This window comes from Streptomyces sp. NPDC048514, assembly GCF_043199955.1.
Taxonomy (GTDB): Bacteria; Actinomycetota; Actinomycetes; order Streptomycetales; family Streptomycetaceae; genus Streptomyces.
This window is the reverse complement of record NZ_JBICWT010000008.1, coordinates 115344-173014: the sequence shown is the minus strand read 5'-3', so window position 1 is coordinate 173014 and position 57671 is coordinate 115344. Positions and strand designations below refer to the sequence as shown.

Genomic DNA, 57671 nt, shown 5'->3' with positions numbered 1-57671 from the left:
GCCGCCGAGTGTAGCGGCGGAGCGTCACGAGAGATGTGCGAAGCGTGAAACCCGGCCGGAAAGGGGAGCACGCTGAGGGTGTGACGGACCGCACACTCGCATGGTGTGCCGAAGAGGCGGAGGAGACGTTGGACGAGACCGGGCGGCGGCGCGCGGCAACCGTGACGGAGGCGGCGCGGTGAAGCCACCCATCGGCAGCCATGTCATGGACACCCACACCGGCCGGGTCGGGATCGTCATGGGGCACGAAGGCCCCTACGTCCAGCTGAGGCCGTACGGCGGAGGCCGCGAATGGGACGCCGAACCGACCGCCGTACGCGACGCCACCCCCACCGAACAGCACAGCGCACAGACGGCGGACGGCCGGGCGCGCGGTCGCGGCGAGCTGCCCTGAGCGGGCCGCCCGCGCCCTGGCCCCTCCGGCCATGGGCGAGAATGGTGGCATGAGCCTGTTCCGCGACGACGGCATCGTGCTGCGCACCCAGAAGCTGGGTGAGGCGGACCGGATCATCACGCTGCTCACGCGCGGGCACGGACGGGTGCGGGCCGTGGCGCGCGGGGTGCGGCGGACCAAGTCGAAGTTCGGGGCCCGGCTGGAGCCCTTCTCCCACGTGGACGTGCAGTTCTTCGCCCGGGGCAGCGAGCTGGTCGGGCGCGGGCTGCCGCTGTGCACGCAGAGCGAGACCATCGCCGCGTACGGTGGCGGGATCGTCACCGACTACACCCGCTACACCGCCGGCACCGCCATGCTGGAGACCGCCGAGCGGTTCACCGACCACGAGGGCGAGCCGGCCGTACAGCAGTATCTGCTGCTGGTGGGGGCCCTGCGGACGCTGGCCCGGGGCGAGCACGCGCCGCACCTCGTGCTCGACGCCTTCCTGCTGCGCTCCCTCGCCGTCAACGGCTACGCGCCCAGCTTCGGCGACTGCGCGAAATGCGGCATGCCCGGCCCGAACCGGTTCTTCTCCGTCGCCTCCGGCGGCTCGGTCTGCGCCGACTGCCGGGTCCCCGGCAGTGTCGTACCGTCCCCGCAGACCCTGGTGCTGCTCGGCGCCCTGCTTACGGGAGACTGGGAGACGGCGGACGCGTGCGAGGCGCGATATGTCCGGGAGGGCGGCGGGCTGGTGTCCGCCTACCTGCACTGGCATCTGGAGCGCGGACTGCGCTCGCTCCGGTACGTCGAGAAGACGTAGCGAACCCATAGACCGCACAGGGAGACGAGAAGCACATGGTGGTACGCGGGATCCTCGGGCGCCGGCAGCGCGAGTACCAGGCACCGGAGCCCCACCCGTCGGGTGCCCGTGCGCCGAGACTCCCCGGCGAGCTGGTCCCGAACCACGTGGCGATCGTCATGGACGGCAACGGCCGGTGGGCCAAGGAGCGCGGGCTGCCGCGCACCGAGGGGCACAAGGTCGGCGCCGAGCGCGTACTGGACGTGCTCCAGGGCTCGATCGAGGCCGGTGTGCGCAACATCTCCCTGTACGCCTTCTCCACCGAGAACTGGAAGCGCTCGCCCGACGAGGTCCGCTTCCTGATGAACTTCAACCGCGACTTCATCCGCAAGACCCGCGACCAGCTCGACGCGCTCGGCATCCGGGTGCGCTGGGTGGGCCGCATGCCCAGGCTGTGGAAGTCCGTCGCCAAGGAGCTGCAGGTCGCCCAGGAGCAGACCAAGGACAACGACCTGCTCACCCTGTACTTCTGCATGAACTACGGCGGCCGGGCCGAGATCGCGGACGCCGCCCAGGCGCTGGCCGAGGACGTGAAGGCGGGCCGCCTCGATCCGTCGAAGGTCAACGAGAAGACCCTCGCGAAGTACCTGTACTACCCGGACATGCCGGACGTCGACCTCTTCCTGCGCCCGAGCGGTGAGCAGCGCACCTCCAACTACCTGCTCTGGCAGAGCGCGTACGCCGAGATGGTCTTCCAGGACGTGCTGTGGCCCGACTTCGACCGGCGTGACCTGTGGCGGGCCTGCGTCGAGTTCGCCTCCCGCGACCGGCGGTTCGGCGGCGCCGTCCCGAACGAGGAACTGATCGCCATGGAGGCCGCCATGAGGGGGGATTCCACCCCGTAGCCATCGGCGGTTCACGCGGGCCGTCGAGGATGCGGGACTCATGAGACGTCTCACCCCTGGCCTCGCCCTTGGCGCCCTCGGCGCCCTGCTGTGCGCCGCGCTGCCCGCGCACGCGGCGCAGAGCGGCCCCGCGCACCGCGTGAGCTACGGCACGAAGTCGCCGTACGCGCCCCGGCAGAACCCTCACGGCTACCAGCGGCCCCCGGCCGGCTTCGCACCCGTCTTCACCGAGAGCGCCTCCCGGCACGGCTCCCGCGCCGCGACCGACGGCGAGGACGCCGACCTGATCCTCGCGCTGTGGGACGAGGCCGAGGCCCAGGGGCAACTGACCCGCAAGGGGCGGCGGTTCGGGCCCGAGGTCCGCGCCCTCCAGGCGGCCATGGCGAAGGTCGGCTACGGCAACCTCAGCGGGCGCGGCAAGCAGGAGATGCGGGACACGGCCGTCCGCACGCGGCACCGGCTGCCGTCCCTCTTCGCGAAGATCGCGGGCACGGGCGAGAAGATCGACGTCGTCAGCTCCGGGCAGAGGCGGGCCGTGGACAGCGCGGACGAGTACGCCGGCGCCCTCGCCGCGGCCGACCCGGCACTGAAGCCGCTGATCGGTCCGACCCGCACCGACAAGGACCTGCTGTACTTCCACAAGGCGGCGGGCGGCGCCGCCTACCGCGACTACGTCGACAACGACCAGCGGCTCAAGGACACCCTGACCGGCATCACCGGCCGGCCGAGGACCCGCGAGGCCGCCCGCGGCGTACTGGGGGGCCTCTTCCAGGACTCCTTCGTCGCGGGGATCACCGACCAGGTGGGCGCCGCCCAGGCGGTCTACAACCTGTACGCCATCGCCCCCGCGATGACCGAGGAGAGCCCGGGCGGCAGGGGCTGGGGCATGGAGCGGTACATCTCCCGCGAGGACGCGGCCTGGTTCGGCTACCTCTCCGACACCGAGGACTTCTACGAGAAGGGCCCCGGCTTCGCCGGCAGCGACATCACCTACGAGATGGCGGGCGTGCTGCTCGACGACTTCTTCCGGCAGGCCGAGGCCAAGCGCGCCGGCACCACCGGCCTCGGGGCCGAACTGCGCTTCACCCACGCCGAGGAGGTCATCCCGCTGGCCGCGCTGATGGGCCTGCCCGGCAGCACGAAGCCGGTGACGCCGGACAGGCCGTACACCTACGCCGGCAACCCGTGGCGCGGCGCGTCCGTCGCCCCGCTGGGCGCCAACATCCAGTGGGACGTCTTCCAGAAGGGCGACCGCTATCTGGTCCGGATGCTCTACAACGAGAAGGAGACGGCGTTCAAACCCGGCTGCCACCCGGTCGCGCAGGGCAGCACCTTCTACGACCTGAACGAACTGGAGCGCTGCTTCGACCGCACCTGAGACCGCCGCGGGCTGCGGCTACGATCACGGCTCACCGTCGCGGCACCGGCAAGGGGCCGTGACCGAGCAGGGCGAGCGAGCCGCGGTCCCCGAAGGCGCAGACCAGCCGCGGTGCCCGAAAGCCGAGGGCGCTGCGGCTCCCCAGGGGCGCGGGGAACTGCGCGACCAGCCACGACGATCCCGCCCCCGAAGCCACAAAAAACCCCGCCCCCGAAGTCAGGAAAGCCTCGCCCCCGAAGCCACGCGTCCGATGGCACGACGCTCCCGGAGCCGATGAGGGCCCCGCACCAACCGGGGCGCTCAGCCGGCCGCGCAGTCCGCGCACGTACCGAAGATCTCCACGGTGTGGGCCACGTTGACGTACCCGTGTTCCGCGGCGATCGCCTCGGCCCACTTCTCCACCGCGGGGCCCTCCACCTCGACCGCCTTGCCGCAGGTGCGGCAGACCAGGTGGTGGTGGTGCTCGCCGGAGGAGCAGCGGCGGTAGACGGACTCGCCGTCGGAGGTGCGCAGGACGTCGACCTCGCCGGCCTCGGCGAGGGACTGCAAGGTGCGGTAGACGGTGGTGAGCCCGACCGAGTCGCCCTTGTGCTTGAGCATGTCGTGCAGGTCCTGCGCGCTGCGGAACTCGTCGACCTCGTCCAGGGCCGCCGCCACGGCGGCACGCTGGCGTGTCGCGCGGCCCTTCACGGGCGGTCCAGCGGTCGTCACCGGTTGCCTCCTCACGTCTGGCGTCTGCCCGGGCCATTGTGCCAGCCCGGACCGTGCGCGGTCAGACGCCGGCCTCGTCCCCGGCCCCCCTGGTGGCCGGAATCAAGCACTCCGCCGGGTCCCCGGGCAACCGCCCCGCCGCGGCCGCGCGGGCGCGTCGGCGGGCCAGCGGAGTCGCCAGGGCCGTCAGCGCGACGAACGCGGCGATGGCCAGCAGGACGATCGTGGCGCCGGGCGGAACGTACTGGTAGTACGAGGTGACCGTGCCGCTGACGGTCACGGTCACGCCGATCGCCACGGCGATCGCGAACGTGGCGGTGAAGCTGCGGCTGAGCTGCTGCGCGGCCGCCACCGGCACCACCATCAGCGCGGACACCAGCAGCAGGCCGACCACCCGCATGGCGACCGTCACGGTCACCGCGGCGGTGACCGCCGTCAGCAGGTTCAGCGCGCGCACCGGCAGGCCCGTGACCCGCGCGAACTCCTCGTCCTGGCTGACCGCGAACAGCTGGCGGCGCAGGCCCAGCGTGACCAGCAGCACGAACGCGGCGAGCACGCAGATCGCGGTCACGTCGGACTCGGAGACCGTCGACAGGGAGCCGAACAGGTACGACATCAGGTTGGCGTTGGAGCCGCCCGCGAGGTTGATCAGCATCACCCCGCCGGCCATACCGCCGTAGAAGAGCATGGCGAGGGCGATGTCGCCGCGGGTCCTGCCGTACCAGCGGATCAGCTCCATCAGGACCGCGCCGAGCGCGGAGACGGCGGTCGCCATCCACACCGGTGAGGTGGAGAGCAGGAATCCGAGGCCGACGCCGGTCATCGCCACGTGCCCGATGCCGTCGCCCATCAGGGCCTGGCGGCGCTGGACCAGGTAGATGCCCACCGCGGGTGCGGTGACGCCGACCAGCACGGCGGCCAGCAACGCCCGCTGCATGAAGGCGTAGTTCAGGAATTCCATCAGCTCAGCAGTCCCGTGCGGATCGGTTCGGCGCCCGCGGGTGCGTGCGGGTGCACGTGGTCGTGGCCGGGCAGGGAGTGCTGGCCGACCGCCCGCGGGGGCGGGCCGTCGTGCACCACGCAGCCGTCGCGCAGGACGACCGCCCGGTCGATGAGGGGCTCCAGCGGGCCCAGTTCGTGCAGCACGAGCAGGACGGTCGTACCGGTCGCGACCTGTTCGCGGAGAGTGCGGGCGAGCACCTCCTGACTGGCCAGGTCGACGCCCGCCATCGGCTCGTCCATGATCAGCAGTTCGGGTTCGCAGACCAGCGCGCGGGCGATCAGCACCCGCTGGTGCTGGCCGCCGGAGAGCGCCGTCACCGAGTCCTTGGCGCGGTCCGCCATGCCGACCAGCTCCAGGGCGCGGTGGACCGCCTCGCGGTCCGCCCTGCGGAAGAGGCCGAAGCGGGTACGGGCCAGCCGGCCCGAGGCGACGATCTCGCTCACCGTGGTGGGCACCCCGCCCGCGGTCGTGGTGCGCTGCGGTACGTAGCCCACGCGCGCCCAGTCCCTGAAGCCGCGGCGCGGGGTGCCGAACAGCTCGATGGTGCCCTCGCTCACCGGCACCTGGCCGATGACGCTGCGCACGGCCGTCGACTTGCCGGAGCCGTTCGCACCGAGCAGCGCGACCACCTCGCCGCCGCGCACGGTGAGGTCGATGCCGCGCAGGACGGGGCGGGAGCCGAGTTCGGCCCGCACCCCGCGCATCGCTATGACGGGTTCGCCCATGATCCTGTCCTCCGTGCCGTTCACTTGGCGCCCAGGGCCCGCTGGAGCGCCTCGAGGTTGGCCCGCTGGACCGCGAAGTAGTCCTTGCCGCGGGACTTGCCGGTGATGCCCTCGATCGGGTCGAGGACGTCCGTCCTCAGGCCCGAGTCGTTCGCGACGGTCTTCGCGGTCCTGTCGCTGACGAGCGTCTCGTAGAAGACGGTGGTGACACCGTCGGCCTGCGCCATGTGCTCCAGGTCCTTCACGCGCGCGGCGCTGGGCTCCGACTCGGGGTCGAGGCCGTTGATGGCCTCCTCGGTGAGGCCGTAGCGCTCGGCGAGGTAGCCGAAGGCGGCGTGCGTGGTGACGAAGACCTTGCTCCGGGTGTGCGCGAGGCCGTCCCGGAACCGCTGGTCCAGGCCGTGCAGCCGCCCGACCAGATCGGCGGTGTTCTTCCGGTAGTCGGCCGCGTGCCCGGGGTCGCCCTTCTCGAAGGCCTTGCCGACGCCCTCGGCGACCTGGGCGTAGCGCACGGGGTCGAGCCAGACGTGCGGGTCCTTGCCCGCGGGCCCCCGGTGCCCGTGGTCGTCGTCGTGCGCGGCCGCGTGGCCGCCGACCTCGTCGCCGTGCACCTCCAGCGTCGTGAGGGAGGCGGCGTCGATCTTCGTCCCGAGCGAGGACTGGTCCACCGCGTCGTCGACGGCGGGCTGCAGGTTCTTCAGGTACAGAACCGCGTCCGACTCCTCGAGCGTGGCGATCTGCCGGGGGCTGATCTCCAGGTCGTGCGGCTCCTGGCCGGGCGAGGTGAGCGTGGTGACGTGCACGTGCTCGCCGCCGATCTGCTCGGCGAGGTACGTCATCGGGTAGAACGACGCGACGACGTCGAACTTGCCGGTCCCGGCGGCCGCCGCGCCGCCGGAGCAGGCGGAGAGGGTGCCGATCCCGAGAGCGGCGACCGCGGTGACCGCGGCGGCGGGTATGAGGCGTCGTCGTACGTTCATGACAGTCATTTTCAACAAATATGGAAACCGTTGTCAACAAGCCCTCGTGAGACGCTGTAACCAGGGGGCCGATTTGGTCGTGGGGGATCCCGCGCCGGTAACCTGAATCATTCGCTGGAAGCATCTCGCTTCAACGCCCGTCGTCGTAATGAAGAGAGCACCGTGGCCGCCGACAAGATCGACACCATCGTCAGCCTGAGCAAGCGCCGTGGCTTCGTTTTCCCGTGCAGTGAGATCTACGGCGGACAGCGTGCCGCCTGGGACTACGGACCGCTGGGTGTCGAGCTCAAGGAGAACATCAAGCGCCAGTGGTGGCGCTACATGGTGACGTCGCGCGAGGACGTCGTCGGTATCGACTCGTCCGTCATCCTGGCCTCCGAGGTCTGGGTCGCCTCCGGTCACGTCGCCACCTTCACGGACCCGCTGACCGAGTGCACCTCGTGCCACAAGCGGTTCCGCGCCGACCACCTGGAAGAGGCCTACGAGGAGAAGAAGGGCCACGCCCCGGCGAACGGCCTGGCCGACATCAACTGCCCGAACTGCGGCAACAAGGGCCAGTTCACCGAGCCCAAGCAGTTCTCCGGTCTGCTGTCGACGCACCTCGGCCCGACCCAGGACTCCGGTTCCGTCGCCTACCTGCGCCCCGAGACCGCGCAGGGCATCTTCACCAACTTCGCCCAGGTGCAGACCACCTCGCGCCGCAAGCCGCCCTTCGGCATCGCGCAGATGGGCAAGTCCTTCCGCAACGAGATCACGCCCGGCAACTTCATCTTCCGCACCCGCGAGTTCGAGCAGATGGAGATGGAGTTCTTCGTCAAGCCGGGCGAGGACGAGAAGTGGCAGGAGTACTGGATGGAGCAGCGCTGGAACTGGTACACCGGCCTGGGCCTGCGCACGGAGAACATGCGGTGGTACGAGCACCCGAAGGAGAAGCTCTCCCACTACTCCAAGCGCACCGCCGACATCGAGTACCGCTTCCAGTTCGGCGGCAGCGAGTGGGGTGAGCTGGAGGGCGTCGCCAACCGCACCGACTACGACCTGGGCGCCCACTCCAAGGCCTCCGGCCAGGACCTCTCCTACTTCGACCAGGAGGCCGGCGAGCGCTGGACGCCGTACGTCATCGAGCCCGCGGCCGGTGTCGGCCGCGCGATGCTGGCGTTCCTGCTCGACGCCTACATCGAGGACGAGGCGCCCAACGCCAAGGGCAAGATGGAGAAGCGCACGGTGCTGCGCCTCGACCACCGCCTGGCCCCGGTGAAGGTGGCGGTCCTCCCGCTGTCCCGCAACCCGGAGCTGTCCCCGAAGGCCAAGGGCCTCGCCCAGGCGCTGCGGCAGAACTGGAACATCGAGTTCGACGACGCCGGCGCCATCGGCCGCCGCTACCGCCGCCAGGACGAGATCGGTACGCCGTACTGCGTGACCGTCGACTTCGACACGCTCGAGGACAACGCCGTCACCGTTCGCGAGCGCGACTCGATGAAGCAGGAGCGGGTGTCCCTCGACCAGATCGAGGGCTACCTGGCCCAGCGTCTGATCGGCGCCTAGCCGTACCGCCGGATGCCGGACGGGCCGACGAGTTCAGCCCGTCCGGCATTCGTGTGTCCGCGGCCCGTTCAACGGCCCTGCAGGGCCCTGACGTTGTCGCCGAACGTCCAGTTCTTCGCGCCGTCCCAGTTGATCGACCAGGTCATCAGGCCCTTGAGCGAGGTGCCGTAGTGCTTCCAGGCCTGGGAGACGAGGGACGGTGACATGTAGCCGCCGCCCGCGCCCGACTGGGCGGGCAGCCCCGGGACCTGCTTGTCGTAGGGCACCTTGATCGTCGTGCCCTGCACCACCAGACCCCTGTTCAGGCAGTCGGTCTGGGCGGTGAAGCCCTGCACCGTGCCCGCCGAGTAGGAGTCGCCGGAGCAGCCGTACATGCTCCCGTTGTAGTACTGCATGTTCAGCCACCACAGGCGGCCGTTGTCCGCGTACTTCTTGACGATCGGCAGGTACGCGCCCCAGATGGAGCCGTAGGTGATGCTGCCGCCGGTGACGTACGCGGTCTCCGGGGCCATCGTCAGGCCGAAGCCGGCCGGCATCTTGGCGAGGATCCCGTCGATGATGCGGATCAGGTTGGCCTGGGACGCGGAGAGCCGGGTGATGCTCCCGCTGCCCGTCAGGCCCGTCTCGATGTCGATGTCGATGCCGTCGAAGTTGTACTTCTTCAGGATCGGGACGATGGTCGCCACGAAGCGGTCGGCGACGGCCGGGGACGACAGGTCGATGCCGGCCGCGGCGCCGCCGATGGACAGCAGGATCGTCTGGCCGGACGCCTTGGCCTGGCACATCTCCGCGGGCGTGGCCACCTTCACGCCGGCGTCCATGCCGTCCTCCCACAGGGCCGTGCCGTCCGAACGGATCACCGGGAAGGCGGCGTTGATCACGTTGTAGCCGTGCGCGGGGATGCGGGAGTCGGTGATCGGCGTCCAGCCGAAGGGCGGGTGGACGCCGTTGGCGGAACCGTCCCAGTTCTCCCAGTAGCCCTGGAGCACCTTGCCTGCCGGGCGCGACTTCACCGCACAGGTGTCGGCGGCGGAGGCGCTGGGCGCGGTGGCTATCGCGAGCGGGGCGAGGACGGCCGTGGTGAGGGCGGCGGTGAGCAGGCGCAGGGTGCGGCGGAGCATCGGGCCTCCCGGTGGGGATCGGTGAGGTGTCGTAGACATGACAGTGCTCTGGTCCAGACCTCTCGTCAATAGGTCTGGACCATTCGGCGGAGATCGCCGGGCGCATCGCTGACGAAGATGGAATGACAGATATTGAAATCTGTCACTTGTCATGGCAGGGTGGAGGCATGACGACGCGAACCCGAAACCTCGGAACCACCGGCCCCCGGGTCTTCTCCCTCGGCCTGGGCTGCATGGGCATGTCCGGCATGTACGGCGAGACCGACCGCGCCGAGTCGATCGCCACCCTGCACGCCGCCCTGGAGGCCGGCGTGACCCTCCTGGACACCGGCGACTTCTACGGCATGGGCCACAACGAACTGCTGGTCGGCGAGGCACTGCGCACCGCCCCGGCCGCCCTGCGCGAGAACGCGCTGCTCAGCGTGAAGTTCGGTGCCCTGCGCGACCCGGCCGGCGACTGGGCCGGCTTCGACGGGCGCCCGGCCGCCGTGAAGAACTTCGCCTCGTACACCCTCCAGCGCCTCGGCGTCGACCACATCGACGTCTACCGCCCCGCCCGGCTCGACCCGGACGTGCCGATCGAGGAGACCGTCGGCGCGATCGCGGAACTGGTCGAGAAGGGGTACGTCCGGCACATCGGCCTCAGCGAGGTCGGCCCGGACACCATCCGCCGGGCCGCCGCCACCGCCCCGATCGCCGACCTCCAGATCGAGTACGCCCTCATCTCCCGCGGTCCCGAGCGGGAGATCCTGCCCACCCTGCGCGAGCTGGGCATCGCCGTCACCGCCTACGGCGTCCTCTCCCGCGGCCTGATCTCCGGCCACCTCACGGCCGGCCGGGAGTTCGCCGCGCACGACTTCCGCGCCCACTCGCCCCGCTTCCAGGGCGAGAACCTCCAGCACAACCTCACCCTCGTCGAGTCCCTGCGCAAGATCGCCGAGCAGAAGGGCGCCACGGTCGCCCAGATCGCCATCGCCTGGGTGCTCTCCCGGGGCGAGGACATCGTGCCGCTCGTCGGCGCGCGCACCCGCGAACGGCTCGGCGAGGCCCTGGGCGCCCTGGACGTGACCCTGGACGCGGCCGACCTCGACGCCATCGAGGCCGCCGTACCGGCGGACGCCGCCGCCGGCGAGCGGTACGCCCCCGCCCAGATGGCCATGCTCGACAGCGAGCGCTGAACCCGCCGCCCGGTACGGTCTAGGGCATGGCACCGACCAGCGAGACCCTGACCGCCGAGCGCATCCTCGAGGCGACCGAGGAGGTGCTGCGCCGCCACGGCCCGGCCAAGGCCACCGTGGTCGACGTGGCCCGCGCGCTCGGTGTCAGCCACGGCAGCGTCTACCGGCACTTCCGGACCAAGGCGGCGCTGCGGGAGGCGGTCACCAAGCGCTGGCTGGACCGCACGTCACAGCGGCTCGCCGGGATCGCCGGCGCCGACGGCGCCCCCGAGGAGCGGCTGCGGGCCTGGCTGACGGTCCTGTTCGAGGCCAAGCGGCACAAGGCGGGCGACGACCCCGAACTGTTCGCCACGTACACGGTGCTGACCGACGAGAACGGCACGGTCGTCGGGGAGCACCTCGCCGATCTGACCGCACAGCTGACCCGGATCATCGAGGACGGGACCGGGTCGGGCACCTTCCTCGCGCCCGACCCGGCCGCCGCGGCCCGGGCCGTCTTCCAGGCCACCGGCCGTTTCCACGACCCCTGTTACGCCCGGGAGTGGACCGCCCCGGGCATCGACGCGGAATTCACGGCCGTGGTGGACCTGCTGATACGGGGGCTCGGTTCACCTTCACGGTGACCGTCGGCGAGTGCACCTTGCCGGCCGCGATCCGCGGGTGCGCCGTGCCCTTGGTGCCGAGCTTGCCGACCAGGGCGACAGAGCGCCGGCGCCCAGCACACGGCCGGACCCCGCCGCGCCCCTCGGGCTCAGCCGACCTCGCGGGGCAGGCGCAGGCTGAGCAGGCCCGTCAGCACGATTCCGGCCAGCTGCGCCAGCAGCGTCGTGACCAGTGCGTCCCGCACGCCCAGGTGCGGCACGAGCGTGAGGAACAGCGTGCCGAGCGTGGCCACGCCCAGGGCGAGCGCGGACTGCTGGGTGGTGACCATCACCCCGCTGCCGACGCCGGCCCGCTCGGCGGGCACCTCGGACATCACGATCCACAGCAGATTGGGCAGTTGCAGTGCCTGGCCGGCACCGGCCAGGGCCATGCCCGGCAGCAGCGAGGCGAAGCCCAGATGCGGCCAGTCCCGCCAGGCGGCCAGCACGATCAGCAGGATGCCCGCTCCCTGCACCACGGTGCCGGCGGTGACCACCCGGGTGCCGTACCGCCTGATCAGCCGCGGACCGGCGAGCGAGACCAGCAGGTGCACCACGGCCATCGGCGCGAGCGCGAGCCCGGCCGGCACCGGATCCAGCCCGGCACCCTGCTGCAGGGCCAGCGCGATCACGAACATGAACCCGCTGAATCCGATGGCGAACGGCAGCATCAGCGCCAGCCCGCGCCGCAGCGAGACGAGCGCCAGCAGACTCGGCGGCACCAGCGGAGTCCGCCCCGCCCGGTCCGCCCGCCGCTCCACCCTCCAGAACGCGGCCACGGCGAACGGGAAGGCCGCCAGCGACAGCCACGTCCACAGCGGCCAGCCCGCCGCCCGGCCCTCGGTGAGCGGGACGAGCAGCGTCAGCAGCGACAACGCGAGCAGGACCGTGCCGGGCCCGTCGACGGGTTCCGGACGCTGCGACCGCGTCTCGGGCACGAGCCGGACGGCGAGCGCCAGCCCGACGACGACCACGGGGACGTTCACCAGGAAGACGGCGCGCCACCCGGTCCCGGCGACATCGGCGGCGACGAGCACACCGCCGAGGATCTGCCCGGCCACCATCGAGAGCCCGGCCGTGGCGCCGAACAGGCTCATCGCCTTCGCCCGGCGCGCTCCGGTGGTGGTCGCCTGGATGGTGGCGAGCACCTGCGGCAGCATCGCCGCCGCCGAGGCGCCCTGCGCGACCCGGGCCACGACCAGCGTCCAGGCGGTGGGCGCGAGCCCGCACACCAGGGAGGTGAGCCCGAAGGCGGCCATCCCGCCGAGGAACAGCCGGCGCCGCCCGAACGAGTCCCCGAGCCGCCCGCCGAGGACGAGCAGCACCGCGTAGGCGACCCCGTATCCGGCGACGACCAGCTCCAGCACGGTCTCGCCCGCGTCGAGATCGGAGCCGATGGTCGGCAGGGCGACGTTGATGATGAAGAAGTCGACCAACGGCAGCGAAGCGGCCAGCAGAACGGTGAACAGGCCGAGCCCGCCGAGCGCGGGCGGCGCTGCCACCGGACGGACGGCCGTGGTGACGGGTTCGCTCATGCCCCCGAGCTTGAGTCCCCGTCCAGCTCTGCTACCAGAGTGTCTTGATCCTGGTAGAAGAACTACCCGGATACCGGGGACCACCTGGAAACGGGGTGCCGGTCCCGGCACCCTGGACGCATGACGACCATGGCCCGGGAGAGCGCCGCACGGTCGAACGGCCGGGGCTCGGAGATCCGCCGGCACGAACTGGCCGCATTCCTGCGCAGCCGCCGGGAGCGGATCGCTCCGGAGCAGGTGGGCCTCCCGCGCGGCGCCCGGCGCCGGACCCCCGGACTGCGCCGCGAGGAGGTCGCCCAGCTCTCCGCGGTCGGCGTCACCTGGTACACCTGGCTGGAACAGGCCCGCGACATACAGGTCTCCGCGCAGGTCGTGGACGCCCTCGCGCGCACCCTGCGGCTGGACGAGAGCGAGCGCGCCCATCTCTTCCGGCTGGCCGGCGCCACGGACCCGGCCCCGGCCCTCGACACCCCGAACGTGACGCCGGCGCTGCGCGAGATGCTGCGCCGGCTGGAGCCCGTCCCGGCCTGTATCCAGAACAGCCGGTACGACGTCCTCGCCTACAACCGCACCTACGGCCGGCTGATGAGCGACCTGGACGCGCTGCCGCCGGAGGACCGCAACTGCGTGCTCCTCGTGTACACCAACACCGAGTGCCAGGCGGCGGTGGTCCACCTGGAGGAGACCCAGCGCCTGATGGCCGCCCGGCTGCGGGCCGCCCTGGCCGGCCATCTCGGCGAGCCCGCCTGGAAGAAGCTCCTGGAGCGGCTGCAGGAGTGCCCGGCGTTCCGGGAGAACTGGCGGCGCCACGAGGTGGTCGGCACCCGCTCCAGGACCAGGGAGTTCCGCAATCCCCACGTCGGCCGGCTCACCCTGGAACACACCGACCTGTGGCTGGGGCCCGAGCAGGGCGCCCGCATGGTGACGTACACCCCGGGGGACGAGGAGACCCGGCAGCGGCTGGAGAAGCTGTACGAGGTGGCACGGGGGAACTGACCGCCTCCGGCCGGGTCACCGGGAGCCGGTGGCCGGGCGTGGCGGGGTCGGTGGTCAGGCGCCGTGCAGGCCGCCGGCCGCGCGCGGTGCGGGCCGGCCGTCGGGCGCGGCCGGGGTCCGTGGTCAGGCGCGGTGGGAGGAGGCACTCACCGGCCGGCGGACCTCCGCCGGCCGGAGCCGGGCGGCCGTCCGCTCGGCCGTGCGGCGGGCCCAGCGGCCGGTGGTGAGCAGGCCGAGGACGAGGACGGCCAGTCCGCACGCGGTGAGGATCCACCAGCCGGGGCGGGCCGCCGGGACGAACATGTGCCGGTACGAGGACGAGCCGATGCCCGACGCCAAGACGGCGCCGACCACCGCGACGCCGAGGGTCTGGCCCAGCTGCCTGCTCGTGGAGGCGACCGCGGCGGCGACGCCGGCCTGGGTGCGCGGCATGCCCGACACGGCCGTGTTGGTGATCGGCGCGTTCACGAAGCCGAAGCCGATGCCGAACAGGACGTAACCGATCACGAGGGTGGTGTTCGACGTCTCCGCCTCGAAGACCGCGAACAGCACGCCGCTCACCGTCATCGCCGTACCCGCCACCAGCAACGGCAGACGCGGGCCCCGGCTGCCGACCAGCCGGCCGGACAGCGGTGCGCACAGGAACGTCGGCGCGGCCATCGGCAGCATCCACAGGCCGGCGTGCAGGGCGTCCAGGCCGCGCACGTTCTGCAGGTACAGGGTCGACAGGAAGAGGAAGCCGCCCAGCGCGGCGAAGGCGCTGACCGCGATCACGGTCGCCCCGCTGAACGGCGCGGAACGGAAGAAGTGCAGGTCGACGAGGGGTTCGGCGCGCCGGGGCTCGTACCACAGCAGGCCCAGCAGGGCCGCCAGGGCGATCGCGGCGAAGGGCGCCGAGGTGCCCGGGCCCGCGTCCGGCGCCTCGATGATCGCGTACGTCAGCGAGCCGAACAGGGCGATCACCAGAAGCTGGCCGACCGGGTCGGGGCGGCGCGCCTTGGGCGCGCGGGACTCGGGGACGAAGCGGAGGGTGAGGAGGAGGGCCGCGAGGCCGACCGGGAGGTTGATCCAGAAGATCGAGCGCCAGCTCACGGACTGGACCAGCAGGCCGCCGACCAGCGGGCCCGCCGCCATGGATATGCCGACCACCGCACCCCACACACCGATCGCGCGGGCACGCTCCCGGGCGTCCGTGAAGGTGTTGGTGATGATCGACATCGCCACGGGGTTGAGCATCGAGCCACCCACCGCCTGCACCATCCGGAACACCACGAGCAGCTGCAGGCTGGGCGCCACCGAGCAGAGCAGCGAGCCGGCGGAGAAGATCACCAGGCCGGCCATGAAGACCTTCCTGCGGCCGATGCGGTCGGCCGTGGAGCCCGCGAGCATCAGCAGCGAGGCCAGGACGAGGGTGTAGGCGTCGATCGTCCACTGCAGGCCCGAGGTGTCCGCGTGCAGGTCGCGCTGCAGGGCGGGCAGCGCCACGTTCAGCACGGTGTTGTCGAGGCTCACGATCAGCAGGCTCATACAGCAGATCGCGAGCACGAGCAGGCGTCGACGATGGCTCAAGTCGTGCATGGTAGGCATCGTACGCGGATTTCAATAGTGCGTCTAACTAATGAGCACTACATCGACTTTGGCGGGCCGATGCCGGCGCCGCCCGCACGCCGGCTGGAGCGGCCGGGGGAGCAGGCGCACGAGTGGCCCGCGCGGTGAGGGACAATGGGTGCTTGCCCTGTGCCGCACTTCCGTCCCGGAGCCCCGCGATGACCCACCCGCTCTCCATCGGCCCGCACGCCGTGGCGCCGCCCGTCGTGCTCGCACCCATGGCGGGGATCACCAACGCGCCCTTCCGCACCCTGTGCAGGGAGTTCAGCGGCGGCAAGGGCCTGTTCGTCAGCGAGATGATCACGACCCGGGCGCTGGTCGAGCGCAACGACAAGACCATGCAGCTGATCCGGTTCGACGCGAGCGAGCGGCCCCGCTCGATCCAGCTCTACGGCGTCGACCCGGCGACCGTCGGCAAGGCCGTCCGCATGATCGCGGAGGAGGAGCTGGCCGACCACATCGACCTGAACTTCGGCTGCCCCGTTCCCAAGGTCACCCGCAAGGGCGGCGGCTCGGCCCTTCCCTACAAGCGCAACCTGCTGCGGGCGATCCTGCGCGAGGCGGTCTCGGGCGCCGACGACCTGCCGGTCACCATGAAGATGCGCAAGGGCATCGACGACGACCACATCACCTTCCTCGACGCCGGCCGTATCGCCGTGGAGGAAGGGGTCACGGCCATCGCCCTGCACGGCCGTACGGCCGCCCAGCACTACGGCGGCACCGCCGACTGGGACGCCATCGCCCGCCTGAAGGAGCACGTCCCGGAGATCCCCGTCCTCGGCAACGGCGACATCTGGTCGGCCGGGGACGCGCTGCGGATGGTGCGCGAGACCGGCTGCGACGGGGTGGTCGTGGGCCGCGGGTGCCTCGGGCGGCCGTGGCTCTTCGCCGACCTGGTCGCGGCGTTCGAGGGACGTCCGCAGGACGTCGCCCGTCCCGCCCTCCGTGAGGTGGCCGACGTCATGGTGCGGCACGCCACCCTGCTCGGGGAGTGGCTCGGCGACGAGTCCAAGGGCGTGGTCGACTTCCGCAAGCACGTCGCCTGGTACCTGAAGGGCTTCGCGGTCGGCTCCGAGATGCGCAAGCGGCTCGCGATCACGTCCTCGCTCCAGGAACTGCGCGCGGGACTCGACGAGCTGGACCTGGACCAGCCGTGGCCGGCCGGTGCGGACGGCCCGCGCGGCCGTACGTCCGGCAACAACCGGGTCGTCCTGCCGGACGGCTGGCTGAAGGACCCCTACGACTGCGCGGGCGTGGGCGAGGACGCGGAGCTCGACACCTCCGGCGGCTGAGCGATCCCCCGGAAGGCGGGCGTTCAGCCCTTCTTCGGGTGCGGTGTCGAGCCGTACGCCGTCAGGAAGCGGTCCCGGAAGCTGCTCATCTTCCACACCGGGGCGTCATGGGCGGGGCGCAGGCCGTCCGTCCAGCCCCAGCCGGCGACCTTGTCCAGCACCTTGGGGTCCTTGGCGACGATCGAGACCGGCACGTCACGGCTGGCGTGGTTGCCGCTGACCCGGGCGATGGGCTGGTGGTCGCCGAGGAAGACCAGCACGGTGTCCTCGGAGCCGTAGCGCTCCAGCCACTCGGTCAGCGCGGTCACCGAGTACTGGATCGACTTGCCGTACTCCTCGCGGGACCTGGTCGTGTCGGCGATGACGTCGGCCGGCTTGTCGCCCGCCGCCTGGATGTCCTTGAAGACCGAGCCGTCGCCCAGCCGGTCCCAGTCGACCGCCTTGGGGATGGGCGCCCAGGGCTGATGGCTGGAGGTCAGGATGAGCAGCGACATCCGCGACCTGCCGTCGGCCGGCGGCTTGCTGTGCACCCGCTCCTGGTACTGCTGCAGCGCGTACTGGTCGGGCATGGTCGACCAGCTGAACTTCGGGCCCTGGTAGCCGAGCTGGAAGGCGTTGTAGACCTTGTCCAGGCCGTACCACTTCTGCTCCGGCCACCCCTTCTGCACGCCCGGCATGACGCCGACCGTGTCGAACGCGCCGGTCTTCTCGAACGCCTCCGTCAGACTCAGGTGGTCGCTGGCCATGACGGTGCGGTAGCGCTGCTGGTTGCTGATCCACAGACCCGACATGGTGGTGGAGTGCCCGAGCCAGCTGCTGCCGCCGTAGGTCGCCGAGGTCAGCCAGCCGCTCTTGGCGTGGAAACCCGCCTTGTCCAGCGCCTTGGTGCGGACGTCGAGGGTGCGGTCGACGCCGGGCGCCATGACCGGATCCTCGATCGCGCTGCGGCCGTAGCTCTCGATGAACGTGAAGATCATGTCCTTGCCGCGCAGGTCCGGGACCAGCTGGCTGCCCGGGGTGTTCCCGAAGGCGTCGACCCTGGCCACCTTCCGGAACTCCGCCTCGTCCTTCAGGGTGCTCGAGACCCGGCGGGCCTGGATCCGCAGCGCGTCGGCGGTGCGGTCGGACGCGAACGGCACGCCGGCCGGCTGCAGGCCGAGCGAGGAGCAGGTGATCCAGACGACCCCGGCGATCAGCGTGCCCCGGGTCGCGGTGCCGGGGTGCCGGGCGAGCAGGCTGCTCAGCCGGACCACGGACAACGCCGGCAGCACGAGGAGGAGCAGCACGAGGACGGCCACTCCGGCCACGGCGGCGAGGGTGGCGCTCCGGCCGAGAGAGTCCTCCAGATACGACTCCGCGTCGCCGAACAGCTCCCAGTCGAGGATGACGTTGAAGCTGCGGCCGAGGTACTGGTTGAAGCCCATGTCGAGCAGGTTCAGCACGGTCACGGCCCCGAGCACCACCCCGGACACCGCCGCCAGCACCACGCGGGGCCGGCGCGGCAGCGCGAGCAGCACGGCGGCCCCGATGACGGCTTCCCCCGGCAGGCGCACGAACTTGGCCGGTCCGAGGCCCACGACGGTGTTCGGCAGCACGAGTGCGGCGACGACGAGCACGGCGGCGAGCACGGTGACGGTGAGCGAGAGGCCGCGGGCCGTCCTGGGGTGCCGCTCCCGCAGGCGCCGGATCCGCGCCCGCCAGGCGCCCCGGGAGCGCCGGAAGAGCCGGAGGGCCCCCGTACCGGTCTCTCCGGGGACGGCCCCAGGCGCCGCGGCCTCCGGCGGTTCCGTTTCTTCCGGGGCGCCACCCTCGCTCTTCCCGGCGGAGGCCGGTGACCGGCGCGTGCTCGTGTGCGGCGCCGCGGCCTCCGGCGGTTCCGTTTCTTCCGGGGCGCCACCCTCGCTCTTCCCGGCGGAGGCCGGTGACCGGCGCGTGCTCGTGTGCTGAGACAACCCGGAGGTCCTTCCGTGCGAGACCCGTGACGTAATCCCGTACGGCTCCCGCCCGACCCCCGTTCACGGCTCCCGGCAAACACCGGGCAAACCCCGCCGCGCCGCCCGGTGTGTCGCAGGACCCGGCGGTATGTCCCGTGTCCCGCGGTGTGTCCTCCTACGCTCCGCCCACCGCCGTGAGCAGTGCCAGCGGTGCCGCGGCCGACCGGGACTCGCGGACGCAGGTGTGCGAGGAGGGCACCGGATCGGGGTGGGTGTCCCGGCCGTACCCCGCCAGCACCCCGGGCAGCCGGTGGCCCGCCGCCGTCGCCGCCTCGACGAGCGCGTGGGCGACCGTACGGGCCTCGTCGTGCAGTCCGTAGCGGGCCAGGCCCAGCGTGATCAGCGCGTTGTCGTGCGGCCAGACCGAACCGCGATGACGGGAGAGCGGGTGGTACGCAGGCTGCCCCGAGGCGAGCGTGCGCACGCCCCAGCCGGAGAAGAAGTCCGGTTCGAGCAGCCGTCGGCCCACCCTCTCCCCGTACTCCTTGTCCAGCAGCCCCGACCACAGCAGATGCCCGGCGTCGGAGGCCAGCGCGTCGATCCGGCGGCCCTCGCCGTCCAGCGCGAGCGCCGGGAAGGAGTGCTCCCGCATCCAGAACTCCCGCTGGAAACGGTCCCGCAGATCGGCCGCCGTCTGTTCGAGCAGCGCCGCGTACGTCTCGTCGGCCCACACCGTGCGCGCCACCCAGGCCGTGCGCCGCAGCGCGTCGTACGCGTAGCCCTGGGCGCCGGCCGCCATCACCGCGCCGGTGGGCCGGGTGCCGTCGGCGCAGCAGATCGCGCCGGGGGAGTCCTTCCAGTTCTGGTTGGCCAGGCCGCCCTCGTCGGCGCGGTGGACGAGGTAGCCGCGCGAGGTGAGGCCACCGTGGTCGAGCATCCAGCCGATCGCGGCGCGCGCGTGCCGCTCCAGGCGGCGGGCCGGGGCCGTGTCCCCCGTCCGCTCGACGTACGCGCCGAGCAGGATCAGGAACAGCGGGGTGGCGTCGACCGAGCCGTAGTAGCGCCCGTACGGCACCTGCCCGAAGTGCGCCAGCTCGCCGTGCCGCACCTCGTGGACGATCTTTCCGGGCTGGGCGGCCGGGGCCGCGCCGGCGCCGGTGGCCTGGGCCGCGGCGAGCGCCGCGAGGGTGGCGGCGGCCATCCCCGGCCGGTACGGCAGCGCGAACAGACAGGTGAGCAGGGCGTCCCGGCCGAGCAGGGTGAGGAACCAGGGGGCGCCCGCGGCCGGCACGCTCAGTTCCGCGCCGTCCGGCCCGGTGGCCGGCACCTGCAGCGCGGCCAGGTCGGCCAGCCCGCGCGCGCAGGCCGCCGCCAGCTCAGGCCAGCCGGTCGGGAAGGCCACCCCCTCGGCGAACTCACCCTCCCTCGCCAGCAGTTGCTCGTGCACGGCGGCCGGGTCGCGCGGCACCCGCAGGGCCCGCTTGTCGCCGTGCGGGCGGGCGATCACCCGCAGCAGCAGCGTGGTCGTGCCGTGCGGTGCCAGGTCGAGGGACCACACCAGGCGGCGGGCGCCGGTACCGGTCTCCTCCACCGCCTCGGGCGCCGGATCGGCCGTGATGGTCGTGCAGGACCGCCACTCGGCGCGCCGGTAGGTGAACTCGATGCCGTCCGCGAGGATCTCGCGGGAGCGCTGGGCGCCGGGCTTGACGTAGGTGCGGTGGTCGGCGCGGAGTTCGAACTGGTCGGTGAAGTCGGCGTCGACGGTGAGGGCGAGCCGGATCGCGGTGGGCGCCGGGCGGTTGCTCGTCACCCGGAGCGACTCCACGAACGCGCTGTCGCAGACGGCCTGTTCACGGAAGAGGGTGTGCGCCGGAGGTTCCTGCCGGCCGCCGCGCGGGACCAGCACACAGCGCGTCGCGTCCCCGTCCGCCACCGGGCTGAGCACCTCCGGAACCGCGCCGTCGACGGTGAGCTGCCAGCGGCTGAGGTGCCGGGCGTCCCGTACGAACAATCCGTCCGGGGAGCCGCCGCCCCGCACTCCGCTGATGTCGCCCCGGTCGCCCACGGCGGCGAACGTCGCCCCGTGCACGAGCAGATGATGCCGGTCCGTCATCCCCGGTCCCCTCCTTCGTCACTCGTGTCGAACGTGCCGGTGCCCGTGCTGGACACGCCCTTTTGGTGGCTCTTGTCCACTGTTTGACACTCTCGCGGTGTATGCCGCTGGTGGAGCAGGTCGAGCGCGAGCGCGGCCGTCCAGCCGAAGCCGGTCGCACCGCAGGCCTCGCCGGTGCACGGGTCGACGTACTCCGCGAAGCCGGAGCTGCCGGCGAGGCGCAGCACCGCCTCACGCAGGGCGTCGGCCCGCTCCCGCTCGCCGTGTGTGCGCAGCCCGCGCTCCAGCAGCCAGCCGGTGTTGAACCAGGCCGGGCCGCGCCAGTACCGGTGCGGATCGAAGGCATCGCCGAGGAGGTCGTAGCTCGGGACCAGCAGGGCGCGGTCACCGACCGAGAAGTGGGGCCCCCGGAGAGTGCGGACGAGGGTGGCGGCGATGTCCCGGGGCAGGTCCGGCAGCAGCAGCGGGACCAGTCCGCCGACGCCGCGCTCGCCGATCAGCCCCTCGCCGCGCAGGTCCCGGCACAGGAACATGCCGGCCGCCGGCTCCCACAGCCGCTCCACCAGTGCCGTCGTCAGCCGCGCGGCCCGTGCGCGGCGGGCGGTGCCGGGCGCGCCCAGTTCACCGGCGATCCGCGCCAGCGCGTACTCGGAGGCGATGAGGAGCGCGTTGAACGCCGGGTCCTCCACGGCGAACGCGCCCGCCCGCGGGCCGCCGCCGCTCTGCGCCGGACCCTTCCCGGCCACGGTCCGTCCGGCCGCCGCCCGGCCCGTTCCGTCCGCCCCGCCCGTCCGGTCGGTCCGGTCGGTCCCACCCGTCCGGACGGTCCTGCCCGTTCCGTCCGTTCCGTCCGTTCCATCCGTTCCGCCTGTCCCGGCCGTCCGGCCCGTTCCGTCCGCCCCGCCTGTCCCGGCCGTCCTGCCCGTTCCGTCCGCGTAGCCCGCGTCCCGGTAGGCGGCCGCCAGCCGCACGTACCGCCCGTAGTCCAGATCCGTCGGCCGGTCCCCGGCTGCGCCGTGGTCGAGGTCGGCCCGGCGGAAGGAGCGGGCCGGGGCCGGGGTGACGCGGGCGAGCGGGGCGTCCCAGCAGGGGCTGTTGTCCATGCCCTGCTCCCAGGGGTGGACCACGGACACCAGCCCGCCGCCGCCCAGGTCGCGCCGGTCCAGCAGATACCGGTGCCAGGCGGCCAGCCGGGGATGGATCCGGGCGAGGAAGCCCCGGGCCCGGGACAGGCCGGGGTCGGCGCGGTGTACCAGCCAGGCGGCCAGGGCGTGCACCGGTGGCTGCACGATGCCGGACGTCTGTACGGTGCGCGGGGCGCCCGCACCGCGGCCGGCGGTGGAGGAGCGCCAGAAGTCGGGGCCGGGGAAGTAGGCGTCGAGCGGTACGGAGGGGTTGAAGACGATGTGCGGGACGCGGCCGTCGGCCCACTGGGCCGCCAGCAGTGTCTCCAGCTCGCTCTGGGCCCGCAGGGGCGACACGTGCCGCAGGCCGATCGCGATGAACGCCGAGTCCCACGACCACTGGTGCGGATACAGGTTCCGGGAGGGGACCGTGGAGCGGCCCGTCCAGTTCGCGTCGAGCACCTGGGCCGCCCTGCGGTGCAGGGACGCCCCGGAGGGCGGTGGGCCGCAGGTGATCCCGGGCCGCGTGGGCCGGGCGGTGAACTGGGCGGTGCGGTCCACTCGGGGCTCCCCCAAGAAGAAGACGTCCGGCCGGGCCGACCGGGGTTTTGTTGCGGCTACGGATGGGTTACGTCTATTCAACACGCAAAACCCAATATGTAGCGCAGAGTTGAGAGACACAAGGGGGTGCGCATGACCGGGCGTCCGGGCAGGACCTGGAGAGGCGGGAGTCAGACGGGTGCCGGCGATCTGCTCGAACTGGTGCGCAGCGGACGGGCCGTGACCCGCGGCGCGCTCCAGCAGGCGACCGGGCTGTCACGGGCCACCGTCGGCCAGCGCCTGGACCGGCTGTTCCGGGCCGGCTGGCTGCGCGAGGGCGCCGGCGGCGCGGTCGGCTCACCGCTCGGCGGCCGCCCCGCCCTCACCCTGGAGTTCGACGGCTCCCACGCCGTGGTGCTCGCCGCCGACCTCGACACCCGGCACGCCCGCGCGGCCGTCCTCACTCTGACCGGCGAGATCCTTGCCGAGCACGCCGGCACGCTGGCGATCGACGACGGCCCGGAGACGGTGCTCGGGGAACTCGGGCACCGGTTCGCCGGGTTGCTGGAGAAGGCCGGGTATCCGGCAGCGGGGGTCTGCGGGATCGGGCTCGCGGTCCCCGGGCCGGTGGACAGCGAGACCGGCCGGGTCGTCCAGCCCCCGATCATGCCGGGCTGGGACGGCTACGACACAGGAGGCCGCCTGTCCCGCGCCTTCACCGAGCACACCGGCGCCCCGGCCGTGCCGGTCCTCGTGGGCAACGACGCCGACCTCATGGCCTACGGCGAGCAGCGCGCCGGATACCCGGACTGCCGGGCGTTCGTGCTGGTGAAGGTCTCGACCGGGATCGGCGCCGGGGTCGTGGTCGACGGCTCGCTCTACCGGGGCGCCGACGGTGGCGCGGGCGACATCGGGCACATCAGGGTCGGTGCGGACGCACTGTGCCGGTGCGGCTCGTTCGGCTGCCTCGCCGCCGTCGCCAGCGGCGGGGCCGTGGCCCGGCGGCTGGCCGAGTCCGGCGTGCCGGCCACGTCCGGCTCGGACGTGCGGGAGCTGCTGGCCGCCGGACACCCGCAGGCCGCCGCGCTGGCCCGGGAGGCCGGGCGCCGGGTCGGTGACGTGCTGGCGACGGTGGTGACCCTGCTCAATCCAGGCGTGCTGATGATCGCGGGCGACCTGGCCGGGACCCCCTTCCTCACCGGCGTGCGCGAGCTGCTCTACCAGCGGGCGCTGCCCCGCTCCACGGCCCAGCTGGACGTCGTCACCTCCCGGCTCGGGGAGCGGGCCGCGCTCATCGGAGCGGGTGCGCTGGTCGTGGAGCATCTGTACGCGCCGGATCGGGTGGAGGAGCGGCTCACCGCGATGGGCGTGTGACGTCGCCGGTCACGGCCCTCCCGGGGCGCCGTGACGGTGGTGTTCGCGTGCCGTTTCGGCCCGGGAACACGTCCGCATGGTGAAATCGGCGGCGCTGTGGCAGCGTGATTCTCGCCACCCTTGATAAGGGTTCCGCTCAGATGAGCGGATCAAGAGCGGCTGCACTTCTCCAAAGGGTGGCACTGGGTGCCACCTCCCGATCGTTCATCGATCGAACTCAATCGTGCTTAGCCCCGCTCATCCGAGCGGAATCCGGCCTCTGGGGAGGTCTCTGCGTTCAAGAAGTGAAAACATCCGGGCGCTGCGGCTTGCCAAGCCTTGACTTTCGATCCGCTGGCGGACGGGTGGTTACAGGCGTATGACGCGCAAGCAGACGTACCCACAGACCTTCGATCTGGGTATGTTCCTGGCCGTCAGGGCAGCCACCGTGGCCTCAAGGAGTCGAGACCCGTGTCGGAAAACAAAGAACCCCACGTAGCGAAGTTCGTTTACGACTTCACCGAGGGCAACAAGGACCTCAAGGATCTCCTCGGCGGCAAGGGTGCCAACCTCGCCGAGATGACCAACCTCGGTCTGCCGGTCCCTCCCGGCTTCACCATCACCACGGAGGCCTGCAAGGTCTACCTGGACAGCGGTGAGGAGCCCGCGGCACTGCGTGACGAGGTGAGTGCGCACCTCGACGCCCTCGAAGCGAAGATGGGCAAGAAGCTCGGTCAGGCCGACGACCCGCTGCTGGTCTCCGTCCGCTCCGGCGCCAAGTTCTCCATGCCCGGCATGATGGACACCGTCCTGAACATCGGCCTCTCCGACAAGTCGGTGCAGGGCCTGGCCAAGCAGGCCGGCGACGACCGCTTCGCGTGGGACTCCTACCGCCGCCTCATCCAGATGTTCGGCAAGACCGTCCTCGGCGTCGACGGCGACCTCTTCGAGGAGGCCCTGGAGAAGGCCAAGGACGCCAAGAAGGTCACGGTCGACACCGACCTGGACGCCGCCGACCTGAAGAAGCTGGTCACCGCCTTCAAGAAGATCGTCAAGAAGGAGGCCGGCCGGGACTTCCCGCAGGACCCGCGCGAGCAGATGGACCTCGCCGTCAAGGCGGTCTTCGACTCGTGGAACGGCGACCGCGCGAAGCTGTACCGCCGCCAGGAGCGCATCCCGCACGACCTGGGCACGGCCGTCAACGTCTGCTCCATGGTCTTCGGCAACCTCGGCCCCGACTCCGGCACCGGTGTGGCCTTCACCCGCGACCCCGCCTCCGGTCACCAGGGCGTCTACGGCGACTACCTGCAGAACGCCCAGGGCGAGGACGTCGTGGCGGGCATCCGCAACACCGTCGCGCTGGCGGAGCTGGAGCGGATCGACAAGAAGTCGTACGACCAGCTCATGCAGATCATGGAGACCCTGGAGAACCACTACAAGGATCTCTGCGACATCGAGTTCACCATCGAGCGCGGCCAGCTCTGGATGCTCCAGACCCGCGTCGGCAAGCGCACCGCCGGTGCCGCCTTCCGCATCGCGACCCAGCTGGTGGACCAGGGCCTGATCGACGAGACGGAAGCCCTCCAGCGGGTGACCGGTGCCCAGCTGGCCCAGCTGATGTTCCCGCGCTTCGACGACGAGGCCAGGGCCGGGCAGGTGGGCCGGGGCATCGCCGCCTCTCCGGGCGCGGCGGTCGGCAAGGCGGTCTTCGACTCGTACACGGCCGTGAAGTGGTCCCGCTCGGGCGAGAAGGTCATCCTGGTCCGCCGGGAGACCAACCCCGACGACCTGGACGGCATGATCGCCGCCGAGGGCATCCTGACCTCGCGCGGCGGCAAGACCTCCCACGCGGCCGTCGTCGCCCGCGGCATGGGCAAGACCTGTGTCTGCGGCGCCGAGGAGCTTGAGGTCGACACCAAGCGCCGCCGCATGACGGTCCCCGGCGGGCACGTCGTGGAGGAGGGCGACGTCATCTCCATCGACGGCTCGTCCGGCAAGGTCTACCTGGGCGAGGTCCCGGTGGTCCCCTCCCCGGTCGTGGAGTACTTCGAGGGCCGGATGCACCCGGGCGCCGACGACGCCGACGAACTGGTCGAGGCGGTCCACCGCATGATGGCCTTCGCCGACCGCAAGCGCCGGCTGCGGGTGCGCGCCAACGCCGACAACGCCGAGGACGCGCTGCGGGCGCGCCGCTTCGGCGCCCAGGGCATCGGCCTGTGCCGCACCGAGCACATGTTCCTCGGCGAGCGCCGCGAGATGGTCGAGAAGCTGATCCTCGCCGACACCGAGGACGAGCGCGAGGCCGCCCTGTCGGAGCTGCTGCCGCTGCAGAAGAAGGACTTCGTCGAGCTGTTCGAGGCGATGGACGGCCTGCCGGTGACGGTCCGTCTCCTCGACCCGCCGCTGCACGAGTTCCTGCCCGACATCACGGAACTCTCCGTCCGCGTGGCGCTGGCGGAGTCCCGCCAGGAGCCGCACGAGAACGACCTGCGCCTGCTCCAGGCGGTGCACCGGCTGCACGAGCAGAACCCGATGCTGGGCCTGCGCGGCGTCCGCCTCGGCCTGGTCATCCCCGGCCTGTTCACCATGCAGGTCCGCGCCATCGCCGAGGCCGCGGCCGAGCGCAAGGCCGCCAAGGGCGACCCGCGCGCCGAGATCATGATCCCGCTCGTCGGCACGGTCCAGGAACTGGAGATCGTCCGCGAGGAGGCGGACCAGGTCGTCGCGGAGGTCGAGGCGGCGACCGGTACGGCGCTGAAGCTGGCGATCGGCACGATGATCGAGCTGCCGCGCGCCGCGCTGACGGCCGGCCAGATCGCGGAGGCGGCGCAGTTCTTCTCCTTCGGCACGAACGACCTGACCCAGACGGTGTGGGGCTTCAGCCGCGACGACGTGGAGGCCTCGTTCTTCACGGCGTACCTGGAGAAGGGCATCTTCGGAGTCAGCCCCTTCGAGACGATCGACAGGGACGGCGTCGGATCGCTGGTGAAGGCGGCGGCGGAAGCGGGCCGTCGTACCCGCCCCGACCTCAAGCTCGGTGTCTGCGGCGAGCACGGCGGTGACCCGGAGTCGGTCCACTTCTTCCACGAGGTGGGTCTGGACTACGTCTCCTGCTCCCCGTTCCGCATCCCGGTCGCCCGCCTGGAGGCGGGCCGCGCGGCGACGCAGTCGACGGGCAGCGACCACCGCTAGGCCCGTCCGGGCCACACCGACCCCGGAGCCGCCGCCGGTCCCCGACCCTCAGACCGACCGACGGCGGCCCCGGCGCACGAAAAGAGGGGCGGCACCCTGTGCGGGGGTGCCGCCTCTTTGGGCATGGGCTGGGGGAAACTGTCAAGATGTGCCGCTGACCAGGCCAGATGGTGTTTGCTGGCGTTGGCTGTCGTTGAGCCTGCGCGGAGCTGTTGTGCCCTCGTTGTGCCCTGGGGGTGTGGCTTGGGCATGTCACATTCGGTGGCGGTCTCCTGGGGTGGCGTACTTCGGAGACCCTGGCTGGTGGGGAGCTGAGACGGGACCAGGACACCCTGGGTCCGCCCCCTGACGGCACTCTGCACGTGCTCCGCTGGCACGGGGGCGGTGACTCCCAAGTCAGTTGTCATCCAAGCCGGTACGCTCCGCCCATGGAAAAAGGGGCCATCTCGCGTGACGACATCCTGAAGACGCTGCGGGAGTATGACGAACTGGGTGCGAAGGCGTTCCTCGGCCTCTACGGCTTCAAGCCGGCCCGGAAGTTCCTCGTTTTGCATGAGGGCAAAGAGTACGACTCGAAGGCTGTAGCAGGGGTGGCCCACAAGCACTCCCAGGGACGGCCCCTGGCCTGGGACGAGCTGAGTGGCGGCATCGGACACGCAGTTGACTGGCTCAAGCGCGAAGGCTTCCAGGTGGGAGTATCCCGTAGCCCCAAGTGGACGAGGGACGAACTGATCCTCGCCTGCGATGTCGTCGCCAGGAACGGGTGGCGAGGGCTCTCCTCCTCGGACCCGCGGATCGCCGAACTGTCCGACCTCCTTCAGCTTTTGGCTGCGTACCCACCGGAGCAGCGGGCGGCCGAGTACCGCAACCGCAACGGGGCGGCGCTGAAGACCCTCAACATCGCCAGCTTCCACCCCGACTATCAGGGCAGTCCGACCAACGGCGGCCAGTTGGACCGCGAGGTTCTACATGACTTCCTGGACCGGCCGGCCGAGATGGCGCGCGCCGCTGAGCTGCTTCGCGAAGGACTGCGGTCCGGTGATCTGCAACCTGTAGTGCAGCCTGACGACGAAGGCTTCGACGGCGATGTCAGCGCACCTGAGGGGCGAGCACTCTACCGACGCCATCGCACGCGCGAGCGCAACAAGGGACTCCGCAAGAAGAAGATAGAGTCGGTACTCAAGCGGGGCGGCACTCTGGCTTGCGAAGCCTGCGGATTCGACTTCGCCAAGGTGTATGGCACGCGCGGAGAGGGCTACATCGAGTGTCACCACGTAGTGCCGCTCCACGTGGCTGGAGATGGCACCACGAGGCTGGCGGACCTAGCTTTGATCTGCTCGAACTGTCACCGCATGATCCACCGCAGCGCGCCGTGGCCCACACCGGCAGAACTTCGCCTCCTGGTGCTGGAGCAGGTCAACGGAGGACAACCGGGCCTGCCGGGGCCCCGGTCATCGGTGGAGTCCGCAGACGCATAACCGCTCCGACCGTTCTCCACAGCCACAACTGATCACCGGCGGCCGTGACCTACGGCCGCCTTATCGATCAACGCCCTGACCTGCTGCTGAGCTGTCGGACCCTGTCGACGCTGGTCACCATCGAGCGCCCTTCCACGGCCCGGGGACGGCCCGGGAGGGCGCTCGAAAGCTGGCCGTGCTGCCACTCCAGACGGTGCCCGCAACTATGAGAATGCCGTTATTCCGGCAAATCGGTCAAGATTTCAACGTTGCGGTCACGCGGGGCGCAACGGTGATTAAGATTAGCCAAGCTATCCGCGGCACGGCTCAGGGCATGGGTCCACAATTAGTGGGGGGTATCTGTGGCTGAAGTAATTGCCATGTTCAACAACAAGGGCGGCGTCAGCAAGACGACCACCTGCTTCAATCTTTCCTGGATGCTTGCGGAGCGGGGTAAGACCGTCATCATGGTCGATGCGGACCCTCAATGTAATCTCACAGGGATGGTTCTAGATCTGACCCAGGTCGATGCCCTGGATAAGTTCTACTCAGATCACCCGAATCAGAATCTTCGCGATGCCTTGGACCCGGCCTTCCAGTCTCGTCCTCGTCCGCTCGTTCCCGTGGAATGTGTGCCAGTTACTGGACGGGAAGGCCTATTTCTGATTCCTGGCCATGTCGGCTTGGCAGAAGATGAAGTATCCCTCGGCGTTGCGCAACAGCTCTCAGAATCTATCCAAGCCCTGAAAAACCTCCCGGGTAGTTTCTCGCACCTTTTCGATATCACTGCTGAGAAGTATAAGGCAGACTACGTCATTCTCGACTTGAGTCCGGGCCTTGGTTCGATCAATCAGAACCTTGTCACGATTTCTGACTACTTCATCGTTCCGGCCAGCCCCGACGTCTTCTCTGTCATGGCTATGGACTCCCTGGCTCGCGTCTTGCCGAAGTGGGTTCGGTGGGCTGAACGGGCCGCGGAGTTGGATGCTCTGTCGAATGCGGACTACGTTTTCCCTCGACCTAAGCTGAAGTTCATGGGGACGATCGTACAGCGCTATCGCCTTAAGAATGGTGCCCCTACTATTGCCTTCCAGGAATATTTTGATGCCCTGGATATTGCAATCAAGGACACGCTCGTGCCTGCCTTGCGCTCAAGCAATCTGATGTTGGATGAGTCACTGTATGAGAGCATCGGGGAGGAGCCGCCCTATAGGCTCGCATCTATTCCTGACTTCAATACTTTGATCGCTAATTCGCAGCAAAATCGCAAGCCGGTGTTCATGCTTACTCAAGAGGATGTCGGGCGCGGGGGTAGCGTATGGGAAACGACGGCTGTCAACATCCGAAAATTCCATGACACGTTTGATGGGCTGGCGAGTCGCGTAGAGGCGCTTACGGGGCAGGGCGGCTGATGGCGACTCGCCGCTTTCTCGAGTTCGAAAAAGAAATAAAGCGGGCTCGCGACCTTGTAGGAATCGGGCAGTCCTTGTCGGCTATCACTAATGGTTTGGTAGGTGGCGAGGATCACTATCGATCGGCCTTGGTGCATACCGTTGCTGCCATTGACTCGTATATTCACGCTGTAGTGCTTGACCGGGCTGTCGACATGTTGATGGGGCGGCTATCTGCGGCCGCTTCGTCCAAGGTGGGTTTGAGTTTTGCGGCCGTCGGTAAGATCATGGCGGCCAGTTCGGGCGGAGAAGCTGCTGTCGAATTGGCTGCTCGTACGTATGTCGCCGAGCGTCTCGGGCTGGAAACTTATCAGCGGCCGGACGACATTGCCTCGGCCCTCTCAATGGTAGGCGTGCAGAAGATCTGGTCCACCGCGTTTCCCGGCGACGCGCACATGCAAAAGACTGCTCTAGGGGTGATCGTAAGTCGTCGTAATCGGATAGTGCATCAATGTGACCTCGATCCGCTGCCGGGCGGTACGACGACACCGATAGCGTCGGATGACGCGCTAGATGCCATCACGACGATCGAGCACATCGTTACAGCGATTGACTCTCACGTCTGAGGCGGGAGTGAAAGGTCGGTGCAGCGGCTTTGGGCCAAAGTGGCTGCCTCAAGCCGTGGAGCCGACCGCCCCAGCCGCATAGGGTTTCTCCCACGATTGCCCGCAGCCGCCGGGCGCGTCCAGCTGGGGCGAAGACAGGGGGCGGGCCGCGCCGTAGAGGCGGCGCGCGCCCGCGCCGTGCGCGGGTCTTGATGGAGTAAAGAATTTTGTACCGCGCTGCCAGCCCTAGAACGGCTGCGCGAAGAAGGCTGCTGCTCCGTGAGTGTCGCCACCGACGGCATCAGAGGCTGATGCCAGCAGGGGCCCTTCCCACGGCTAGTAGGTGCGAACTGGCAGCAAGCAACTCTGGGTAAGGTTCGGCCATGCGGGCCGCCTCCATGGCGGATGCAATCAGCTCGTCTGTTGGTCCTTCGCCCGGCTGCTGCTCCGCCGCCTTCACCAGCGACCACGCGGGGCCCTCAATTCCGAAGACCTGCACGTCGGTCAGTCCGGACGTCCGCAGCTCCGAAGCCAGCTCCTCAGCCCTGTGGAAGTAGCTCAGAGTAAATCCGCGCACTCCGTCATAAATAGCCGTCTCAAGAATCTTGGAGACGGAGTCACGGATGCGCTCTGTGTGGAGGTGGGCGTACGTCACGTGTTCAAAGAGTGAGGCGTATCGGTTGATGGCGGCTGCTGTGACCAAGCCGCCCGGCTTCACTACGCGCTGGGCTTCTGCCAGTGCAGTGCGCCGATCCTCGGGGTTGGGCAGGTGATATAGCGGCCCGAGAAGTTGCACAACATCGAAACTGTCGTCCGGCTCGCTCAGGTCGCGAGCGTCTCCGACCACTGCTGAGCACACGGCTGACGCTGTCTCGACATGACGGGGGATCGGGTCCACCAGCGTCACGTCGTAGCCGTCTTTCACCAGCCATTCAGCATGGATTCCGGTCCCCCCGCCCACGTCGAGCACGCGGGCCGGCGCAGGGGGAAGAAACCGTCGGAGAAGCTCTTGTGTCCTGGCCAGCTCCATCCGTCCGTCTGCCGAGATGCGCAGGCGGTCGTCCTCGTTCACCGTCTCGCCGTAGAACCGCATCACGGAGGGAGCCAATTCGAGATTCGACATGCTCGCAGTATCGTGTGTACCGGTGGACCAGTCCAGCGTGCGAGGTAGAGGAAACCATGGCTGTTCTGAAGTACGAGGAGATCGCCGAGTCGCTTCGGGCCCGCATCGCCGCTGGTGAGTTCGCCCCCGGCGAGACCATCCCGTCAGGCCGAGACCTGGCTGAGCAGTGGGACGTGTCGCGCGCCACCGCCATCAAGGCTGTGGATGTACTCCGCAACGACGGCGTGGTGGTGGCCAAGCAAGGGACTGGCTTCGTGGTCACGGAGACACCCGTGGCGAGGCCCGCCGGCGCACGTCGAGCAGGGTCGGCGCGCATCCTCGGCGGGATGCCGTTCCTGCGGGTCGGATCGCCCGACTGGGCTGAACCGCCCACGCGCGTGGCCAACGCGCTTGGCCTGGCGCCCGGCGTACAGGCGCTTCGTCGTGTCCGTATCCTTCAACTCCCTGACGGAAGCCCCAACAGTTGCGTGGAAGCGTGGTTCCCTCCCGAGATCGGAGAGGCGGCCCCCCGGCTTTCCGACACGGCTCCCATTGCTGAGGGCACGACTCGCTACGTCCGCCGGCAGACCGGGCGGTTCCCGGTCGAGGGGGTGGACGTAACGACCGTCCGGCTGGCCACCGAGGTTGAGGCGGAGCGGTTGGGGGTTGAGGAGGGCAGTGCTGTCGCGGTCCTCCTGCATACGGCGCACGACCAGGAGGGGCGTCCGCTGGTCTGCGAAGAGGGTGTTACGCCTGCGTCGCTCTTCGAGCAGGTGGACACCTACGCGATGTAAGCGCCCATCGGAGCTGGACCGGTCCGCCGGTCCAGCTTTTTTGATGCCCTGTCAGCGCCTCTGAACTGGGCAAACGCACTCCCTCGCTCATCAACTGGCGATTCACTGCTTGACTGGACCGGTCCACCGGTCCAGTCTGTTCCATGCAGCGCCGCACCGCTCTTCGGCGGAACGGTTCTGGTTCGGGATTGCCTGCCATAACGGGAGGCCCCGCGCTGGGAGTTGCTTGAGAACTGCATAGGTGGGCCCCGCCTCCCCGAGTCGAAAAGGCGGACCGCGCGGCATCTGACTGCGCTTCAACCTTGCGGTTAACGCCGCGCCGGTTGCCTCCGCTGCTCGTCTCGCACGAGCAGCGCTGAGGGGAGCCGGATCTACCGACTTCAACGGCGCGCGGCCCCGGTGTTCGAGCACCGGGGCCGCTGTTCGGGCCGTTCCTCTCTGGAAGGAACCAGACCCAATGAGCCACATCGTTACTGTTCAGGACGCTGTTACGGCGTTCGAGGACTTCATGGAACCGACCAGCACGGAGCTGGACGCGATCGAGCGAGAGATGCCCGTCATCCTGGCGGACGTTGACCTGCTGGACGCGCACATCGCCACCATCGACCGCACCCCCACCGAGTTGGACACCCGCCGCATCCGGCGGGCGCGTCGCCAGGCGCTCGCCGCCCGCGTTGCCCTGCTCAACCAGACGGCCGCCGCGGGAGCTCTCGGCGGTGCGGCGTGACGTCGCAGGCTGTGGAGCGTGCGGCGGTGCCGCCGCTGACCCACCCGGAAATGGGGCTTGCTGGTGTGGGGGCGCTGGCCGCGGCCGGTGTCGGCGTGCTCGGTTTGATCTCCTCCTTTGACGCGGTGTCGTTGGCCGCGGCGCGGTGGGGGTTCGGTGAGCCGTGGATGCTGCCGGTCGGTATCGACACCGCGATCCCGGTGTTCACGGTGGCCAACCTGCTGTTGATCCGGATGGACATGGCGTTGGCGTGGGTGCGGTTCGTGCCCTGGGTTCTCACCCTGGTCACCTGTGGGCTGAACGTCGCCGCCGGTGCTGCGGTGTGGGCGAAGGTCGCGCACGGGACGATGCCGCTGTTGTGGGTGGTGTTCTCCGAGATCGGCGCGCACATCTACGCCGTGCGGATCGGGGCGGCGACCGGCCGGCGCATGGAGAAGATCCGGTTCTCCCGGTGGCTGCTGGCGCCGCTGTCGACGTTCGCACTGTGGCGACGCATGACCTTGTGGGAGGTCACCTCCTACAGTGTGGCGCTGGCGTGCGAGCGTGAGAGGCTGCTGGTCCGTGCTGATCTGCACGAACGATACGGCCGCAGCTGGCGCAGGAAGACGCCGCGGCGTGAGCGCGTGATGCTCCGCATGGGCGAACTCGCCCCCGCCGCCCCGATGCCGGCGGAAATCGACCCGGGGCCTGAGCCGGTGCAGGCACCGGAGCCCGCAACGCCTCGTCCGGCACGCAAGCGGCCGGTGAAGGCCAAGCCCGCTCCGGTGCAGCGCACCGCGGCCGAACTGCTGAGCGAAGCCCGCGTGGAGACGGCCGACTGGACGGACGACGCGGTCAACGCCGAGGCGCTGCGAAAGGCGCTGCGGTGCGGGTCAGCGCCGGCACGGCAGGTACGTGACGCCCTGCTCGCCGAACGCGCCTCCCGCTCCCTGCGCCCGGCGGATTCTGTTCCGGCTGAGGCTGAGGCTGAGGCTGAGGGGGTGGCGGCGTGAGCACGCTGGCTACGGTCCTGTTAGCCGTGCTGCCGCTGGTGGCGGGGTGGGTGGTTCACGTGCGGTGGCTGCACCGTTGCCTGAGCACCGCGCGCCGGGACCCGCTCACGGGTCTGGTCACTCGCGACGGGTTCACCCGCCGCGCGAACGCCCTGTTGAGGGACCCGCGGGCGGTCGTTGTCCTCGCCGATGTCGACAAGTTCAAGCAGATCAACGACAGCCACGGGCACGCCGCGGGGGATGCGCTGCTGAAGGCGACCGCTGACCGCCTCTCCCACCACGCGGGCCGGTCCGGCATCGCTGGGCGTCTGGGGGGCGATGAGTTCGCCGCAGTGCTCATTGATGCCCACGGCACCGCCGCCGACATGTTGACCCTGCTGCATGGCGTGCTGGCCCGCCCGGTCGAAGGCCAGGACCCCGCCGTGCACACCACGGTCTCGCTGGGCTGGGTGCGTGCCGCGGACTTCCCCGCCGACAACCTGTCCGAGCTGCTGCGGCGGGCGGATGAGGCGATGTACGCGGCCAAGCAAGCCCGCTCCGGCACCCGCCGGGCGGGGCTGGGACGGCTGTTCGCCACGATCGCCGGGCGCCGCTCCGGCCGCACCGGCGCCCGCACGGATGGGCCCAGGGTGGGGGTGGCGGTCTGATGTCCGCCTACACCAAGTGCTTTGACCCTGCCGGGGCCCGGTTCGGGATACCTACCTACCCGTGGCACTTCGCCCCGGAGGGCTACGCCACCCGCCGCCAACTGCGCGCGTCCGGGCTGCGCCCCGGCGGGCAGGAGGTGGCGGCGCAGATCATGCGCACGCATCGCGGCCGGAAGGCGGGGGTGCAGGTTGCATTCCTCTATCGCGTCGACCGTGCCAAGCCGGTGCGTCCGATGACGTCCCGGAAGTGGGGTGCGCTCGCGCTGGCGATGCTGGCTCGCCGCACCTGCCCGAATTGCCGGATCACCTACGGCTACTGCATCCCGACGTCGCTCGGGATGTGCGTCCTGTGCGCCTACCCCGAGGAACAGTGCGCCGCCTGACCGCTTCCGTGCGGGGCCCGGTCACGACCGACCAAAGCAGCGACCGGGCCCCTCATCCCTCATGAGCGAAGGACGACTTCAGTGAAGCACCCCGACGGCGACAACGAACTTTTCAACCGACTGGAAGCCGAACTGGTCGCCGACTCCGGCGGGGACGTGGTCGACCTCGACAAGGCACGGTCGGCCCGTGCCGAGTCGGCCGACCCCGGCGCCCGACCGGACGCCGACCGGTCGGCCGACCCCAGTACGCCGGTGTTGGTCGACTCGCCGACGCTGAAGGCGGCCGGTCCCGGCTACCTCGGTCGGCTCGCCACAGCCAAGCGCCGCGCGGTCGTCCCGCTATGGCTGCGGTCGGTCTCCGAGCTGAAGACCGCTTCCGGGTGGGTGGCCCGCCACTACGCCCACACCGCCGGATATCACGCCCTGCGCGCCCCGGTGTATGCCGCGCGGCTCGCTCTCCAGGCGCCGACCGGCGCCGCGCGGTTCGTGGGCGGCACGATGCGGTGGGTCGCCGACCGCGAGGGCGAACCCGTCCGCCTCGCCGCCGTGCGCCGCGAGGACGCGGCCGAGTACCTGAAGCTGTCTCGCCAGCGTGACGGCCGCGTGCGGCTGCGCACGCTAATTGCCGTGCTGGCCCTGTTCGTCGGGCTCGGGTCGGCGCTGGCTATCTACGTGCTCGCCCCGGACTGGCTGCAAGCCCTGTCGGCCGGCATGGTCGTGCTGGCGCTCGGGTCGGCCGGTCGGAAGGCGGACGCGCCGCTCATCCACAAGGCTGTGGAACTTCCCGACGCACCTAAGCTCACCAGTGACATCGTGCTGCGTGCGCTGGGAGCGCTGGGCATTCCGGCGATCAACCAGGCTCAGGCCAAGGGGCGGGACGGGTTCGCGTTCACCGCGCCGATCACCCGGGACGGGCCCGGATGGCGCGCGGAAGGTGACCTGCCCTACGGGGTGACCGTCACGGACGTCATTGAGCGCCGTGACCGTCTCGCGTCCGGTCTGCGCCGGCCGCTGGGCTGTGTGTGGCCCGAAGCAGTCCCGGATGAGCACACCGGCCGTCTCGTGCTGTGGGTCGGTGACCAGGACCTCAAGAGCGCGCGCAAGCCGCTTTGGCCGCTGCTGAAGTCGGGCACCGTGGACCTGTTCAAGCCCGTCCCCTACGGCACCGACCAGCGCGGACGCTGGGTCGACGTCACCCTGATGTTCATCGCCGGAGTTATCGGCGCGATCCCGCGCATGGGCAAGACGTTCCTGCTGCGTCTGCTGCTGCTCATCGCGGCGCTCGACCCGCGGGCGGAGATCCACTCCTACGACATGAAGGGCACCGGCGACCTGGACCCGGTTGGGGAGAAGGTCTCCCACCGGCACGGCGTCGGCGAGGAAGACGAGACCCTTCAATACGTGCTGGCCGACTTCCGGGCCCTGCGCGAGGAACTGCGCCGCCGCACGAAGGTGATCCGTTCCCTGCCGCGGGACATCTGCCCGGAGTCGAAGGTGACCAGCGAGCTTGCCTCCAAGCGGTCCCTTGGCCTGCACCCCATCGTGATCGGGGTGGATGAGTGCCAGGTGTTGTTCGAGCACCCCGACTACGGCAAGGAGTTCGAGGAGATCGCCACGGACCTGGTCAAGCGCGGGCCGGCCACCGGGATCGTGTTGCTGCTGGCCACCCAGCGGCCCGACGCGAAGTCCCTGCCCACCGGGATCAGCGCGAACGCGGGCGCACGCTGGTGCCTGAAGGTCATGGGCCAGACCGAGAACGACATGGTGCTCGGCACGTCGTCGTACAAGCGCGGCGTGCGGGCGACCATGTTCGCGTGGGGTGACAAGGGCCTGCACTACTTCGTCGGCGAGGGCTCTGATGCCCGGATCGTGTCAGCCACGTTCGTGGACGCGCCCGGCGCCGAAACCATCGCCGCGCGCGCCCGCACCGTCCGCGAGAAGGCCGGACTGCTGTCCGGCTACGCCCTCGGTGAGGCTGCCGCCGCGATGACCGGGCCGTCCTACGACCTGCTTGCCGACGTGGCGGTCGTGGTCCCGGAGAAGGAAGAGCGCGTGTGGAACGAGCGGATCGCCGCCCGCCTCGCCGAACTCCGCCCGGACGTCTACGGCGGCTGGAAGGGCGAGAACGTCACCAGCGCGCTCAAGCCCCACGGCATCCGCACCCGCGACGTCGCCGGCATCACCGACGACGGAACCCGCACAACCCGCCGCGGCATCACCCGCGCCGACCTCCTCAAGGCGATTGCGGAGCGTAACGAAAAGCCGGGCGCGGCATAGGTCCGATCCGCTGCTACCGGTAGCAGGCATGCCTGCTACCGGTAGCACCCCCGCTAGCACCCCATCCGGGGTCTCACCTGTGATCTAGCGGATAGCACCCCACCTGCGGAAACCCCTGAATACCCGCCCGGAGGGCCCCTGATGACCCCCATCCTGGCCGCTATCGCCTGCCTGATAACAGTCACGCTCGGTTACGGCGGGCTGTGTGCGGCCTCGCCGTTCGGCGACTGCCGCCGCTGCCGTGGCATGGGCCACGCGCTCAAGCACGACCGCAAGGGCCGGTTGAAGCGCGGCAAAGACTGCCGCCGCTGCCACGCCACCGGCAAACGCATCCGCGTCGGCCGCTGGCTCTACAACCGCTGGGCCCGCATCTACCGCGCCGGCACCGACACCCCTCGCCCGGAAGGCACCCGATGATCCTCAACATCTCCGCCGTGCTGCTCTTCGGCGCCGCCTCCGCACTCGCCGTACGGACGAAGTCCGCCGGGGGCGGCGCCGCCCTGGTGCTGTTCCTGTTCGGCTTCTTCACCGCCGGAACCGGCGCCTACGAGCCGATTCACAACCTCGTGCAGGCATCCGCCGAAGCCCTGTCCGCCCTCGGCAAGTGAAGGGAGCACCAACCGTGAACGAACCCATCACCCACCGCCGGACCGCTGGGCACGAGACGACGGCCGTACAAGTCCACACCCCCACCCCGATCACCCCCGCACCCGCGCCGACCGTCTCGGTCATGCCCGTGCAACCGAGGCAGGTTCCGGGGGTCGCGTCCATCGTCCTGCCGGACGGGCGGGTTATCACCGGCTACGCCCTCAACCCCGTGCAGCCGGAACCCGCCGCGGCCAAGCCGCGCGTCTCTGGCGCGGCCGTCAACGTCGCCCTCGCTGGTGTTGGATTCCTGGCCGTGTGTGGCGGGCTGCTGCTGCTCACAACGTTCATCGCCGCGCTCACCGCGCTCATCACTCAGCTCATCGTCCTGGCCGCCGTGATCTTCGGAGGCTGGATCGCGGTGCAGGTGTTCAGCGCGAGGGGCCACCGGAGCGGCGGGACCACGGTCAACATCCGCAAGGCTGTGATCAAGCGGAGTCACTTCCGCGGCTGAGGCTGGCTAGGCGAGCGGCCAGCCGGCGAAACCGTCCGAGGTCTGGTAGACCAGCCTCACGCCTTCCTCGGCAAGGAGGTCCTGTACGTCCGCGGTGGGCTCGCTGGGCAGCAGTACCGCGACGCGCAGGCCGTCCCGGTTGGGGACGTGCCGGCGGTAGTCAGCCAACTGCCCGATCGCCATCCGCACGTTGGACCGGGTGGTCTGCCCCTTCGCCTCGAACAACACGTGATCCGTGGCGTCGTACAGGTCCGGGGTCAACGCTCCCGGCTCACCCTTGATGGTGATCTGGAAGCTGTGGGAGTCGTGGCCTGCCGCGGCCAGATGCGCTACGAACGCCGTGACCAACTCGCCCTCCCGGCGCAGGATCTTGCGTTGCCCGGCGGGAATGTCCGCGACAGTCTCAGCAGTGCCGTGCTGCTCGGTCTTCTTGACCTTCGCTCCCGTCTGCTGCGGCAGCGTCACCGGGGCGGCGATCGCCGCGGCGGGGCCAGGCTCGGTGATTTCCACGTCCGACTCGGGCGCCGCCGGCAGACGATCGGCCTCCGTCCACGCCGGCGTCGTTCCCTCAGCCGGCCGGAAGCGGAACACCAGCACATCCCGCATAACCTGGTCCTTGCCCGGCGCGCGCCGCACTTCATACGGCGTGACCGGGTCGACCACCATCTGACCGATGTAGCGCTGCCGCATAGCCCCGCTGCCGGGCACCTTGCCGTGCGCGACGAACAGATGGATCTCCCGGCCCTTCTCGGCCGCGGTCAGTAGGGACCCGTTGCGGCCGGACGGCTTCTGCGGCCCGTTGGCGCCGGCACCGGTGTACAGGTACAGCGGCCCGTACTCGTCATCCTCTGCACGGCCGTCGAAGGTGTAGCCGTACTCCTCGCCCGCAGACGGGTCGGAGTACACGAACACCTTGCGTGCATCGTCGGCCGGCTCGATGCCCTGGAACGTGCCACAGCCGAAAGTCGCCGCGATCGCATCACGCGTCGTGATCACACCCGGCACAAGATCAACGGTCGTTGTCATGGCGCGACCTTAGCCACCCCCACTGACACCCGGCCTCTCATTTCGCCGGGGTCAGACAGAAGGGCGACCCCGCGTTCTTGGCGGAAGGGGGTCGCCCTCATCCACCTGCCATCACCTGACCTGTGGAGGTCTCCCAGCATGGCCCAACAGACCCCCCTCCGGCGAGTGGCACTTAGCTTGGCCGCCGCCGGTCTTCCCGTGCTGCCCCTGCGTGCAGGCAAGGCGCCGTTCGGCAACTGCCACCGGTGTGCGAACAACGCGTGCGGCGGCCGGCCGAACATGAAGACCGCCGGGTCATGCCAGTGCCCCGGCGTCTGCCACGCATGGGCCGCCGCCACCACCGACCCGACCGTCCTCACCTCCCCGCCCTGGACGACCGCATGGCGCCGAGCCGTCTGCGCCGCCTACCACCCCGGCGCCGCCGGCCTGACCGTCGTGGACCTGGACAACGCCGAGGCCATCTCATGGGCCCGCGAGACCCTGTCCGCTACCCGGACCGTACAGACGACACGCGGTGAGCACTGGATCTACCGCGGCGCCATGCCCTCGCACAACGCGGTCCGCCCCGGCGTCGACATCAAATCGTCCATGTCCTATGCCCGATGGCTCGGTCCCGGCACCGGCACCATGACCGCCCTACCGGACGTCGTCCGGGCACTGGCTGTGAAGGAACCCGCCGCCCGGCCCGCACCGCACGGCGTGAGCGTGCCCGCACGGCTCGGGGGCGGGGGGTGCCGGCACCGCACCCCCGCCTATCTAGACCGCGGTATCGCCATGGCTGAGCAGCGCATCACCGATGCCTCCAGCGCGGTGCACGCCACCGTGTACCGAACGTTCCTTGCCGTGCTGTCCACGCATGGCCGGTGCGGCTGCCTCACCGACTCCCACATGGCGCGACTGTTCAGCGCTGCCCAGGCCAAGGGCGAATCCGCTCGGCACTGCGCCGACGCGTGGACCAACGCCCGCACCGCACTGGGGATGTAGCCATGTCCGAGGACGAGAAGACTCCGGCCCGCGAGGTCATCACCGATTACGCGCAAGCGCACTTCCGGTACTTCCGCACGGCGGACGGGACCGTGTACGCGCAGCGCAACGGCCACCCTGTGGCCCGCCCGATCCGCTCCCAGGGCACGACCGGCAGCCACCGCCAGGAACTCATGGTGGGCCTGTTCCGGGACGGGCGCGGCGTGTTCAACGGCACCGCACTCAAGGAGGCCCTGGACTTGATCGAAGCACTCGCGCTCACCGAGGACGTGCAGCCCGTGCACATCCGTGTCGCCCCGGGGTTCGACGGAGCCACCTGGTTGGACTTGGGACGCGCCGACGGGCAGTCCGTGCGTATCCACCCCACCGGCTGGGACATCGCCGTGCCCGACCCGCGTGAGGTGTGCTGGCGCCGCACCCAGCTCACCGGGGAACTCCCGATGCCGGTCAAGGACACCGATGGCAAGGGCATCGACCTGCTGCTGAGGTTGTGCAATTTCGCCACGGCCGAGACCGAGTGCCTGGCCATCGCGTGGCTGGTCGGGTGCCTCGGTCCGTCCGTGCCGGTGCCGGCGCCGTTCCTCACCGGTCCGCAGGGCGCGGGGAAATCCACGGGCGGGCGGATGCTGGTGCGGATCATCGAGGGCATGACTGGTGACCTGCGCCGGGCCCCGAAGGATGAAGAGAACCTGCTCGCCGCGGTGGCGGCCGGCTGGGTGACCGCCCTGGACAACCTGTCCCACATGAGCCCGGACCTGTCCGACGCCATGTGCTGCATCGTCACCGGAGCCGAGAACGTCAAGCGCGCCCTGTTCACCGACGGGGACGTCTTCCGCGTCGGCTACCGTCGTCCCTTGCTTCTGACCGGTATTGACGTCGGTGTCATCCGCCCCGACCTGGCGGAACGGCTGCTGCCGTTGCGGCTGGAGCGGCCTCGGGTGCGACGCACCGAGGATGAGCTGTGGACCGAGTACGCGCAGGCGCTGCCCGTGGTCCTGGGCTCGCTCCTGGACCTGACGGTCAAGGTACGGGCGGTTGAGGCGGAGACCCCCACGGACCTGCGGATGGCGGACTTCGCGCACCTGTGCGCGCAGCTCGATGCGGCAACCGGTCTGGGAGCGCTCGCCGCCTACCGGGCCAGTCTGGACGATCTCAACGACGACGTCATTGAGGGGGACCTGCTGGCTCAGACCGTGCTTGCGTATGCCGCCGGCCTGGACACGGGTGCCGAGCAGCGGATGACGTCCACGGAGTGGCTGCACTGCCTCAGCCGCGTCTACACCGGCGACGACTTCCGATCCCTGCCCAAGGGCTGGCCGACGACGGGAAAGGTGCTCTCCGACCGGCTCAAGCGGCTACAGCCCACCCTCGCCGCCCGGGGCGTCATTATCGACTCGGGCCGCACCCGAGAGGGCCGCTACATCCTCATGACCCACACCCAGGCCGCGCCATCGCACGAGCAGCAGGCCTTCTGACTGGTGCCACGGCTGAACAGCAAGAGGAGCACCACGGGCCAGGCGTGCTCCTCTTGCTGTTCGGCGCTTGCGCCGCCCAAGGGTCGCGCCGCGTAGCGGCTCCTTCTTCACGCCCTGAGCCGCGCCGCACCACCACAGACAGCCCCCTTTTTTTCCTAAGTAGGGGAACGCTGCGTCACAACGTCACACGATCTTGGAAAACGGCGGGTGACCTGCGCAGACAGGCGTGACGCAGACGGCCCCTCTCTGCGTCACGCCGCGTCACCTGCGTCACGCGTGACGGACAGCCTGCGTCACGCGTGACGCACCGCCGCCCCTCTGCGTCACCCCAAACCCGCAGGTCAGAAGCCTGCGTGACGCGGGTGACGCTGTGACGCAGAAATGCGCACCTCGGACACAGCCCGGCACCCCGGGGCGGGACTCGCTCCCTCCCCTTCCTCACAGGAAGGACGCCATGAAGAGGTACCTAACGACCGCAGAAGTCGCTGAGCGCTACCGGACGTCGCCCGCAACCGTCCGCTACTGGCGCTACGCCGGAACCGGCCCGCAGTGCTTCATGAGGCGTGGCCGACATGTTCTGTACGACGCTGCCGCGCTCGACAAGTACGACGTCGAGGAGATCGGAGGCCGACCCGCAGCATGACCCAAAGCAGCAATGGGCCTCACCTGATGGCCGACTCGGCTTGCATTGAGAGGACCGGTTCTGATGGCTGACGTGTACGACCGCTGGCACCTGTCCCACCCGCCGGCCAAAGCTGAGCCGTGCACGGCGCACAGCAGCAAGACGCAGACGCTCTATCCCAGTGCCGATCACGGCACGGGGAAACGTTGGCAGGTGCGCTACCGGGACTTGGCCGGCAAGCAGTGCAAGGAGAACTTCGAGAAAAAGTCTGCTGCGGACTCCCGTGCTGCCAAGGTGACCACTGAACTCGACGGCGGCACCTTTGTGAACAGAGAGTTGGGTAAGCAGAAGTTCAGGGTCATCGCAGAACGCTGGCAGGAGACAGCCGTACACCGCGAGCGGACCGAGACGAATGTTGAGCGCGCCCTACGGCTGCACATCTACCCGACGTTCGGTGATCGCGAGATCGGCCGTATCCAGCGGGCCGACGGGATGAGGTGGATCAAAGAGCGGTCGGCGGTCATCGCCCCTTCTACCTTCGCGACGCCCTGGAACGTCTGCACCAGCATCCTGAAGATGGCCCACCAAGAGGGGATCATCCCGAAGTACCCGTGGGAAGGGCTGAAGCCACCGGAGGTCTTCTATCCGGAGATCCACCCGCTTCATCCGGACGCGGTGAAGGCACTCATCGTGACCGCCTCACCCCGGTACCGCGCCCTGGTGAGGCAAGCCGCGTCCACCGGCCTACGGCAAGGTGAGCTGTTCGGGCTGGAGGACGGAGACCCTGCCGAGACCGTGACGGTCAAACAGCAATTGATCGGTCCCGACAAGGGTGTGCCGTACCTCGGGGAACCGAAGACCAAGCAGAGCCATCGGTCTGTTCCTCAAGGACGTTCGGTCTTAGACGAGATTGCACGGCACCGCGAGAAGTTCCCGCCTCAGGTCGTGCGCATCGAGGATCGGACGAACCCCCGGAAGCCCGTGTGGCGCAATGCTCGGTTGCTGTACACCAGCGAGACCGGCGGGGCGATACGGCGCGGGAGTTGGGCGAAGGTGTGGGCCCGGAACATCAAGCGGGCGAACGTCCACCTGAAGAAGGCCGGCAGCAAGGTTCGGGTCCCCGAGGGCACGACGCTTCACGATCTGCGTCACTTCTACGCCTCAGTGCTGATCAAAAACGGGGCGACGCCGAAGCAGGTACAGATGAGGCTCGGTCACGCCAAGCCGTCGATCACGCTAAACGTCTACACCCACCTGTGGGAGGCGGAGGAGGACCGGACGGCCGACATGATGGAGACCGCGCTGAACGATGTGCCCTGAGAGTGCCCTGTGAGGGGCGGCAGACCCCGAATCCCCTGGTCAGGGGGGTTGGACTTGCACCCTGTGCGGGGGTGCCGCCCCTTCGGGCATGGGCCGCGGGGCTGTCGTCGAAGGTGGAGTTCTGACGGCGCCGGCCAGTAACTGACCGCGGCCCGCCCCCTTGTCGTGACGGCACGCTTCTTGCCCGAGTGGCTCTTGCCGTTCTCGGCCCTGGTGCGCCGCCGGGTGCGTACGCGGGCTGTCCTTCTCGCATGCTCCCGTTCGCAGCCGCGCTCTCCCGGATGCGTCGGTTCGCTTCACCAGATCGGTGGCCGTCTCAGCTGCCACGAGCAGGCCGCTTCCAGCTGGGCGGCAACGGAGAACAGCAGGGCGTCCTCACCTCGATGGGCCGCCAGCATGACGCCGACCGGCAGACCGTCGGGTGTCCAGTGAAGCGGAAGGCTGACCGCCGGCTGGCCGGTCACGTTGTAGAGGCAGGTGAACGGGGAGTGGGCGACCATGGCCGCGGACTCCGCCGCCGGGTTCGTGTCGTTCCGCAGGTCTCCCACCGGCAGTGGTGGCGCCGCGAGCGTAGGTGTCAGCACGATGTCGAACTCGCCGAAGTGCGCCGCCGTGCGCTCGGCGATGGCCCGGAACTCCTGGAGGGCGCGGACGAAGTCCGCGCCGCTGTGTGTGGAGCCTTGGGCGCGCAGGTGCCGGGTCAGCGGAAGGAGCTCTTCTTCCCGTCCTGGGGGCACCGGGCGGCTGGCCGCAAGCACGGACCATACGACGGGGAAGGCACGGCCCAGCGCCCCATCGGCGATGAGTCGGGCCGGTACGACGTCGTGTCCGAGGCCGTCCAGCAGGTCTGCCGCCGACTCGAGCGCCGCCCGGCAGTCGGGGGCGATCGTGACTCCCGGCACCGCCGGTGTGTCGATGAGGGCCACCCGCAGGGAGCGCGGTGCTTCTCCACAGTTCGCACGGAAACTCCGCCTCTGCGAATCCCGCCGCGAGGGCGGCCGTTCCCGGGGATGCGGCGTGGCGAGTACATCGAGCAGGGCCGCGGCGTCCTCGACGCTCCGGGCGAGTGTTCCGCTGGTGGTGAGCCCACTGACGTCGTGTGCCGTCGGCCCGGCGTGGACGAGACCGCGGCTGGGTTTGAAACCCACCAGGCCGCATGCCGAGGCGGGGCCGCGGACCGAGCCTGCCGAGTCGCTGCCGTGGGCGATCGGTGCCAGCCCCGCCGCCACCGCCGCGGCCGATCCGCCGCTCGAACCGCCGGCCGAGCACCGCAGGTCCCACGGGGAGCGGGCGGGCGGGACGAGACGGTTCTCCGAGTGGCCGGACAGCTCGAACTCCGACAGGTTCGTCTTGCCCAGAAGGACGGTTCCGGCGTCCCGCAGCCGCTCGGTGTCGTGGTCGTCGTGGGGAGCCGGGTGCGCGGCGAAGCAGGGTGAGCCGAATGACGTCGGTACCCCGGCCACGTGGCAGGAGTCCTTCACCGCGATCGGTACACCGTGCAGGGGCCCGAGTACGCCGTCGCCGTGCCGGGCCCGATCCGCCTGTCGTTGCGCCTGTGCGGCCTGCCCGAGGGCGAGTTCCGCGGTGACCGTGACGTACGCGCCGATCTGCTCGTCGTGGATTTCTATGCGCCGCAGATAGTGCTCGGTCAGTTCGACGGCGGACAACTGCCCGTCCGCGATCAGTTCCGCCTGCCGCAGTGCGCTGATGTCATGGAGTTCCGACACGACGGCTCCGCTCGTTGGTCGTCGACGTCCGTGCCGTCGGCTGCTGGGGCGCCCGCCGCACGAGCAGGTGGATCTGGGTGCCGATCACCGGGACGGCCAGTACGCAGCCGGCGATCACGTAGCCGGGGCCGAAGCCGAGGGCGGACGTGAGGGGGCTGGTGAGGACCGGGGAGAGGAACTGGCCGATGAAGGTGAAGAAGACCCTGGTGCCGATGACACGTCCCTTGGCCTGGGCCGGCGCCAGGACGAACAGCCAGGTGTTCAGGTTGGTGATGGACAGACCGAGGGACGCGCCCAGGAGCGCCAGCGCGGGGATGGCCAGGGAGTATCCCGAAGCAAGGCCCAGAACGACGTTGGCCGCCGCGGAGCCTGCGAAGGTGAGTACGAAGATCTGCTCGTGGCTCAGTCGCCGTTCGAGCCGGCCGTAGAACGCGGAGGAAACGGCCCAGGACAGGCCGACCAGGGAGAGCATGGCGCCGGCCTGGGCGCTTCCCCCCTGGGTGAGCTGCTCCAGATAGAACGGCAGGTGGACCGGCACCATGAAGTAGATGACCATGTTGAGGAAGAGCAGGAAGTAGACCCAGCCCAGGGCGCTCCAGCGCATGGGGCCGGGCCGCGTCCCCTCGGCAGCCCCCGCGGCGGACGCCGCTGTGGTGTCGGCTGGGGCGGCACGCGGTTCGTCGATGAGCAGGACGACAGCGGGGATCAGCAGCAGACCGATGCTGTAGATCATGAAGGGCCAGTGCCACCCCGCGAGTGCCAGCAGCCCGCCGGTGAAGACGAACATCACGTTGCCCAGCGCCATGAAGAGTGACTGGCGCCCCATCAACTTGCCCAGGCCGCCCTGTTTGGCGTAGTCCGAGATGAGGACCGTGGCGCAGGTCGCGACGCCCGAAACGGCGATGCCGAGGAGGAATCGCGACACCATGATCGCGTACAGGTTCTCCAGGAAAGCCCCGGCACAGCCGGCCGTCCCGTAGCCGGCCAGAGCAATGAGGAAGAGCCGCTTGCGTCCGAAGCGGTCGACGATGGCTCCCATGACCGGTGCACACACTCCCGCGGCCAGCGCCGGCAGTGTCAGCGCGAGACCGACCAGGAACTGGGCGTGGGGAATGTGTGCGAACCGTTTGAGCATCTCGGGCAGGCTTGCCGCGATCGCTGTGGTTCCGATGATGGTGATGGAGCTCGCCGACATCAGTGTCAGCTCGCGCAGTCCGGCCCGGGTTTTCATGGTGTGGGCTACCTCGCCGTCAGTGTGTGGACGAACGAGACCAGGTGCTGGGCCAGCAGGTCCGGTTCGGCGAACTGCACGGCGTGCGGGGCGTCGATGAACTCGATCACCGGGGGGGCCTCGGTGAGGCGCTCCCGAAGGAGGTCGGCGACGGCGATGTGGTCGACGAGACGGTCCTCGGTGCCGAAAACGGCCAGGGTCGGAAGGGTTCCCAGCCGGTCCAGGGCCTCCCACGACCAGGCGGCGAGTTCACCCCAGACGGTCACCGTGCTGTCCGTCACCCGACGCAGGGTCAGCCCGTCCTCGGTCGCGAAGGACAGCCACTTCTCGTCGGTGGTGAAGTCGGAGGGCTGGAGCGGGACGGGTACGTACGCGTGCTCCGGGTCGGGGGTGATCCCCAGCTCGGCCACGGTGCCGCGGACCGCCGCAGTGCTCATCCGCAGGACGTCCGCGTAGCGCTCGCCGAACACGAAGCCGGGCGAGACCATGAGCAGGCTCTCGATCTTGTTCTCCGGCAACAACTCGGCTGCGGCGATGCAGGCGACCTGGGCCCCGAAGCACCAGCCGGCCAGGTGCACCCGCTCGTAGGAGTCCGCGAGGTGCCTGATGAGCGCGGTGACGTCGGCGATCTCCCGTTCCTTCGAGGGAAGGTGGCCGCGGGTGTCCTGGTTGAGGCCCGAGCCGCGGCGGTCGACGGCCACGAAGGCGAGTTCCGGCGCCAGTCGCCGTACGGCATCGGCCAGAGGTGCCTGCCACTGGGAGTGGCTGACTCCGCCGTGCAGCAACAGGATGACGTCACCGCCCTCCGGCTTTCCCCAGCGTCGGGCGTGAGTGAGGTAGCCGTCGGACTGCTGGAAGACGTCGACCGCGTCTTCCGCGGGCAGCAGGTTCGTGCTCATGGCGCGTCCTTCCGAAGGGTTGGCGGGCGACCGCGGCCCGGGGCCGCGGTCGGAGGTCCCGATGAGGGTCAGGCCGTCTGCTGGAACGCCCACGCGTCGATCTCGACGCGCAGGGTCGGGGCGGCCAGGGCGCTGACGTAGAGGAGTGTGCTGGTGGGCAGGTGGTCGCCGAAGAACTCGGCGACCGCGGCGCGCCGTGCCGCCGGGTCCATGTCGCCGACCAGGTAGAAGGTCAGCTTCACCAGGTCGCTCACCACCATGCCGGCGGCGTCGAGGTTGCTCCGGAGGTTCTCCAGGGCGACGTCGATCTGCTCGATGGGGTCCTGTGGCACGCTGCCGTCCTGCCGCATGCCGATCTGCCCCGAGAGCACCAGCCAGCGGCCGGGGGCGCTCACTTCGATCTGATGCGTGTACTCCGCGACCGGGGCGTGCACGTCCTGAGGATTGCGGCTGATCATTTGGTCTCCGTCTTCGCTATGTGGTCCAGCACGGCGCGGTAGCGCTCGGCCAGTCGGGCCAGAGCATCCTCGCCGACCTGCCGTCCGTCGGCGTTGAGAGTGAGGACGATGCGCTCCTGGTGGATGTCGTGCCCGACGTTGGCCAGCACCGTGAACTGGGTGTGCTCGAACCACTGCACGCCGCGCAGAGCGCCCAGTCGGGCCACTTCCGCGTACGAGTCGAACTGCGTGTAGTTGAACGCGGTCGGAGCGATGCGGCTCACGCCGAGATCACGTTCGATATCGGGCAGAGGGTAGCGCCGGTGGGGCATTGCACTGCGCTCGTGTGCGAAGGTCTCGGCGGCGAGGGCCGGCCAGGAAAGGCCTGCCGTGTCGACTCGTACCGGGGTGAAGTTCAGGAACAGGCCCAGCGTCTCGTCGCTGCCCTCGTCCTCGAGCCTGCCGCCGGTGAACACATGGGTGGTGACGGTCTCCTGGCCGTGCAGTTCGCGCAGCACCCCCAAGTGGGCCGCGAGCAGCACGTGCTTGAGGGGGATGCCCGCCCGCTGTGCCAGCTTCCGGAGCGCGTCGTGGGTGGCGGGCGCGACGGTCAGCTTGGTCTCGCTCCACCGCGCGGGCTGCCCCGGCCCCGCCGGCGGTGCGATGGGCAGCGGCTCGTACGTGACGCCGTCCAGGTGGCCGGACCAGAAGCGCCGGGCTTCGGCCGAGGCACGGTCCACGCGTTCTTGGGCGACGAAGTGGCGGTAGGGCGGGGCGGCCGGTCGGACGCCGCTCTCGGGTTCCCGGCGCAGTGCGGAGGTGTAGAGCTCCACGAACTCCCGGATCAGCAGCGAGAGGCTCCAGCCGTCGATGATCGCGTGATGGAAGCTCAGCGAGAGGATGAACTCGTCCTCCGTGAGCCGGTGCGCGGTGAAACGCATCAGCGGAGGCCGCCGCCATTCGAAGCCGGTCGCCTTCTCCGCCTCGAACCACGCGTCGTAGGTGGCCTGTCGTTCGGTGGCGTCCTGCGCGCGGAGGTCCACGACGCGGACCTCGGCCTCGACCCGCTCGTGCACCAGCTGCAGGGGCTCGGGCCCGGCGTCGAGGTCGAACCCGGTGCGAAGGGCGTCGTGCCGGTCGATCAGACGCTGCAGGCACGTCCGCAGGGCCTCGGTATCGAGCCGAAGGCCGAACCTGTAGCCGAAGACATCGTGGTAGACGGCCTGACCGGGATCCGCCTCGAATCGCCGGATCATGGCCGTCTGGATGGCGGTGGCCGGATAAGCGTCCACGATGTGGGCGGGGAACCCGGTCCGGGGGCCGTCCACGAGTCCGAAGGCCTCGGTGCGGGCCGGCAGCACGGGACCGTCGTCGCCTGTGCCGGCACCTGTCAGGTGCGCCGCCAGGGCGGAGGCAGTCGGGTGTGCGTACAGGTCGGGGAGCGACACCTGGACGCCGAGGCGCCGGATCTTGCCCACGACGCGGATCGCGCTGATCGAGTCCATGCCGAGGCGGGTGAACTCGTCGTGCTCGCCGACCCGCTCCAGGCGGAGCGCTTCGCCGACGACCGAGCGGATGTCGTCCACCAGCTGGGAGGGGGCGACGGCGGGCTCCGCCCGCCGGGAGGCGTCGGGAGCGGCGGTGTGCTGCACCGCGTCGAGGAACGTGTCCAGGTAGCGGGAGACCAGCACGTCGGGCACGGCTGCCGAGTCGTAGTTGACGGTGAGGGTCATGGCCCCCGTGAAGGGGTCGCGGGCGACGTGGACGACGAAGGGGAAATTCGTCTGCTCGAAGTAGGACGCCCCGGTGATCACGACCGCGGGAGTGTCCGTCTGCGCGGGACCGTTGGTGCCGTAGACGTGGAAGTCGGTGAAGTTGAAGACGGTGTCGAAGAGTTCACCGCTGACGCCGTCCTCGCGGGCGTTGCGGATGATCTCCGAGAGCGGGTACCGGCGGTGCGGCAGGGCGGCCTGCTCGGCCGCGAAGGCGGAGTGGAAGGCATCGGCCCAGTCCCCTGCGGTGCTCCGGGCCGCGACGGGCAGCGTGTTGAGGAACAGGCCGACGGTCTGTTCGCCGCCTTCCGCCTCGGGGCGGCCATTGACGACCAGGCCCGTGAGCGCGTCGTCGCGTCCCGTCAACCGCGCGAGCGTGTGAAGGTGAACGGCGAGGTATCCGCTCTTGACCGGTACGCCGAGTCCGTCAGTCCTACGACGCAGCGCCGCCGCATGTCGCTCGGGAACGATCCGGGACTGCGAGACGGGGCGTGCGGTGTGCGCCGCGGGGATCGTGCCCGCGAGGAGCGTGGGAGTGCGTCCGGCCAGGGTGCGGGACCAGAACGTCCGGTGCGCGGGCTCTGCGAGTGCGTTCTGCTCCAGCAGCACGTAGGCGCTGTAGGGCAGCGGGCCTGGAGCGGCCGCTTCGGCAGTCCGGCCTCGCTCCAGCAGATCGGCGTAGGCCGACCGGATCTGCTCGATGACCAGGGACACGCTCCAGCCGTCGAGCACGGCATGGTGGAAGCTGATCGTCAGGGTGAAGCGGTCCTCGGACCGACGGGTGGCCCGGAACCGGACGAGGGGGCCCTTCTCCAGATCGAAGTCGCGGGTCTTCTCCTGTTCCGTCCAGGCGGCGAGTTCCCTGTCCTGTTCGGCCGGAGCCAGGCCCTCGAGGTCGGTGATCTGGATGTGCGGCTGGAGAGTGGAGAGCACGACCTGCAGCGGCTGGCTGTATCCCGCAAGGTCGACGTGGGAACGGAGCTGTCCGTGCCGCGCGGCGACCGTGGCGACGGCCGAACGCAGGGTCTCGGGGCGCAGCGTCGCTCGGATGTCGTACGAGAAGATGTCGTGGTATACCGACGAGCCTTCGTGCAGCATGGAGTGGTAGACCATGCCGGCCTGCAGACGCGTGAGTGGCCAGGCGTCCTGCGCTTCGGCCGGAAGCGCGGCCCGGTCGGAGGACGTGAGCGTGCAGAACGGGATCCGGGCGGTGGCGGCGGCCTCTTCGTCGCCGCCGTGGCCGTCCCCGCCGTTCGTCGTGTCGAGGTGGGACGCCAGGGTACGGACGGTGGGATGGCTGAAGATGTCCTTCACCGCGATGCGGTGACCGGCCGTCCGCAGGCCGGAGGCGATCCGGATGCCCTGGATGGAGTCGCCTCCGAGCTGGAAGAAGTTGGCGTCGACACCGAAGTCCTCGATCTCCAGCACGTCCGCCCAGACGGCGGCCACGGCCACCTCGTGCGGGGTGGAGGGACGGTCGCTGCCCTCGCCCGGCACCGGCCGCTCGGTCGCGCCGGGGGCCAGGCCCGGGTCCGGCAGCGCCTTGCGGTCGAGCTTGCCGTTGGCGCTCAGCGGAATCTCGGGGATCTCGATGTACCACTGGGGCACCATGAAGTCCGGGAGCTGCTCCCTGAGCGCCTTGACGGCCTGCTGGGAGTCGAAGCCGGAGGCGGCGACATAGGCCACTAGAGCCTGCATCCCCGGCTTCTCGTGCAGGACGACTGCGGCGCCGCGGACGCCCGGCAACTGGCGCAGTGCCGCCTCGATCTCGCCGAGTTCGATGCGCAGGCCGTGCAGCTTGACCTGGTTGTCGATGCGTCCGAGGTATTCGATGTTGCCGTCGGGCAGGAAACGCGCCAGGTCACCGGTCCGGTACAGGCGCTGGTCCGGTACGTCCTCGAAGGGCCCGTCGACGAAGGCGCGGGACGTCAGGTCGGGCCGGTTGTGATAGCCCTCGGCGAGGTTGACGCCGCCGATGCACAGTTCGCCGGGGACGCCGATCGGCTGCAGGTGCAGTCGCTCGTCGACGATGTAGAGACGGGTGTTGGCGATCGGCTTGCCGATCGGGACGACCCGGCCCGGGTATTCGGGGTCGGCCGCCCAGTAGGACACGTCGATCGCGGCCTCGGTGGGCCCGTAGAGGTTGTGCAGTTCGCAGTCGAGTGCGGCGGAGAAGGCGGCCACCGAAGTGTGCGGCAGCGCCTCTCCACTGCAGAAGACCCTGCGCAGACTCCCGCACGTGCGGCGCAGCTCGTCCTCCTGCTCCAAGAAGAGCGTGAGCATGGAGGGCACGAAATGCAGCGTCGTCACCCGGCGTTCGGCGATCAGCTCCGCGAGGTACTGCGGGTCGCGGTGGCCGCCGGGTTCGGCGACCACGATGCGGGCGCCGACCATCAGCGGCCAGAAGAACTCCCAGACCGACACGTCGAAGCTGAAGGGCGTCTTCTGCAGGACCCGGTCGTCGGGGGTCAGTGGGTACTGTTCCTGCATCCAGGAGAGCCGGTTGTGCAGGGACACGTGCCGGTTGATCACACCCTTGGGCCGGCCCGTGGATCCGGAGGTGTAGATCATGTAGACCCGGTCGTCCGGGAGCAGGGCGGGGCGCACGGGTCCGTCCGGCACCTCGCCCGCGCTGGTGAGTTCGCCGAGCGTGGCGGAGTGGGCTCCGATGCCGTCGAGCGTGGGACGGAACTTCTCCTGCGTGAGGATCAGGGGCGCCGCGCTGTCCTCGATCATGTACCGGACGCGGTCGGCGGGGTAGTCCGGGTCGATGGGCACGTAGGCGAGCCCGGCCTTCACGACGGACAGGAGCGCGATCACCATGTCCAGCGAGCGTTCCATGTATACGCCGACGAATCCCGCTGAAGCCTTGCCGCCGTCCCCGTCGGTCCCGCCTTTCGTCAAGCGGCCCAGGGAACGGGCCACCCTCTCGGCCGCGGCGTCCAGTTCGGCGTAGGTCAGCGTGCGGTCGCCGAACTCGACGGCGACGGCGTCGGGAGTACGTGCGACCTGGCCCTCGATGGCATCGATGACCGTGGTCCCGTCGTACCGCGTGGCGGTGTCGTTCCACTCGCGCAGGATCACGTCCCGCTCGTCGTCCGGCAGGACGGACACCTGGTCGACCTCGGTGTCCAGGTCGACGAGGTTCTGCGCTGTGTGTACGAAGCGGCGCAGATAACGTTCGATGCTGCTCGGGTCGAACAGGTCGGTGTTGAACTCGGCCTCGATCTCGAGGTCGTCACCGTCCTGTGTGACGTAGAGCATCAGGTCGAACTTGCTGGCGACACGCTCCAGGCGGTGCGGGCGCGCAGTGAGACCCGAACCGAGCCGCAGTTCCTTGCGCTCTCCGAGCAGAGTCAACATCGTCTGGAACACCGGGTTGTGGCTGGGGTCCCGGGAGACGTCGAGCGCTTCGAGCACCTTGGGGTACGGCGCCTCCTGCCATTCCAGCGAGTCCAGCAGGCCGTCCGCCGATCGAGTGACCAGCTGCCGGAAGGACAGGCCCGGTTCGACGGAGAAGGGTATGGTGACGGTGTTGACGAAGCAGCCGACGGTGCTCAGGTCCCGCACCTCGGGCCGGTTCAGGACGGTGGTACCGATCGTCACCTCCCGCTGGTCGCTGAGGCGGGACATCAGCAGCGCGTGTACGGCCATCAACACGGCGAAGTCGGTGCTGTCGCACTCGTCGGCGCAGCGATCGAACAGCGGCTGGAGGGTGTGTCGCGGGACGGCGAGCCGACGCGTCGCGCCCCGGTATGTCTGCTCCGCCGGCCGAGGGCGGTCGACGGGCAGCTTCAGCAGTTGGGGCCGGCCGTCCAACGACTCACGTAGCGTTGCGATCTGCTCGTCGTAGGCACCTTCGGCGAAGCGCTGGCGCTGGCGGCGCGCGTAGGCCGTGTACGAAGGGGCCGGTTCTGCGGGCGGCTGGGCCTCATGCCCTTCGACGTACTGGCCGCCGATCTCATCCAGGAGGAGCCCGAGGCTCCACCCGTCCACGGCGATGTGATGAGCCGTCAGCCCGAACAGGGTCTCCTGCGGTGTGACGCGTGCGATCACCCCGCGCACCAGCGGGCCTCGCGCCAGGTCGAACGGCCGCCGGTACGCGTCGTGCACGGCCTGGGCCGCGTGCAGCCGAGCCGCGTCGACGTCGGTCGCACCGGTCAGGTCGAGCACTTCCACGATCGCCTCCGACGCCGGGGCGTCGTCACGCACTACGGCGCGCAGACCATCAGGGGTCTCGGTGAAGACCGTACGAAGCGCCTCGTGCCGGGCGACGACACGGCAGAACGCGTCGCGCAGCCGATCGGCGTCCAACGCGCCGTCGATCGTGAAGGCGAGCGACTCGTTGTAGACCGGCACGGAGCGGTCGGAGACCTGCTCGATCAGCCAGAGGCTCTCTTGGAGGTACGACAGGGGGGCGAGCGCTTCGCTCATGGAGGGAGGCTCCTCAAGGCACGTGTCAGCGCTGCGCCGCTCGGGCACAGGCCGAAGAAGATGCGGGATGTGGTTCCGGGTGGATCAGCGCGCGGCCGCGATGGCGGCGACGGTGCGCAGCCGGAACAGTTCCTTGGGTGTGATCACGATGCCCTGCTCTCGGGCCTGGGCGATCATGACGAGTCCGGCCATGGAAGTGCCGCCGAGCTCGAAGAAATCGTCGTGGAGACCGACTTCCTGGGACAGCGTGCGTTGCCAGATCTCGGTCAGCCTGCGCTCCAGCTCGCTTTCGCCGGCGGCTCGGCCCGTTCCCGGCTGCGGTGACCGCCCCGTCAGGAGCGTCGATACTCCCTTGGCCAGAGCCGACTTGTCGAGCTTGCCGTGCGCGGAGTGGGGGAAGACGGCCGTCACCCGGAATTGCTGCGGGATCATATGGGAAGGCAGTCGTTCGGCCAGGTGCCGGCGCAGGTCGGCAAGGTCGAGTGGGGGCCTGCCGGTTGCGGCGTCCGGCTCCTGCCCGAGCCGCAGGTAGGCCACCAGTGCGGTGGAAGCGTGGTCCGCGGGACCGGCCAGGACCGCGGCGTCCTCGACCCCGGGGTAGTGGCGCAAGGTGGACTCGATGTCGCCGAGTTCGACCCGCTGCCCGTTGATTTTCACTTGTTCGTCCTGGCGGCCTGCGTACTCGAAGACGCCGTCGGAGTTCCGGCGGACCAGGTCTCCCGTCCGGTAGAGCCGTCCCCGGTCGGCACGGAACGGATCCGGCAAGAAGGATCGTGCCGTGTGCTGGGGATCGCCGAGGTACCCGCGAGCAAGCGCCGGGCCGCCCACGAAGAGTTCACCGACCGTCCCGTCCGGCACGGGCGCGAGGTTCTCGTCGAGTACATGCAGGATGGCGTCGTCGACGGGACGGCCGATCGGCACGGACGCATATGAGTCACTGGGAGAGCAGGTCCAGGCAAGGATCTGCACGGACGTCTCCGTCGGGCCGTAGAGATTGACCAAAGGCACGGGAAGGGTGTCGTGGAAGCGCCGTTGCAGGTCACGCGGGAGAGGCTCACCGCCGCAGAAAACGTGGCGCAGGCTCGAACACTTCGCAACGTCTGGATGGTCGAGGACATGACGCAGCATCGACGGTACGAGCTGAAGCGTCGTCACGCCGTGGGTGCGGACCGTGTCGACCAGATACTGGGGGTCGCGGTGCCCACCCCGTTCAGCCATGACCACCGACCCACCGACAATCAGCGGGAGAAACAGTTCCCATACCGACGCATCGAAAGTGGAAGGCGTCTTCTGTAGTACTCGATCTCGCTCGGTGAAGCAGTACTCGCGAGCCATCCAGGTGAGGACGTTGGAAATTCCCCGATGCTCCAGTACCACTCCCTTCGGAATTCCCGTCGACCCGGAAGTGAACAGCGCGTAAATGGTGTCGTCGAGCTGAACGGGCCGCTCGAGCACTTCGGTGAAGCCGTCCTCCGTCGCTTCTTTACGGGCCTGTTCCACGTCTGCGTCAGAAATTATGACCTTGGCTTGGCTCTGCCGAAGAACGAGGTCGCGACGCGCCGCAGGCGCGTCGGGGTCGAGTGGAACATAGGCTGCACCTGCTCTGATGACCCCCAGAAGGGCCACCAGGAGGTTGAGCGGACGGTCCGTCCACACCGCGACGAGATCCCCGCGGCGGACATCGCGCTCACGCAGTAGAACTGCGAGCGCTCGGGATTCCCGCGCCAGTTCACCGTAGGTCAACTTCTCTGCGCTATCGACTACGGCGATAGCTGACGGTGTGGCCGCGGCCTGCCGTATGAACAGTTCGATAACGCTGTGCAAGTCCCGCCCTGAGTGCACGTACTGCTCCCCCGTGCTTAATTTCATCACTCACATTTTCGATCGATCAAAAGGCTAGGTGCACGTCGATCATGGATGCAAGTGGATTATGCGGGCTGGCTGATTCTGAACGCCTGACGACGAGGCCGTCAAAATAGATGAATACCCCCAGACCGGAAGTGGAGTCGCCCTGCGGACCGGCGTCCGCCGCCACCTCGCGGGTCCCAACTCGGCCTCAGGCGGTGCGGCATGGCTGAATAACGCCCCTCATGGCCGTCGCCAGGCCGCCGGTTCGAGGGGCCTGCGGAGTCAGGCGGTGCGGAGGCGCCCGCGGAGGCGCCGCCCGGGCCTGGACACCCAAGCCGGTTCCCGAGCGAGAGTTCACCCACCGGCGTCGCCGCCATGACCACGGTCCTCGCGCACCGCGCCGGCAGGTCCGCCGACACCACGGGTGCCACCGTGCTCACCGACGGCACCCCGTGACACACGGCTGCAACGCCCCTTTCGTAATCGGCGTGCATGGTTGATCGTTGGGCCGTGCATCGATGACGGACGTCAGGGGGCACAGATGTCGATCAGCCGCAGGAACCTGCTCGCCGCCGGCGTGGGCGCCGGACTGCTCACGGCATGCGGAGGGAACACCGGGCGCGGGGGCGGCGGGTCCGGGCCGCGGCTCTCGCAGTGGTACCACCAGTACGGCGAGCCCGGCACCGAGCAGGCGGTTCAGCGGTACGCCGCCGCGTTCAAGAAGGCCCACGTCACGGTCCAGTGGCGGCCGGGCAACTACGACCAGCAGACCGCCGCCGCCCTGCTGACCGACTCGGGCCCCGACGTCTTCGAGGTCAACGGGCCGACGCTGGACCAGATCCAGGGCGGTCAGGTGGTCGACCTCACCGGACTGCTGGCGGGGGTCGAGGACGACTTCAATCCGGCCGTGCTCACGCCGAAGACGTACGACGGCAGGATCTGGGCCGTCCCGCAGGTCATCGACACCCAGCTGCTCTACTACCGCAAGAGCCTGCTGAAGGACGCCGGAGTCGAGCCGCCGACCACCCTGGACGGCCTGGTGGACGCCGCGGGGGCGCTCACCACCGGCAAGGTCAAGGGGCTCTTCCTCGGCAACGACGGCGGCGCCGGGGTGCTCGGCGGGACCCCGCTGTACGCGGCCGGACTCCAGCTCGTCACCGACGAGGGCGACGTCGGCTTCGACGACCCCGCGGCCGCCCGCACCCTCGGCAAGCTGCACCGGTTGTACGCGGGCAGGTCCCTGCTCCTCGGCGCGCCCACCGACTGGTCCGACCCGTCGGCCCTCGTCCAGGGGCTCACCGCGATGCAGTGGTCCGGACTGTGGGCGCTGCCCCAGGTGCAGAAGGAACTCGGCGACGACTTCGGTGTGCTGCCCT

General features: G+C 69.8%; 46 protein-coding genes (1 of these 46 only partly in view). 28 read left to right on the top strand and 18 right to left on the bottom strand.

The window, feature by feature from the left end:
* Positions 1-178 precede the first annotated feature (178 nt).
* Genes ACGFT2_RS19330 through ACGFT2_RS19315 form a run of 4 tightly spaced genes read left to right on the top strand, consistent with a single transcriptional unit; the run spans position 179 to position 3455 of the window.
* Complete coding sequence (locus tag ACGFT2_RS19330) at positions 179-394, top strand: hypothetical protein (protein WP_393279481.1); 216 nt, start codon at positions 179-181, stop codon at positions 392-394.
* Between the two features lie 49 nt (positions 395-443).
* Positions 444-1193, top strand: a complete 750-nt coding sequence (gene recO / locus ACGFT2_RS19325; RefSeq protein ID WP_393279479.1) for a DNA repair protein RecO — start codon at positions 444-446, stop codon at positions 1191-1193.
* A 35-nt stretch (positions 1194-1228) separates the two neighbouring features.
* A complete protein-coding gene (locus ACGFT2_RS19320) occupies positions 1229-2077 on the top strand; it encodes an isoprenyl transferase (protein WP_393279477.1) in 849 nt (282 codons plus the stop codon).
* Positions 2078-2117: 40 nt separating this feature from the next.
* Positions 2118-3455: a histidine-type phosphatase gene (locus ACGFT2_RS19315; protein ID WP_393279474.1), complete on the top strand. Its 1338-nt coding sequence runs from the start codon at positions 2118-2120 to the stop codon at positions 3453-3455.
* A 300-nt stretch (positions 3456-3755) separates the two neighbouring features.
* On the opposite strand, the gene ACGFT2_RS19310 is transcribed toward ACGFT2_RS19315, so the two are convergent.
* From ACGFT2_RS19310 to ACGFT2_RS19295, 4 genes are all read right to left on the bottom strand, one after another.
* Complete coding sequence (locus ACGFT2_RS19310; protein WP_393279472.1) at positions 3756-4166, bottom strand: Fur family transcriptional regulator; 411 nt, start codon at positions 4164-4166, stop codon at positions 3756-3758.
* Between the two features lie 61 nt (positions 4167-4227).
* Positions 4228-5127, bottom strand: coding sequence for a metal ABC transporter permease (locus ACGFT2_RS19305; protein WP_393279470.1), 900 nt, complete (start codon positions 5125-5127; stop codon positions 4228-4230).
* Positions 5127-5894, bottom strand: coding sequence for a metal ABC transporter ATP-binding protein (locus ACGFT2_RS19300; RefSeq protein ID WP_393279468.1), 768 nt, complete (start codon positions 5892-5894; stop codon positions 5127-5129). The genes ACGFT2_RS19305 and ACGFT2_RS19300 overlap by 1 nt, the downstream gene beginning before the upstream one ends.
* Positions 5895-5914: 20 nt before the next feature.
* Complete coding sequence (locus ACGFT2_RS19295) at positions 5915-6874, bottom strand: metal ABC transporter substrate-binding protein (protein WP_393279466.1); 960 nt, start codon at positions 6872-6874, stop codon at positions 5915-5917.
* Between the two features lie 162 nt (positions 6875-7036).
* Between ACGFT2_RS19295 and ACGFT2_RS19290 the strand changes: the two genes are divergently transcribed.
* On the top strand, positions 7037-8419 hold the full coding sequence (locus tag ACGFT2_RS19290; RefSeq protein ID WP_393279464.1) for a glycine--tRNA ligase: 1383 nt from the start codon (positions 7037-7039) through the stop codon (positions 8417-8419).
* A gap of 68 nt (positions 8420-8487) precedes the next feature.
* On the opposite strand, the gene ACGFT2_RS19285 is transcribed toward ACGFT2_RS19290, so the two are convergent.
* Positions 8488-9540 carry a chitinase gene (locus ACGFT2_RS19285; protein WP_393279462.1) on the bottom strand — a complete coding sequence of 351 codons (1053 nt, stop codon included), beginning with the start codon at positions 9538-9540 and terminating at the stop codon, positions 8488-8490.
* Positions 9541-9707: 167 nt separating this feature from the next.
* Between ACGFT2_RS19285 and ACGFT2_RS19280 the strand changes: the two genes are divergently transcribed.
* Positions 9708-10718, top strand: a complete 1011-nt coding sequence (locus ACGFT2_RS19280; protein WP_393279460.1) for an aldo/keto reductase — start codon at positions 9708-9710, stop codon at positions 10716-10718.
* Between the two features lie 26 nt (positions 10719-10744).
* Positions 10745-11341: a TetR/AcrR family transcriptional regulator gene (locus tag ACGFT2_RS19275; protein WP_393279458.1), complete on the top strand. Its 597-nt coding sequence runs from the start codon at positions 10745-10747 to the stop codon at positions 11339-11341.
* A gap of 128 nt (positions 11342-11469) precedes the next feature.
* On the opposite strand, the gene ACGFT2_RS19270 is transcribed toward ACGFT2_RS19275, so the two are convergent.
* On the bottom strand, positions 11470-12894 hold the full coding sequence (locus tag ACGFT2_RS19270) for an MFS transporter (protein ID WP_393279456.1): 1425 nt from the start codon (positions 12892-12894) through the stop codon (positions 11470-11472).
* Positions 12895-13014: 120 nt separating this feature from the next.
* Between ACGFT2_RS19270 and ACGFT2_RS19265 the strand changes: the two genes are divergently transcribed.
* Positions 13015-13890: a helix-turn-helix transcriptional regulator gene (locus tag ACGFT2_RS19265; protein ID WP_393279454.1), complete on the top strand. Its 876-nt coding sequence runs from the start codon at positions 13015-13017 to the stop codon at positions 13888-13890.
* Between the two features lie 123 nt (positions 13891-14013).
* Here the strand turns inward: ACGFT2_RS19265 and ACGFT2_RS19260 are convergent, their stop codons facing one another.
* Positions 14014-15468, bottom strand: a complete 1455-nt coding sequence (locus tag ACGFT2_RS19260; RefSeq protein WP_393279452.1) for an MFS transporter — start codon at positions 15466-15468, stop codon at positions 14014-14016.
* Between the two features lie 188 nt (positions 15469-15656).
* Here ACGFT2_RS19260 and dusB point away from each other — a divergent pair, with 188 nt between their 5' ends.
* On the top strand, positions 15657-16790 hold the full coding sequence (gene dusB, locus ACGFT2_RS19255; RefSeq protein ID WP_393279450.1) for a tRNA dihydrouridine synthase DusB: 1134 nt from the start codon (positions 15657-15659) through the stop codon (positions 16788-16790).
* Between the two features lie 23 nt (positions 16791-16813).
* Here the strand turns inward: dusB and ACGFT2_RS19250 are convergent, their stop codons facing one another.
* From ACGFT2_RS19250 to ACGFT2_RS19240, 3 genes are all read right to left on the bottom strand, one after another.
* Positions 16814-18469: a CDP-alcohol phosphatidyltransferase gene (locus ACGFT2_RS19250; RefSeq protein ID WP_393280036.1), complete on the bottom strand. Its 1656-nt coding sequence runs from the start codon at positions 18467-18469 to the stop codon at positions 16814-16816.
* Between the two features lie 430 nt (positions 18470-18899).
* Complete coding sequence (locus ACGFT2_RS19245; RefSeq protein WP_393279448.1) at positions 18900-20837, bottom strand: glycogen debranching N-terminal domain-containing protein; 1938 nt, start codon at positions 20835-20837, stop codon at positions 18900-18902.
* Positions 20834-22522 (bottom strand): hypothetical protein, encoded by a 1689-nt coding sequence (locus ACGFT2_RS19240; protein WP_393279446.1) that lies wholly within the window; start codon positions 22520-22522, stop codon positions 20834-20836. Before ACGFT2_RS19240 ends, ACGFT2_RS19245 begins: the two co-directional genes overlap by 4 nt.
* Before the next feature lie 132 nt (positions 22523-22654).
* Here ACGFT2_RS19240 and ACGFT2_RS19235 point away from each other — a divergent pair, with 132 nt between their 5' ends.
* The 5 genes from ACGFT2_RS19235 (at position 22655) to ACGFT2_RS19215 (ending at position 30520) form a co-directional block, all read left to right on the top strand.
* Positions 22655-23875 carry an ROK family protein gene (locus tag ACGFT2_RS19235; protein WP_393279444.1) on the top strand — a complete coding sequence of 407 codons (1221 nt, stop codon included), beginning with the start codon at positions 22655-22657 and terminating at the stop codon, positions 23873-23875.
* A gap of 450 nt (positions 23876-24325) precedes the next feature.
* A complete protein-coding gene (gene ppdK, locus ACGFT2_RS19230) occupies positions 24326-27046 on the top strand; it encodes a pyruvate, phosphate dikinase (protein ID WP_393279442.1) in 2721 nt (906 codons plus the stop codon).
* A 428-nt stretch (positions 27047-27474) separates the two neighbouring features.
* Positions 27475-28524, top strand: a complete 1050-nt coding sequence (locus tag ACGFT2_RS19225; RefSeq protein ID WP_393279439.1) for an HNH endonuclease — start codon at positions 27475-27477, stop codon at positions 28522-28524.
* A 359-nt stretch (positions 28525-28883) separates the two neighbouring features.
* On the top strand, positions 28884-29915 hold the full coding sequence (locus ACGFT2_RS19220) for a ParA family protein (RefSeq protein ID WP_393279437.1): 1032 nt from the start codon (positions 28884-28886) through the stop codon (positions 29913-29915).
* On the top strand, positions 29915-30520 hold the full coding sequence (locus ACGFT2_RS19215; RefSeq protein WP_393279435.1) for a hypothetical protein: 606 nt from the start codon (positions 29915-29917) through the stop codon (positions 30518-30520). The genes ACGFT2_RS19220 and ACGFT2_RS19215 overlap by 1 nt, the downstream gene beginning before the upstream one ends.
* 280 nt (positions 30521-30800) lie before the next feature.
* On the opposite strand, the gene ACGFT2_RS19210 is transcribed toward ACGFT2_RS19215, so the two are convergent.
* Positions 30801-31622: a class I SAM-dependent methyltransferase gene (locus tag ACGFT2_RS19210; RefSeq protein WP_393279433.1), complete on the bottom strand. Its 822-nt coding sequence runs from the start codon at positions 31620-31622 to the stop codon at positions 30801-30803.
* Positions 31623-31678: 56 nt separating this feature from the next.
* Between ACGFT2_RS19210 and ACGFT2_RS19205 the strand changes: the two genes are divergently transcribed.
* The 9 genes from ACGFT2_RS19205 to ACGFT2_RS19165 all read left to right on the top strand — a co-directional run bounded on the left by ACGFT2_RS19205 (position 31679) and on the right by ACGFT2_RS19165 (position 38520).
* Positions 31679-32395, top strand: a complete 717-nt coding sequence (locus ACGFT2_RS19205) for a GntR family transcriptional regulator (RefSeq protein WP_393279431.1) — start codon at positions 31679-31681, stop codon at positions 32393-32395.
* 457 nt (positions 32396-32852) lie between these two features.
* Positions 32853-33122, top strand: a complete 270-nt coding sequence (locus tag ACGFT2_RS19200; protein ID WP_393279429.1) for a DUF6284 family protein — start codon at positions 32853-32855, stop codon at positions 33120-33122.
* Between the two features lie 50 nt (positions 33123-33172).
* Positions 33173-34114 carry a DUF2637 domain-containing protein gene (locus ACGFT2_RS19195; protein ID WP_393280034.1) on the top strand — a complete coding sequence of 314 codons (942 nt, stop codon included), beginning with the start codon at positions 33173-33175 and terminating at the stop codon, positions 34112-34114.
* Complete coding sequence (locus tag ACGFT2_RS19190; protein WP_393279427.1) at positions 34111-34761, top strand: GGDEF domain-containing protein; 651 nt, start codon at positions 34111-34113, stop codon at positions 34759-34761. Before ACGFT2_RS19195 ends, ACGFT2_RS19190 begins: the two co-directional genes overlap by 4 nt.
* Positions 34761-35144: an RRQRL motif-containing zinc-binding protein gene (locus ACGFT2_RS19185; protein WP_393279425.1), complete on the top strand. Its 384-nt coding sequence runs from the start codon at positions 34761-34763 to the stop codon at positions 35142-35144. Before ACGFT2_RS19190 ends, ACGFT2_RS19185 begins: the two co-directional genes overlap by 1 nt.
* 81 nt (positions 35145-35225) lie before the next feature.
* Positions 35226-37421, top strand: a complete 2196-nt coding sequence (locus ACGFT2_RS19180) for a cell division protein FtsK (protein WP_393279423.1) — start codon at positions 35226-35228, stop codon at positions 37419-37421.
* A gap of 141 nt (positions 37422-37562) precedes the next feature.
* Entirely contained in the window at positions 37563-37838 is a 276-nt protein-coding gene (locus tag ACGFT2_RS19175) for a hypothetical protein (protein WP_393279421.1), read from the top strand.
* Positions 37835-38029, top strand: a complete 195-nt coding sequence (locus ACGFT2_RS19170) for a hypothetical protein (protein ID WP_393279419.1) — start codon at positions 37835-37837, stop codon at positions 38027-38029. The genes ACGFT2_RS19175 and ACGFT2_RS19170 overlap by 4 nt, the downstream gene beginning before the upstream one ends.
* A 14-nt stretch (positions 38030-38043) precedes the next feature.
* Positions 38044-38520, top strand: a complete 477-nt coding sequence (locus ACGFT2_RS19165; RefSeq protein WP_393279417.1) for a hypothetical protein — start codon at positions 38044-38046, stop codon at positions 38518-38520.
* Positions 38521-38526: 6 nt separating this feature from the next.
* Here ACGFT2_RS19165 and ACGFT2_RS19160 read toward each other — a convergent pair whose 3' ends face one another.
* The gene (locus tag ACGFT2_RS19160) at positions 38527-39546 is read right to left on the bottom strand and encodes a hypothetical protein (RefSeq protein ID WP_393279415.1); all 1020 of its coding nucleotides are present in this window, start codon (positions 39544-39546) and stop codon (positions 38527-38529) included.
* 138 nt (positions 39547-39684) lie between these two features.
* Between ACGFT2_RS19160 and ACGFT2_RS19155 the strand changes: the two genes are divergently transcribed.
* The 4 genes from ACGFT2_RS19155 (at position 39685) to ACGFT2_RS19140 (ending at position 43947) form a co-directional block, all read left to right on the top strand.
* Positions 39685-40530, top strand: a complete 846-nt coding sequence (locus ACGFT2_RS19155; protein WP_393279413.1) for a bifunctional DNA primase/polymerase — start codon at positions 39685-39687, stop codon at positions 40528-40530.
* Between the two features lie 2 nt (positions 40531-40532).
* A complete protein-coding gene (locus ACGFT2_RS19150) occupies positions 40533-42005 on the top strand; it encodes an ATP-binding protein (protein ID WP_393279411.1) in 1473 nt (490 codons plus the stop codon).
* Between the two features lie 454 nt (positions 42006-42459).
* Positions 42460-42648 (top strand): helix-turn-helix domain-containing protein, encoded by a 189-nt coding sequence (locus ACGFT2_RS19145; protein WP_393279409.1) that lies wholly within the window; start codon positions 42460-42462, stop codon positions 42646-42648.
* A 63-nt stretch (positions 42649-42711) separates the two neighbouring features.
* Entirely contained in the window at positions 42712-43947 is a 1236-nt protein-coding gene (locus ACGFT2_RS19140; protein WP_393279407.1) for a tyrosine-type recombinase/integrase, read from the top strand.
* Positions 43948-44243: 296 nt separating this feature from the next.
* Here the strand turns inward: ACGFT2_RS19140 and ACGFT2_RS19135 are convergent, their stop codons facing one another.
* The 6 genes from ACGFT2_RS19135 to ACGFT2_RS19110 all read right to left on the bottom strand — a co-directional run bounded on the left by ACGFT2_RS19135 (position 44244) and on the right by ACGFT2_RS19110 (position 56316).
* Entirely contained in the window at positions 44244-45674 is a 1431-nt protein-coding gene (locus ACGFT2_RS19135) for an amidase (RefSeq protein ID WP_393279405.1), read from the bottom strand.
* The gene (locus ACGFT2_RS19130; RefSeq protein WP_393279403.1) at positions 45658-46905 is read right to left on the bottom strand and encodes an MFS transporter; all 1248 of its coding nucleotides are present in this window, start codon (positions 46903-46905) and stop codon (positions 45658-45660) included. The genes ACGFT2_RS19135 and ACGFT2_RS19130 overlap by 17 nt, the downstream gene beginning before the upstream one ends.
* Before the next feature lie 8 nt (positions 46906-46913).
* Entirely contained in the window at positions 46914-47804 is an 891-nt protein-coding gene (locus tag ACGFT2_RS19125) for an alpha/beta fold hydrolase (RefSeq protein WP_393279401.1), read from the bottom strand.
* Between the two features lie 68 nt (positions 47805-47872).
* Positions 47873-48262 (bottom strand): RidA family protein, encoded by a 390-nt coding sequence (locus tag ACGFT2_RS19120; protein ID WP_393279399.1) that lies wholly within the window; start codon positions 48260-48262, stop codon positions 47873-47875.
* Positions 48259-54447: an amino acid adenylation domain-containing protein gene (locus ACGFT2_RS19115; RefSeq protein ID WP_393279397.1), complete on the bottom strand. Its 6189-nt coding sequence runs from the start codon at positions 54445-54447 to the stop codon at positions 48259-48261. Before ACGFT2_RS19115 ends, ACGFT2_RS19120 begins: the two co-directional genes overlap by 4 nt.
* Positions 54448-54531: 84 nt before the next feature.
* Entirely contained in the window at positions 54532-56316 is a 1785-nt protein-coding gene (locus ACGFT2_RS19110) for an amino acid adenylation domain-containing protein (protein WP_393279395.1), read from the bottom strand.
* A 520-nt stretch (positions 56317-56836) separates the two neighbouring features.
* Here ACGFT2_RS19110 and ACGFT2_RS19105 point away from each other — a divergent pair.
* Positions 56837-57671, top strand: the 5' portion of a protein-coding gene (locus ACGFT2_RS19105) for an ABC transporter substrate-binding protein (RefSeq protein ID WP_393279393.1). Its footprint extends 437 nt past the window's final position; the window shows 835 of its 1272 coding nt (coding positions 1-835); the start codon lies at positions 56837-56839; its stop codon lies off the right edge, out of view.

What these genes read in the sequence shown, in the direction of transcription:
- ACGFT2_RS19320 (WP_393279477.1), top strand. Translation starts at nt 1,229, where the DNA reads ATGGTGGTACGCGGGATCCTCGGGCGCCGGCAGCGCGAGTACCAGGCA.
- ACGFT2_RS19110 (WP_393279395.1), bottom strand. Translation starts at nt 56,316, where the DNA reads ATGAAATTAAGCACGGGGGAGCAGTACGTGCACTCAGGGCGGGACTTG.
- ACGFT2_RS19170 (WP_393279419.1), top strand. Translation starts at nt 37,835, where the DNA reads ATGATCCTCAACATCTCCGCCGTGCTGCTCTTCGGCGCCGCCTCCGCA.
- ACGFT2_RS19215 (WP_393279435.1), top strand. Translation starts at nt 29,915, where the DNA reads ATGGCGACTCGCCGCTTTCTCGAGTTCGAAAAAGAAATAAAGCGGGCT.
- ACGFT2_RS19210 (WP_393279433.1), bottom strand. Translation starts at nt 31,622, where the DNA reads ATGTCGAATCTCGAATTGGCTCCCTCCGTGATGCGGTTCTACGGCGAG.
- ACGFT2_RS19160 (WP_393279415.1), bottom strand. Translation starts at nt 39,546, where the DNA reads ATGACAACGACCGTTGATCTTGTGCCGGGTGTGATCACGACGCGTGAT.
- ACGFT2_RS19295 (WP_393279466.1), bottom strand. Translation starts at nt 6,874, where the DNA reads ATGAACGTACGACGACGCCTCATACCCGCCGCCGCGGTCACCGCGGTC.
- ACGFT2_RS19125 (WP_393279401.1), bottom strand. Translation starts at nt 47,804, where the DNA reads ATGAGCACGAACCTGCTGCCCGCGGAAGACGCGGTCGACGTCTTCCAG.
- ACGFT2_RS19185 (WP_393279425.1), top strand. Translation starts at nt 34,761, where the DNA reads ATGTCCGCCTACACCAAGTGCTTTGACCCTGCCGGGGCCCGGTTCGGG.
- ACGFT2_RS19265 (WP_393279454.1), top strand. Translation starts at nt 13,015, where the DNA reads ATGACGACCATGGCCCGGGAGAGCGCCGCACGGTCGAACGGCCGGGGC.
- ACGFT2_RS19270 (WP_393279456.1), bottom strand. Translation starts at nt 12,894, where the DNA reads ATGAGCGAACCCGTCACCACGGCCGTCCGTCCGGTGGCAGCGCCGCCC.
- ACGFT2_RS19200 (WP_393279429.1), top strand. Translation starts at nt 32,853, where the DNA reads ATGAGCCACATCGTTACTGTTCAGGACGCTGTTACGGCGTTCGAGGAC.
- ACGFT2_RS19275 (WP_393279458.1), top strand. Translation starts at nt 10,745, where the DNA reads ATGGCACCGACCAGCGAGACCCTGACCGCCGAGCGCATCCTCGAGGCG.
- ACGFT2_RS19315 (WP_393279474.1), top strand. Translation starts at nt 2,118, where the DNA reads ATGAGACGTCTCACCCCTGGCCTCGCCCTTGGCGCCCTCGGCGCCCTG.
- ACGFT2_RS19175 (WP_393279421.1), top strand. Translation starts at nt 37,563, where the DNA reads ATGACCCCCATCCTGGCCGCTATCGCCTGCCTGATAACAGTCACGCTC.
- ACGFT2_RS19150 (WP_393279411.1), top strand. Translation starts at nt 40,533, where the DNA reads ATGTCCGAGGACGAGAAGACTCCGGCCCGCGAGGTCATCACCGATTAC.
- ACGFT2_RS19145 (WP_393279409.1), top strand. Translation starts at nt 42,460, where the DNA reads ATGAAGAGGTACCTAACGACCGCAGAAGTCGCTGAGCGCTACCGGACG.
- ACGFT2_RS19155 (WP_393279413.1), top strand. Translation starts at nt 39,685, where the DNA reads ATGGCCCAACAGACCCCCCTCCGGCGAGTGGCACTTAGCTTGGCCGCC.
- ACGFT2_RS19245 (WP_393279448.1), bottom strand. Translation starts at nt 20,837, where the DNA reads ATGACGGACCGGCATCATCTGCTCGTGCACGGGGCGACGTTCGCCGCC.
- ACGFT2_RS19235 (WP_393279444.1), top strand. Translation starts at nt 22,655, where the DNA reads ATGACCGGGCGTCCGGGCAGGACCTGGAGAGGCGGGAGTCAGACGGGT.
- ACGFT2_RS19260 (WP_393279452.1), bottom strand. Translation starts at nt 15,468, where the DNA reads ATGCACGACTTGAGCCATCGTCGACGCCTGCTCGTGCTCGCGATCTGC.
- ACGFT2_RS19195 (WP_393280034.1), top strand. Translation starts at nt 33,173, where the DNA reads ATGGGGCTTGCTGGTGTGGGGGCGCTGGCCGCGGCCGGTGTCGGCGTG.
- dusB (WP_393279450.1), top strand. Translation starts at nt 15,657, where the DNA reads ATGACCCACCCGCTCTCCATCGGCCCGCACGCCGTGGCGCCGCCCGTC.
- ACGFT2_RS19220 (WP_393279437.1), top strand. Translation starts at nt 28,884, where the DNA reads ATGTTCAACAACAAGGGCGGCGTCAGCAAGACGACCACCTGCTTCAAT.
- ACGFT2_RS19305 (WP_393279470.1), bottom strand. Translation starts at nt 5,127, where the DNA reads ATGGAATTCCTGAACTACGCCTTCATGCAGCGGGCGTTGCTGGCCGCC.
- ACGFT2_RS19130 (WP_393279403.1), bottom strand. Translation starts at nt 46,905, where the DNA reads ATGAAAACCCGGGCCGGACTGCGCGAGCTGACACTGATGTCGGCGAGC.
- ACGFT2_RS19285 (WP_393279462.1), bottom strand. Translation starts at nt 9,540, where the DNA reads ATGCTCCGCCGCACCCTGCGCCTGCTCACCGCCGCCCTCACCACGGCC.
- ACGFT2_RS19205 (WP_393279431.1), top strand. Translation starts at nt 31,679, where the DNA reads ATGGCTGTTCTGAAGTACGAGGAGATCGCCGAGTCGCTTCGGGCCCGC.
- ACGFT2_RS19225 (WP_393279439.1), top strand. Translation starts at nt 27,475, where the DNA reads ATGGAAAAAGGGGCCATCTCGCGTGACGACATCCTGAAGACGCTGCGG.
- ACGFT2_RS19120 (WP_393279399.1), bottom strand. Translation starts at nt 48,262, where the DNA reads ATGATCAGCCGCAATCCTCAGGACGTGCACGCCCCGGTCGCGGAGTAC.
- recO (WP_393279479.1), top strand. Translation starts at nt 444, where the DNA reads ATGAGCCTGTTCCGCGACGACGGCATCGTGCTGCGCACCCAGAAGCTG.
- ACGFT2_RS19280 (WP_393279460.1), top strand. Translation starts at nt 9,708, where the DNA reads ATGACGACGCGAACCCGAAACCTCGGAACCACCGGCCCCCGGGTCTTC.
- ACGFT2_RS19115 (WP_393279397.1), bottom strand. Translation starts at nt 54,447, where the DNA reads ATGAGCGAAGCGCTCGCCCCCCTGTCGTACCTCCAAGAGAGCCTCTGG.
- ACGFT2_RS19140 (WP_393279407.1), top strand. Translation starts at nt 42,712, where the DNA reads ATGGCTGACGTGTACGACCGCTGGCACCTGTCCCACCCGCCGGCCAAA.
- ACGFT2_RS19300 (WP_393279468.1), bottom strand. Translation starts at nt 5,894, where the DNA reads ATGGGCGAACCCGTCATAGCGATGCGCGGGGTGCGGGCCGAACTCGGC.